Origin of the sequence: Tardiphaga sp. (assembly GCF_044336785.1) — a bacterium.
Lineage (GTDB): Bacteria > Pseudomonadota > Alphaproteobacteria > Rhizobiales > Xanthobacteraceae > Tardiphaga.
On sequence record NZ_JBIIOT010000028.1, the window covers coordinates 1 to 52,645 of the forward strand.

Below are 52,645 nucleotides of genomic sequence, written 5' to 3' on the forward strand. Positions count from 1 at the left end.
GATCGCCACGCCCTGATGCATCAGCGCAAGGTCGATCGGCACCTGCTGCAGCAATGTCATGATACCGAGCATGGCCTGCACGGCAATCGTCGCCACCAGCCATAACGCGCCGTTCACCACCGACCGCTCCGCCCGTGCCATCACCGCATCGAGCGCGTGCCAGATCGCGACGGCGAACAGCAGATAGGCCGTCATGCGATGCTGGAATTGCACCGTCAGCGCATTGTCGAACATGTTGCGCCACCACGGATCCTCGAAGAACAGCCGCGCAGCCGACGGAATGAACGCGCCGTCGATATCAGGCCAGGTATTGAAGACACGCCCGGCACGCAGTCCCGCCACCAGCGCGCCGAAATAGATCTGCAGAAACGTGAGCCCGAGCAACACCCAACTCGTCACGCGCAGCCGCGCCGACGCCGGCACCGTGACGCCAGCACTCATTCGCCTGAGCACCCACACGATGGCGGCAAAGATGATCAGCGCCAGCATCAGATGCACCGCGAGGCGATATTGCGAGACCTCGACGCGATGCGTCAGGCCTGACGCCACCATCCACCAGCCGACAAAGCCCTGCAGGCCGCCGAGTGCAAAGATCACCCAGAGCGGCTTCTTGAATGCGGACGGCACCTTGCGACGCCACAGGAAAAACAGGAACGGCAGCAGGAACACCATGCCGATGGTGCGGCCGAGCAAGCGATGGCTCCACTCCCACCAGAAGATGTTTTTGAACTCGGCGAGGCTCATGCCGTGATTGAGCTCGCGATATTGCGGGATCTTCTTGTAGGCCTCGAAAGCCTCGTGCCAGTGCGCCTCGGTGAGCGGCGGCAGCGTCCCGGTGACCGGTTTCCATTCGGTGATGGACAATCCCGATTCCGTCAGCCGCGTGGCGCCGCCGACCAGCACCATGGCGACGATCATGGCCGCGACCACCATCAGCCACAGGCGGACCGGGCGCAATTCCTTGTCGCGGATTTCAACGCCGTGGCTTTGAGCCCTTTGGCTTTGAGCTGGGGCAATCATGGTGACGATATCCGGTGCTACGAAATGATCGCTTTGAACGAATTTTCGCGCCCCTTATAGTCCGCGCCCAGACCCCTGCAAAGCTGGGCACTTTGCCCACCCTCCCCGGATCATCCGCCACTTACCGCTCATGAAAATCCGCACCCGCAAATTCATCGGAACCATCCTCCTCCTGATTCTCGTGGTGGTGTGGTCGCTGCTCGGCATGGCCATGGCGCAGATGCCCTGGCTCGCCGCCTCGGGCTGGCGACAGGCGATCTTCTACGTGGTGGCGGGCATCGGCTGGGTGCTGCCGGCGATGCCGATCATCAGCTGGATGCAGAAACCGGACCCGGAAGACGCTTAAAGCCGTCGGGCGGATGAGGCGAAGCCGTCATCCGCCGTCCTTCGCTGCATGCAGTCGGCCGGCGGATTACGCCTCGCTCATCCGCCCTACATCCAGCCGCTCATCATCACGCGCAAGATCCGCAGCGAGCTCCGCCGCCCGTCCCAGGCCAATCGCGGCAACGCATGCAAGCTTGCCGCTGGCTTCACGACACCCGGCACCGACGTCACCGCGCTCGTAAAACCCTGCTCCGCTGCCATCGCAACATCCCGCGCACCAAACGCAGTCTTGTCGCCGAACGGATACGCAAAATGCCGCGGCGACACCGGCAGTGCCGCCTGGGCGACGGCCTGTCCCATCGCCATCTCGCGCTTCGCAGTGGCATCGTCGAGATTTGCGAGGATCGCATGATGCAACGTGCTGGTGCCGATCGTTACCAGGGGATCGGCGGCAAAGACCGCGACATCGTCCCACGTCATGGCAGCTTCGCGCGATAAAGCCCCGAGATCGACATCGTAACGCAGGCAGAGATCGTCGATGGCAACATCCAGCGCGCGCGGCGGCAGGCTGCGCAGCCAGCCGTCGAGATAATGATGCGCGAGATATTTCCCGGCGATATCCGCCGTCTCGAAATATCGCCTGACGTCATCGACAACCACATTGATGCGGTCCTGCCCCGCGATCACCTGCTCCAGCGCCAGCCCCCACATCCGTCCGAGCCCATCGGGAAACGCGCTTGGCAGGTAGAGCGTGAACGGCACCTGATGGCCGGACAGCAGCGGCCACGCATAATCGAGAAAATCGCGCGTCGCCGCATCGAAGGTCAGCGCGACGAAACGGCGACCTGACTGCGGCGCCTGCACGCGACGGCAGGCTTCATCCATGGAAACAATGTCGAGCGGCCAGCGCTTCAGGCTTTTGATCACCCGATGCAGGAATTGCGGTGTGATCTCGCTCGCCTTGAGCGGCTGGAACGCGGCATCGCGCGCCGGTCGCACGCGCTCGAATTTGAGGATGATACCGGCGCCGCCGCGCGACGGTTCCAGCAATCGCCAAAGCCCGCTGGCATAGGCGAGTTCCAGTTTGAGCGCCGTCCAATCCGTTCCCAACGACACCGCACACCCCGCCGCGGCCATCTCCGCGCTGCCATAGTCCTTACCGTTTGTTGAGATTTCTTTGCAAAACTGCACCTCAAACCTAAAAATCCCCGATCGGGCATCGCAATGACAATGGCTGCGGCAATGGAAACACCAATCGCGGCACGTCCCGGCGCGCCCCGTATTGCGCGGGTCGATATCCTGCATGATTTCGCCAGCGCCGAACCGATCTGGCGGCAGTTCGAGACAGCCGCGCATCTCGCGACGCCCTATCAACGCTTCGACTTCCTCTCCGCCTGGCAGGCCCATGCCGGTAAGGCCGAAGGTGTGCAGCCTCTCATTGTCGTCGCCTACGACAATGATCAGCAGCCACTGATGTTGCTGCCGCTCGTCGTCAGCCGCGAGAATGGCATGCGCGTGGCCAGCTTCCCCGGTGGCAAACACGTCACGTTCAATATGCCGCTGTGGCGCCGCGATTTTGCGGAGACCGCAACGCGCGCCGAGATGGATGTGCTCCTCAAGGGCATCCAGTCCGGCTCCGACAAGATCGACGTGCTGGCCATGCTGCAGCAACCGCAAAGCTGGCGCGGCATCGCCAATCCGCTGGCTCTGCTGGCGCATCAGCCATCGGCGAATGAATGCCCGCTATTGATCATGGTCCCCGATGCGGTGCCGACCGATCGCGTCTCCAGCTCGATGCGCAAGCGGCTGAAGACCAAGGAGGCCAAATACAAGGGCCTGCCCGGCTACGGCTATCTTCATGCGACGACACCGGCTGAAGTGAATCGTGTGCTCGACATGTTCTTTGCCGTGAAGCCCCTGCGCATGGCCGAACAGGGCCTGCCCGACGTGTTTGCCGAGCCCGGCATCGAAGGGTTTTTGCGGGAGGCTTGTGCTGCGCCCCGAACCGGCGGCTATGCCATCGATGTCCACGCCCTCGTCTGCGACGAGGAAGTCATCGCCATGTATGCCGGCGTCACCGACGAGCATCGCTTCTCGATGATGTTCAACACCTACACCATGTCGGCCAATGCGAAATACAGCCCCGGCCTGATCCTGATGCGCAGCATCGTGGATTACTATGCCGAGCGCGGCATCGAGTCGCTCGATCTCGGCATCGGCGAAGGCGACTACAAGCGGATGTTCTGCAAGGATGACGAGATCATCTTCGACAGCTACATCCCGCTGACCACGCGCGGCCGACTCGGTGCGCTCGGCCTGTCATCGATGGCCCATGCCAAGCGAATGGTGAAGCAATCGCCAGCCCTGCTGCAGATGGCGCAGAAGCTGCGCAGCGCGTTTCAGCGCTAGAACGTAGGATGGGTTGAGCGCAGCGATACCCATCACCACCAGCGCCCGGCGGTGATGGGTATCGCTGCGCTCCACCCATCCTACAAATGCATTAAGCCGCCACCACGCGCGGCCCATGCCCGTTCGGCTCATCGCCATTCGGTGCTTCCGCCACTGAACGCAGCATGCGGACATCGCCGAAACCGACAGCCCTCAGCTCCTCCGCCATGCGCGCCCGCGCTTCCATCCCCATGCCCGCTTCCGGCACCACGATGGCGCGGGCCTGCGCGGTCAGCATGCCGGCCGGCAGATCAGCAGCGGTGCCGGCATCGAGCAACACATGATCATAGACCCGCAGCAGCGCATCCAGCGCCATGGTCAGGCGCGGTGACTGCAGCAACGTACGGTCAGCGCTGGCACGACCCGCCAAGACCATATGCAGCCCCGACATCCGGTCCTTCGTGATCACCTGGCCGAACGAAGCTTCGCCCAGCATCAGATCCGCAAGACCCGGCGCCGACGGATCGTTCGACACCGCCTTCAAGGTCGGTGACGACACCGACAGATCCACCAGCACGACCTTGGCGTCACGCGCCAGGATGCGCGCCAGCGTCAGGGCGGTGAGCGAAATGCTGTCATTATGGCCGGTGCCGAGCACAGTGATCTTGCGCGCGGCAGGTCCAGCGGCGCGGATATCGCGGGCGAGCTGCTCGATCTCCGTCACACCGGCGGCGAGTTCGGGATGATGATCCCGCAGCGGCGACTGCACCAATGCAGCTTCCGGCTCCGGCACGATGGTCGGCGTCGCAGCAACAGGTGCAGGTGCCGCGACAGGTGCGGGCTCAGGCACGATCGTCGCCGATGGCGCCGGCATCTGCGGCATGACCGGCTCCGCATGGGGCTGCACGTCCGGCTCGACACGGCGCGATGCCTGCGTCACCCGCGTGGTACCTGACACCGGCCCTTGCGGCGCCGTCATGCGCAGCAATTCGCCGGTGACGATGCTGCCCGCGGTGAGGATCAGCGTGGCCAGCGTGGCGATCAGCACGATCGGCAGCTTCTTCGGATAGGCCGGGGTGTTGGAGACGATGGCGCGCGAGATGATGCGGCCGTCGGTCGGCGCGCCATCAATATTTTCACGCGTGGTCGCCTCGCGATATTTGGCGAGATAGGATTCCAGCAGGTCGCGCTGTGCCTTGGCTTCGCGCTCGAGCGCGCGCAGCTGCACGTCCTGGCCATTGCTGCTCGACGCCTGGCGCTTCAGTTGTTCGAGGCTGTTGGTGAGTCCATCGACACGGCCGGCCGCGACGCGCGCATCGTTCTCGAACGAACGCGACAATTTGGCAGCCTCATCACGCAGTTGCTTGTCGAGATCGCCGAGCTGCGCTCGCAGCTCCTTGATACGCGGATGCGCATCGAGCAAGGTCGATGACTGCTCGGCCAGCTGCGCACGCAGCGTCACGCGCTGCTCGGACAGGCGGCGGATCAGGTCGGAATTCAGCACCTCGGAGAACTCGATCGGCTTGCCGGTCTGCAGCATCTCCTTGATCAATCGCGATCTGGATTCCGCATCCGATTTCAAGGCCCGCGCATTGCCCAGCTGGCTGTTGATCTCGCCGAGCTGCTGGTTGGACAGCGACGTATTGTTGGTGCCGATGAACAGGCTCGATTTCGAACGAAACTCCTCGGCCCGCGATTCCGCATCATTGACCTTCTTGCGGAGATCATCGATTTCGCCCGACAGCCACTGCCCGGCCGCCTTGGCCTGCTGCTGCCGTGCGCTCTGCTGCATCACGAGGTAACCATCGGCGATGGAATTGGCGACACGCGCTGCAAGATCGGGATCGGCCGACTGGAATTCCACGACGATCACGCGCGACTTGTCCACCGCGAAGGCAGTCAGCCGCTCATAATAGGAATCCAGCACGCGCTCTTCCGGCGTCATCGAGAACGGATCGCGCGCCGCACCGATCAGCGCCAGCAGCGACTTCCACGGCTGCGCGCCCTTCAGCACGGGATCGAATTCCGGGCGCTCGGCGAGCTTGTTCTTCTTGATCACCTCGCGCGCAAGATCGCGCGACAGCACCAGCTGCACCTGGCTGGCGACAGCCTCGGGGTCGAGCGACAGGCGCTCTTCGCTGCGCTCGCCATTCGGCCGCAGGAAGATGTTTTCACGGCCATCGATGAGGATGCGGGATTCCGACTTGTAACGGGGCGTGATGAGATTGACGAGAACGATGGAGCCGACGGCGGCCACCAGTGTCGGCACGATCACCCACATCCGCTTGCGCAGCAGCGCGCGGCCGAGGGCGCCGAGATCGAGATCACCAAGCTGCGGCGGCGTGGACGATGTCACGCGCTCTTCGACGATCGATTCTTTTGGTCTGGAGCTGAACGCCGACTTCAGCGGCGAGACGGGCTTTTCTGCGACGGGAGCCTTGATGGCCTGATCAACCGACGCATCACTCTTCTTTGCACGCCCAAACGGCCAACGCATCGCATACCCCTACAGAACGCCACAGCGCCTACTCAACGGAATCGATTAAATGCGATTAAGGTTGCCGGCCGGTTAATCGCGCAGGTTGACCGACCTGCGCGCAGCGCTCGGGCTGGGCGAATCCCGCAGCCTCACGCTTTGTTAACGGCGATGGCGCTTATTGAAGTTAATTGCTTCAGGAATTTCCGGTCCAGGGGCCTCGCGCCCTTCCCGAATGCTGGTCTCACGCATGTATGCCACGGATAAGCCACTCCGAATCCTGCACGCCGTGCGCGCGCCTGTCGGTGGCATCTTCCGTCACATCATCGATGTCGCCAATGGCCAGGCCGATCGCGGCCATCAGGTCGGAATTCTCGCCGACAGCCTGACCGGCGGCGAGCGCGCCGACGCCGCATTGGCCGAGATCGCTCCGCGCATGACCCTCGGCATCCATCGCCTGCCCATCAAGCGCGAGCCCGATCCGACCGACATTGCGGTCTGGTTCAAGTTCAAGAGCCTCGTGCGTCAGCTGAAGCCCGATGTGCTGCATGGCCACGGCGCCAAGGCCGGCGCCTTCGTGCGCCTCAAGGGCCATGCAAAAGGCACCATCCGCATCTACACGCCCCATGGCGGCTCGCTGCATTATCCACAGAACACGCCCAAGGGCGCCTTCTATAGCCGTCTCGAACGCGCACTGATGAACCGCACCGAACTGTTCCTGTTCGAGAGCGCCTTCGCGCGCGACACCTATCAGCGCATGATCGGCACGCCGTCGGGCCTCGTGAAATGCGTCTTCAATGGCGTCACCGCCGGCGAATTCGAGCCGGTCGAACTCGCCGAGGACGCCACCGACATCTGCTATGTCGGCGAATTCCGCCGCATCAAGGGCGCAGACCTCCTGGTCGATGCGGTCGCGCGGCTGCGCGCCGATGGCCATGCCGTCACCCTCACCCTCGGCGGCGACGGCGAAGAGACCCATGCGCTGAAAGCACAGATCGAGCGCCTCGGCCTCGGCGGCGCCGTGCGCTTCATCGGCCATGTGAAGCCGCGTTTCGGCTTCTCCAAGGGGCGCCTGCTGGTGGTGCCGTCGCGCGGCGACAGCATGCCCTATGTGGTGATCGAGGCCGGCGCTGCCGGCGTGCCGATGATCGCCGCCAATGTCGGCGGCATCCCGGAAATCTTCGGTCCGCACACCGATGCATTGTTTGCGCCGAGCAATGCCGGCGCCATGGCCGAGGCGATCAAAACAGCACTCGGTGATCTCAACGGCACGCGTGCGCGTGCCATGATACTACGCGAACGCATCCAGCAGCACTTCTCGCAGGATGCCATGGTGGAAGGCGTCGTCGCCGGCTACCGCGCAGCGTTTGCGAAGCATTAACTCTCATTAACTTGTAACGAATTCTTCCGATTTATCCGCTAATTCAGCGGAAAAGGAGTAGGCTCGACGCACCGCCGTCGCTTGCCTCGCAATAACGGGAAATTCGCTTTGGATCCGATCAACGCACGCTCAATGATCGACGCTGCTGCGACCGACGCATCCGCGCCGCGCCAGTTCGAACGCCGCCGCCGGCTCACGCCAGAAGCACTCGCCCTCGTCGAACAGAAAGTCCGCTCCGCCTATTCGCCGGTGGTCATCACCGGCGTCGTTCGCGCGGTCGATTTCGTGATGCTCAGCCTTGTCGGCACCGTGCTCTATTTTTCCTATGTGGTGCGCGCCGCCGGCTTCTCCTGGGAATATCTCGCAGGCATCATCGCATTGTCCGCCGTCGCGGTTGCGTGCTTTCAGGCCGCCGATATCTATCATCTGCAGATGTTTCGTGGCCGTGTGAAGCAGCTGACCCGCATGGTGTCGGCCTGGGCCTTCGTGTTCCTGCTGTTCATCGGCGTACTGTTCTTTGCCAAGTTCGGCGACGCGGTGTCGCGCGTCTGGCTGTCGTCATTCTTTATTGTCGGTCTCATTGCGCTGATCGCGCAACGCACCGTGCTGCGCGCGCTCATCGTTCGCTGGGCGCAGCAGGGCCGCCTTGCGCGCCGCACCGTGATCGTCGGCGCCGATGTCAATGGCGAGCAGCTGATCCGGGAATTGCAGTCGCAGGAGGATTCCGACATCCAGATCCTCGGCGTCTTCGACGACCGCAACGACAAGCGCTCGATGGACACGATTTCCGGCGCGCCGAAACTCGGCAAGATCGACGACATCATCGAATTCGCCCGCCGCACCCGCGTCGATCTCGTGCTGTTCGCATTGCCGATCTCGGCCGAGACGCGCATCCTTGAAATGCTGAAGAAGCTGTGGGTGCTGCCGGTGGATATCCGCCTGTCCGCGCATACCAACAAGCTGCGCTTCCGACCCCGCTCCTATTCCTATCTCGGCAAGGTGCCGACCCTCGACGTGTTCGAGGCGCCGATCACCGACTGGGACCTGGTGATGAAATGGCTGTTCGACCATGTGGTCGGCGGCCTCGCGCTGCTCTGCGCGCTGCCCTTCATGGCGCTCGTGGCGCTGGCCATCAAGCTCGACAGCCCTGGCCCGGTGCTGTTCCGGCAGAAGCGGTTTGGCTTCAACAATGAGCGCATCGACGTCTTCAAGTTTCGCTCGCTCTATCACGACCAGGCCGATCCGCTGGCCAAGACGGTGGTGACCAAAGGCGACAAGCGCGTCACCCGTGTCGGTCGCTTCATCCGCAAATCCAGCATCGACGAGCTGCCGCAGCTGTTCAATGTGGTGTTCAAGGGCAATCTCTCGCTGGTCGGCCCCCGTCCGCATGCAGTGCAACAAAAGCTGCAGAGCCAGTTGCTGGACGAAGCCGTGGACGGCTATTTCGCCCGCCACCGCGTCAAGCCGGGCATCACCGGCTGGGCCCAGGTCAATGGCTGGCGCGGCGAAGTCGACAGCGAAGAGAAGATCCAGAAGCGCGTCGAGTTCGATCTGTATTACATCGAGAACTGGTCGGTGCTGTTCGACGCCTATATCCTGTTCCGCACGCCGATCTCGATGCTGACCAAGAACGAGAACGCGTATTGAGGGGACTCCCACCCTCATGGTGAGGAGGCGCGAAGCGCCGTCTCGAACCATGAGCTGGCTTGGCTCCGAGCGTGCCGCCATCCTTCGAGACGCGGCCGAGAGGCCGCTCCTCAGGATGAGGGCCGAGACTGATCCTACACCACTCATTCACCCGCCCCCGCTAACATCGCCGCATGACCATGCACGCGTCCAGCGATTACGCTTATGCAGCGCCGACGGCCCCGGCCGTCGTGACGCTTCAGCACGGGCTGCTGTGGCTGATGGGCATGGGCGGGGCCATCGTTTTCATCGAGCCCAGCCCTTATGAAATCTTCGCGCTGACCTCGGTCGTGGTGTTCGCCGCCACCGGCCTGCGTATGCGGCTCGCTTTCATGCCGCTGGCGCTGCTGCTGTTCGCCGTCAATCTCGGCTACACGATCTGCGCTTTGCCACTGCTCGACCAGCAGCCGATCGTCTATTGGATCCTGACCTCCTGGTACATGGCGGTCACCGCGATCTTCATCGCCCTCGTCGTCTCCGAAGACACCGCCGCGCGGCTGCATTATCTGCGCTCCGGCCTGATCGCAGGTGCCGTGATCGCATCGCTGGCCGGCATCGCCGGCTATCTGCGCCTGACGCCCGGTGAACTCTTCACGCTCTATGGCCGCGCCGCCGGCACCTTCAAGGACCCCAACGTGTTTGGCGCATTCCTGGTGCTGCCGGCCTTGTTCTGCCTGCAAAGCGTCGTCAGCGACGGCTTTGGCCGCTCGCTGCGCTCGACCATCCTGCTCGGCATCATCACGCTGGCGCTGCTGCTCGCCTTCTCGCGCGCCGCCTGGGGCCTGCTCGCCCTCACCGCCGCCTTCATGCTGCTATTGATGATGCTGACCAGCCAGACCAATCGGCAGCGCTCGCGCATCGTCCTCATGGCGATCGCCGCCATCGTGGCATTGGTACTCGTGCTGGTGATCCTGCTGCAATTCGACTTCATCCGCGACATGTTCCAGCAGCGCGCCTCGTTCGACCAGAAATACGATGAAGGCCGCTTCGGCCGTTTCGGCCGTCATTTGCTGGGCGCACAGATGGCGCTCGATCTGCCGCTTGGCATCGGCCCGCTGCAATTCAACAAGTTCTTCCCCGAAGACACGCATAATTCCTATCTCAACGCCTTCATGTCCGGCGGCTGGATTTCCGGCGTGGTCTATCCGGCGCTGGTCTTCACCACCGCCCTGATCGGCTTTCGCTACATCTTCGTGCGGACGCCGTGGCAGCGGCCTTATCTCGCAGTGTTCTCCGCCTATCTCGGCACGGTCGGCGAGGCCTTCATCATCGACACCGATCACTGGCGTCATTTCTGGCTGATGCTCGGCCTGATGTGGGGCCTGTTCGTCGCCACCCAGCGCTATATGGCGACAGCGCGCCACGCCGATGAATTCACAACTCATACAGAAGGACTGCCCGCACGATGACGGAAGCCAGCATCCGCATCGCCGTGCTCGTCCCCTGTTTCAACGAGGCCGCCGCCATCGCTCAGGTCGTGCATGATTTCCGTGCCGCATTGCCGATGGCCGAGGTCTATGTCTATGACAACAACTCCTCCGACGACACGGTGGCTATCGCCAGCGCTGCAGGCGCCCAGGTGCGCAGCGAACTGCATCAGGGCAAGGGCCATGTGGTGCGCCGCATGTTCGCCGACGTCGATGCCGACATCTATGTGATGGTGGATGGCGACGCGACCTATAATGCCGCCAGCGCGCCCGCCATGATCGCCAAGCTGATCGATGAACGCCTCGACATGGTGGTCGCCCAGCGCGTCGATCAGGATACGGCCGCCTATCGCCCAGGTCACCGCACCGGCAATTTTCTGCTGACGCGCTTTCTTGCCGACACGTTTGGCCGCGGCTTCGAGGATATCCTGTCGGGCTATCGCGTGTTCTCGCGCCGTTTCGTCAAGACCATCCCCGTGCTGTCTGATGGCTTCGAGATCGAGACCGAGCTCAGCGTTCACGCGCTCGAACTCTCGATCCCCGTCGCGGAAATGCAGACGCCCTATTTCTCGCGGCCGGCCGGATCGCACAGCAAGCTCAACACCTGGCGCGATGGCTTCCGTATTCTCGGCACCATCCTGAAACTCTATCGCTCGGAGAAGCCGCTGCGCTTCTTCACCACCATCGCGATCACGCTGGCATCGATGTCGGTGATCCTGTCGATCCCGCTCTTCCTCACTTATGTGGAAGAAGGCCTGGTGCCACGCTTTCCCACCGCGATCCTCTCCACCGGCATCATGCTGGTCGCGGTGATCTCGCTGTTCTCCGGTCTCATTCTCGACACCGTGTCGCGCGGCCGACGCGAAGCGAAACTGCTGCGCTATCTCGCCGAGCCCTGGATCGGGCACTGATCCACTCAACCCATTGCTCAAACGAAAACAGCCCCGCTTGCGCGAGGCTGTTGCCGTTGAATGTCGTCCGCTTTAGCGAACGATGATCGTCTTGGTACGGCCGCCATGATAGCCATGGCGATGGCCGTGACGCGGGCCGTAATAGGCGCGGCTGTGGCGATAGCCGGGACCACGATGATAGCCGGGGCCGCGATGATAGCCGCGATGGCCACCATGATAACCACCGCCGCCGATCTGGACATTGATGCCCTGAGCTGCAGCCGGAGCCGCCGGAGTGCCGATATAGAGAAGGCCGGCAGCAGCCAGCAGAGCCAATTTCTTGATCATTGTGTCCCTTCCTGTGAAATCTGCGGGGACAAGTCGAAGGTGATCTAAAGGTTCCGATTTGATTCAAAGCATATGACGCCAAATGGCATCGCCTCGGATCGAATGGGAACGTCATGTTGCGACGGGCGTTTCCACCGCATGACCGATCCCAAAACGAAGCGCGATCACGACAAGTCCAAGCCGGACGAGGAAGTCTCGCCGGCCGGCCCTCACGACAAGCCCGAACTCACCGACCACCACAAGACGCCGGGCAGCGGCATGCTTCCCGACAAGGACATTGATGAGGTCGAAGGGCCTTCGGGCTGATCGCGCACAAAACTGACGTGCGCACGTCATCACACATTCTTATGCTGACGCTAACGTCGCATTAACGATCACGACTCACAGTGGTCATCAGGTTAACGCAGGCCGGATGTACGTCTGCGTGGAAATGGCTCGGAGCTTTCGGTTCCGGGTCATTTTTGTTGTTTGGGTTCCCTGCCCGGTTCCATATGGCTGCATTGCCCCTGGGGCATGAACGATGCGCGAAGCCACACGTTGCCTTCCCGAGAACAAGGAGAAGCAACATGAAGAGAATGGCAATCGCTCTCGCCACCATTGCAGCGCTGGGCGCTGCAACCATCACCACCAAGCCTGCAGAAGCACGTGGTGGTCGCGGCGCCGCCATCGGCCTCGGCCTCGCAGCCGGCGCGCTGGTGGCCGGTGCCGCAGCTAGCGGCGCATACGCCTATGGTCCGGGACCGGGCTATTACGGTGGTCCGCGCTATTACGGCGGTCCCCGTTATTATGATGGCCCGCGCTACGGCTATTACGGCGGCGGCCCGCGCTATTACCGCAGCTACGGCTATTACTGATAGCCGCAAGACGACAAAAGGCCCGGAGCAATCCGGGCCTTTTTGTCGCTTATCAAGCAGTTTCAATGATTTAATGGTCGGAGCGAGAGGATTCGAACCTCCGACCCCTAGTCTCCCAGACTAGTGCGCTAACCGGGCTGCGCTACGCTCCGAATGCCTGACGGCGCTGATTGATTAGGGATATTCGCCCCGACAAGCAAGGTCGTTTTGAGCCATTAGGGAACATTGGCCACGCAACACCGGTTCGTTGATGCCGATCAGGCTACATCCCGATGAGCCATACGGCGCCAATCGTAGCCAGGACAGCCAGGCCACTGATGGTCCATCCGCCATAGTAGCCGACGTCATCTTCGTGCTGGATCTCTTTATGCTGGAAATCATGGGCACCAGCAGCCGAATGCCAATGGGTCATGTCACCACCTCGGATCAGGGTATCTGCCCGATACAACTGACCGACCCTCAGCTAAGTTCCTCGCCGGTTAGCCGGCATGCCGCTGCCAGCGGGCGTCGGGTCAACCGCCGCCATCCTTCATCGCCGCATCGAGCGCGCGGCGGGCTGCGAGCAGATCCTCGAGCACCAATTCCAGCCTTTCGCGGTCGAGCGAGCGAACCTCCGGACTCGGTTGCGGCGATGGCTGGGGATTCAAGCGCGGTTGCGGCGGAGCGGGATTCGCACGAACCGCCGGCATCGGATTGGCACGGCTCATGGACGCCGGATCTGTGCGGCCGATGGCCTGCTGCAGACGCGGTTCAACGCGCGGCGCAGCGCGTAGCGCGGGATCGGTGCGCACCTCCGGCGCGGCCCCGGTCGGCGGACGCAGATCGGGCTCGCGGCGCGCCACGACGTCAGGCGCCTTGCGGGCGGCGACTGGTTCTGCCACCTCCTCTTCGTCGGCGCCTTCCTCTTCAGACTCGTCGTCCTCGGACTCTTCTTCGTCCGCGTCCTCGTCGTCGGATTCCTCCTCGTCGCCCTCTTCGGAATCGTCCTCGTCAGACTCCTCCTCCTCGGCGTCCCCGGAGTCCTCGTCGGCCGTTTCCTCGTCCTCGAGCTCATCTTCGAGTTCGGCCTCAGCCTCTTCGTCCGGCTCGTCCTCGACCACCGGCGCCTTCGCAGCCGGTCGCGTCATCAGCGGGGCCGCCGACGTCATCCGTGGCTCCGCCCCGCGCGCAGGCACGGGCGCGAAGGCCGGCGTGGCCTCTCCGTCCACCAGCCCCTGCACCGCCTTGATGCCGTTCTCTTTGAGAATCCGCTGCACACCGCGGATCGTGTAGCCCTCGCCATACAGCAACCGGCGGATGCCGCGCAGCAGATCGACGTCGTCCGGGCGATAATATCGCCGGCCGCCGGATCGCTTCATCGGTTTGATTTGAGTGAACCGCGTTTCCCAGAACCGCAGCACATGCTGCGGAATATCGAGGTCGTCGGCGACCTCGCTGATGGTCCGAAACGCATCCGGCGCTTTATCCAAGTGCAGGATTCCTGTGGTTCATCCCGTTGCTATATCAAAGCGCTTTCAAGCGAAGTGGAAACCGGTTCGCGAGAAGAAAACGCGTCAAATCAAGGTCTACTCGTCGTGGTCTTTGCCGTTACCGACGGCATCGACATTGCCGTTGATCCGCTGTTTCAGGATCGCCGACGGCTTGAACACCATCACCCGCCGCGGCGAGATCGGTACTTCCGTGCCCGTCTTCGGATTGCGTCCGATGCGCTCGCCTTTACTACGCACCATGAAGGAGCCGAACGAGGACAGTTTCACTGTCTCACCCTTTTCCAGACAATCCGTGATCTCTTTCAGAACAAGTTCAACAAACGCCGATGACTCCGTGCGCGACAAGCCTACCTTTTGATAGACCGCCTCGCACAGATCGACGCGTGTGACTGTTTTTCCCGTGCCCGTCATGCCAGCCCCAAAAACTTCTCGGCGAACCGAAATTCGTCACGGAAACTAGGAGGTTAACGGGACGGGGTCAACACCGCAGGGCGTTGCAAGCGCATGGAAAGTCGAGACAATTTGAGATGTTGTGGTTTTGCCACCATCACCAGCGGACAAGCGCCGAGCCCCAGGTGAAACCGCCGCCCATGGCTTCGAGCAATACCAGGTCACCTTTCTTGATGCGCCCGTCATTGACCGCAACAGATAGTGCCAGCGGGATCGACGCCGCCGAGGTGTTGCCATGGCGATCCACCGTGAGCACCACCTTCTGCGGCGCAATATGCAATTTATGCGCGGACGCATCGATAATGCGCTTGTTGGCCTGATGCGGCACGAACCAGTCGATGCTGTCCGCATTCGCACCGGTCGCAGCGAAAGCATCGACGATCACGTCGGTGATCATGCCCACCGCATGCTTGAAGACCTCGCGGCCTTCCATGCGGAGATAACCCACGGTCTGCGTCGAGGACGGGCCGCCATCGACGAACAGCTTTTCCTTGTGCCGGCCGTCGGAGCGCAGATGCGTGGTGAGCACGCCGCGATCGGCGGTCGTCCCTGCCCCGTCCTGTGCTTCGAGCACCACGGCGCCGGCGCCGTCGCCGAACAGCACGCAGGTGCCGCGGTCGGTCCAGTCGAGGATTCGCGAAAAGGTTTCGGCACCGATCACCAGCGCACGCTTGCCGGCGCCGGTGCGCAGCAGGCTGTCAGCGGTGGTCAGCGCAAAGATGAAGCCGGAACACACGGCCTGCAGGTCGAATGCTGCGCCGTGCGTGATGCCGAGTGCGTTCTGCACGGCCACAGCTGTCGCGGGAAACGTATTGTCCGGCGTCGAGGTGGCGAGCACGATCAGGTCGATCGACTGCGCGTCGATGCCGGCATTCTTCAGCGCCGCCTGTGCTGCCTTGATGGCGAGATGCGAGGTGAACTCGCCTTCGGCCGCAATGTGGCGCTGCTGGATGCCGGTGCGCTGGACGATCCACTCGTCCGACGTATCGACCTTCTGGGCCAGTTCAGTATTGGTGAGAATGCGCTCCGGCAGATAGGAGCCGCAGCCGAGCACGACCGAACGTATCACGAGACAGCCTCCTGCGCGGCCGCGGGCGCAGAGACAGCACCATGATCGCGGTCGAGCGTTTCATTGATCTTGTTGAGAAGGTCGTAGCGGACCATGTCATAGGCGACATCCACCGCATAAGCGAAGCCATCGGCATCGGTGCCGCCATGGCTCTTCACCACGATGCCCTTGAGGCCGAGAAACACGCCGCCATTGGATTTCGACGGATCCATCTTGTCGCGCAGCGCCTTGAAGGCGTTCTTGGCGAACAGATAGCCGATCTTGGAGCGCCAGGTGCGGCTCATGGCGCCGCGCAGATATTCGGCGATCTGGCGCGCGGTGCCTTCGGCCGCCTTCAGTGCGATATTGCCGGAAAAGCCTTCCGTGACGATGACATCGGCGTCGCCCTTGCCGATGCCGTCGCCCTCGACGAAGCCGATGAATTTGAGTTGCGGCAGATCGGCGGCGCGCAACAGCTCGGCTGCCTCGCGGATTTCCTCGCCGCCCTTCACTTCCTCGACGCCGATATTGAGCAGGCCCACGGTCGGACGCTCGAGATCGAACATCACCCGCGCCATGGCACTGCCCATGATCGCCAGCGATTTGAGGTGATGCGCATCGCCGCCGATGGTGGCGCCGAGATCGAGCACGATGCTGTCGCCGCGCATGGTTGGCCACACCGCGGCAATCGCCGGGCGATCGATCCCCGGCAGAGTGCGCAGGCAGAACCGCGCCATCGCCATCAGCGCACCGGTATTGCCGGCGGAGACGGCCACATCGGCTTCGCCCTGCTTCACGGCATCGATCGCCATCCACATGGACGACACCTTGCGGCCGCGGCGCAATGCCTGGCTCGGCTTGTCATGCATGGACACGGCGACGTCGGAATGGATCACCTTCGACACTTTTTTCAGTGCCGGGTGGTTGGCCAGCTCGGCCTCGATCTTGGCGCTGTCGCCGACCAGCACGAATTCGCTGTCGGGGTGCCGGGTCAGCGAAATCGCCGCGCCGGGGATGACCACCGATGGGCCGAAGTCACCGCCCATGGCGTCGAGCGCGATGCGAACCTTTTTAGCCATGTACGTCCTGGAAACCTGTCTTGAGCGGCATCATCCACATGGCCGCCGACGAACTGCCGCGACCGGCGGCAGTAAAGCTATGGCATGTACCCCTTTACGGCGCGCGACAATAGCGTTTCCGCCATTTGACACAACACCTTGACCGGGCGTTTTCCCGCGCCAGCCGCGGGGGTGGAACCGGGCGAGAATCGGAGCCGGGCGCCTCCGATCACCCCTTTTACGGCTTCGCAGGCGCGTCCTGCAGCGCCTTCAGCGCTGCAAACGGGTGTTCGTCGGGATTCGGCGCCTCGACCTGGTCCTCGAACACCGCGTCCGGCTTGCGCGGATAGGGATCGAGACCCAGAAACAGCGCGTCCGTCACCAGTTTGCCGATGTCGATCGCCCCGTTCTCGATCGGCTCCGGTGGATCCGGCCGGTCGTCATCGCTCTCGCCGTCGTCCTCGTCGGCCGAATCGGCCAGCTCGCGAATCTGCGAGGGCGGCGCGAACACCACATCCACGTCCTCATCGATCTCGTTCTCGAACGGATCGAGCGACACCACGCAGATCTGGGTCACCTTGCCCGTCACCCGGCCGGTGACATGCACCGTGCCGCCCTTGACCGGCAGCAGCCGCAACTCGGCCTTCACAGCCGCGATATCCGGCACACCGCCGAGTTCGGCCATCGCCTTGCGCTTCTCCGGCCGCGCCTCGATGGTCTGATACAGTCCCGTATCCGGGATTTCGGTCACCGGGACCGGCACGCTCCAGGGCGGCGGCGGGAGTTGCGACGGCGGAAGCTGCGATGGCTTCTGGCCGCGATCGGATTTGCTCATGTCGTTACCAAAGTTGCCGCGGGCGACGGAAACCGCCACGCGCCGGAGGTGAATGTCGCCGGATCGAGCCCGGCGAAATGATGATCGGCCGCTTCCACGTAAGCTGCGAGCTGCCGGGCCTGATCGAGATCGCGGCCATTATAGATATTCTTCGACAGCGCCGCTGCCAGCGCCTCGCCGCCCTCGGCCAGAGCCACATCATAGGCCTTGGTGCGACCATAGAAGGCGCTGCCGAAGTCCCGCATCTTCCTGGGCACCTTCATGTCGCTGGTGCCGAGTTCGCGCAGATTGTCGTCCATGTCGTCGCAGAACTTGTCAAAAAGCCCCTGCGCCAGTTCGCTCCTGGGATCCAGCCGCCGCAGCACCAGCCACAGCTGGACCAGCAACATATCGAAACGCCCATCGACCGTGTCGGGAGCTGCTAAATCACGGTAAAACAACGGTTCTCTCGCCTGCGCCACGATCATGCCATAGATCGCTTCAATGGTGCCGCGCAATCGCGCCGGGGACTTCCTGAATCGACTGAACGGCCAGATCATGACGGGTTCCTTGCGGGCCGGTCGGGCACGCGCATGTTGCATTCGAGGGTTCTGCCCGGTACGTCAACGCCTTCCGGGATGCAAGAGCCCCGGAAGCGCCTAGAGGATGGGGATTTCCTCCACGATGATCAATTCGAGCCTGAGCACTGCCATCCGCGGATCGCGCCTGAACTGGCGCCGGGTCCGCTCAGCCGTGGCCGTTGCCGCCGTCTGCCTGTCGCTGGGCGCCTGCGCCGAGCAATTCCAGAAGGGCTACATCCTGCCCCCCGGCGCGCTGGAGCAGATCCCGATCGGTGCCAGCCAGGATCAGGTGCTGATCGTGATGGGCACCCCGTCCACCGTCGCCACGCTGAACGGCGAAGTGTTCTATTACATCTCGCAGCGCGCCGAACGACCCGTCGCCTTCATGCAGCAAAGTGTCACCGACCAGCGTGTCATTGCCATTTATTTCGACAAGAATCGCAGGGTCACGCGTCTTGCCAATTATGGTCTGCAGGACGGCAAGATCTTCGACTTCATCAGCCGCACCACGCCGACCTCGGGCTCGGAGATGAGCTATCTCGCACCGCTGTTCCGGTTGGTGAGCTTCCGCTAACAACTGCGGCCGTAGGGCGGATTAGGCGAAGCCGTAATCCGCCGGCCGAGTTCACAACGGAAACTCCGCGGCGGATGACGCGGAGTTCATCATCGGGCGAGCTTCGCGCGACCCGGTGGCTAATCCGCCCTACGAAATTCAAAAAGCCCCGCAGCACAAGCTGCGGGGCTTTTTGTTGTTCGCAGCGCCAACACGTCTTGTCTGCCGTCACAGCTCTGACTACGGTTTTCGCTAAGAGCCAAAGTAATAAATCCAAGAGAGGAAATGTGATGACCAAACTGGTTACGCGCCGCCGCATACTCACCGGTGCTGCCGCACTTTCAACGGCTGCGATCCTGCCGCGCGCAAGCCTTGGTGCCGGCGAATGGAAGCCCACCGAAACCGTCCGCGTCATCGTGCCTGCTGCGGCCGGCGGATCCACCGACGTGATGGGCCGCATGCTCGCCGCGCATCTGCAGCCGGTGTGGGGCCAGTCGGTCGTGGTGGAAAACCGTTCGGGCGGCGGCGGCACCATCGGCGTTGCTGAAGTCGCGCGCCTCAAGGGCGATGGTCACACCATCCTGATCGGCAATCCCGGCCCGAATGCCATCGCCTACAGCATCTTCAAGAACCTGCCCTACAAGATCGACCAGCTGCAGCCGGTCTCCAACATGATCAAGCTGCCCAACATCATGTGCGCGCATCCGAGCGTGGGGATCAAGACGATCCCGGAGCTGATCGCCTATATCAAGGCCAATCCGGACAAGCTGAACTACGCGTCATCCGGCGTCGGCCAGAGCCCGCATCTCACCGGCGCATGGTGGCTGCAGCTCACAGGCCTCAAGATGCAGCACGTCCCGTTCCGTGGCGCAGGTCCGGCCCTGCAGGCGGCATTGGCCGGCGACGTGCAGATCCTGTGCGACAATCTCTATCCGTCGCTGCCGCAGGTGCTCGACGGCAAGCTTAACGCGCTCGCGGTGACGACACCCGAACGGAATGCGCAGTGCCCGAATGTGCCGTCGATGCGCGAGACCGGCGTGCCTGAACTCGCGAATTTCGATGTCTCGACCTGGTTCGGCGCGTTCTATCCGAAGAGCACACCGACCGAAGCCGTGACCGCCCTCAACGAGCAGATCAAGGTGCTGCTCGCCACCGACGCCGCCAAGAAGAGCATCGCGGCCATGGGCGCCGTGCCCGACTATGGCACGCCCGCGCAATACCAGACCTTCATCGAAGCCGAGGCCCTGAAATTCAAGGGCATCATCGATAAGGAAGGCTTGCAGATGGAAGTGAAGTAAGCGCATCAGCCTGGCGTGAAGCCGACGAACTTCCCCCACAACAGAAAGACGGCCATCGCCATTACAATGGCGGTGGCCGTTTTGATCATCGTCAGGCGCCGTTCAGCAGGCGACGCCTGCAAACGCCCGCAGTGATGGCAGACGCCTGCGCCGCCGGGAATCTCGCGCTCGCAGAACTCGCAGACCGCCACGCCCGCCTCCCCGGCTGGATTTTGAACGGCTTATTTTTCTTCTTCCAGCGAGAATGCCACCGCGCCATTGGCCGACAGGCGCACCTTGTCGCCTTCGATATCGGCCACGAGGCCACCATCGATAAAATGGTGATGTCCCTTGTGGTGCCCTTCGCCTGAGTCTTTCTTGGTCAGCTTGATGCGGTTGCCCTCGACCTTATCGACGGTCCCCACATGCACGCCGTCGGCGCCGATGACTTCCATATGTTCTTTGATTTTGCTGAGCGCGCTCATGTCATGTTCCTTTGATGGTGGGAACATTGAACGGCTGGAACCGGGTTTGGTTCACTCGCAAGGCCGTGAGCGCAGCGGGATCAGCCGCCTTTGTTGATCTTCTTGATCTTCGCCTCCTGCGCCTCGATCGCCAGCGTCAATTCCATGATCGCCTTGGACAGCAGTTCGGTGGCTTCCTTCTGATCCTGCGATTTGGCGGCGCGCAAAGCGTAGTTCTTGGCGGATGACAGGGACATTGTTGGCTCTCGCGGTGATCGATCGTAGGGCGGATAAGCCGAAGGCGTAATCCGCCGCAACGCGCGCTGCAAGCTCCGCGGCGGATGACGGCTACGCCTTATCCGGCCTACGCCTGCACGCGATTGATGATCGCCCACAATTCCTCGACCGGCACCGGCGATGCGACATTGAACGTCTCGTCGAGCACCTGCCGCAACTCCCCGGCACTCTCCAGCGTCCGCGTCGAGACCTGCTCGCCATCACGCGCCTCGACGATGAGATGGCGATTGACCAGCTTGAACCGGCGATCGCCGGTGACGCGCTCCAACACCAGCGTGGTCGGGAACGGCACGGCTGGATTGGTCGATGTGTACCAATTGCCGAGCTCGTAGTCCGACGGCAATTGCGGGATGCGATCGAACACATACATGGTCCGCCAGCCACCTGCCCGCTTGGCGGCCAGCCACAATCGCCCGTCCGCCTCCGTCAGCTTGTACGTGCCCATCGCCGTGGACTGCTCGATATCGGTGGCGAGCCGCAGCGGCGCATCGAGCACGCAGGCGCCGAAGCCGGCATCGGCGAGATAAGGCCCATCGGGCAGATCGACTTTCAGCAGCATATGCGTCTTCGGCCCGAGCGGGCTGTCCGGCGGCGCATTCCACCGCACGCGCCCGCCGAGGCCTGTGACCCTGAAACCGATGGCTTCCAGCGCGGCGCGCAACACAGCGTTATGTTCGTAACAATAGCCGCCGCGCCGCGACTCCACGAGCTTGCGCTGCAGGGATGCGAGGTCGAGATCGACCGGACGCTTCAAAAGCGGATTGATCCCCTCGAACGGGATCGCATTGACATGCGCCGCGTGGATCGCCGTCAGCGTCGCAAGGTCGGGCGCAGCTTTTCCGCTGAATCCGATCCGCTCGAAATAGCGATCCAGCTGCAGAACATCGGTCATTGGTCGATTCCAATCCAGGCCCACGGCCGTAGGATGGGTTGAGCGGAGCGATACCCATCACCACAAACGCCGGAGCGCGTGGTGATGGGTATCGCTCCGGCGCGACGCGCCTGCGCTTAACCCATCCTACGATTTCGTCCCGTACTTCCGCGCAAAATCGCGCCCGGTGCGCGCGAGGCAAACCGCCGCCTGCCCCTGATACATGGTGCCGTCCTTTGCGGCGATTTTACTGCATTTCGCCCGCGCCTTCTCATACGCGGCCCTTGTCGCAGGCTGCGCCTTGGGCAGGAAACGCGGTTCGCATTTCGCCAGCACCATGTCGGACAGCGCATTGTCCGCGGTGGAGCCGAGCTGGCAGAGATCGAGGACGCGAAACGCGCCTTCGCAGCTGAACTCGGTTTTGACGGCGGCGGTCACGGCATTGGCCAAGCCGCCCGCTTTGGCAGCGGCGTCATCGCTGATGGGGCATTTTTCGGCGGCGGCAGCCGGAGCGACGCAAGTCACGAAACACAAGAAAAGTGCCGTTGGGATTGAGCTTCGGATCATGCGAGTGGACCTATGAGGGAGCGCCGGGCCATCAGCATAGCAAGATGCCGTAGGATGGGTAGAGCGTAGCGAAACCCATCAAAAAATCCCGCGGCTCTCACCGCGGGACCTTTGCGTTGGTCGTAACGCTCGTCCAGTAGGACGGATGAGCCGAAGGCGTCATCCGCCGGCCGAGCGCATGTGGCGAAGAACGGCGGATGACGCTTCGCTCATCCGCCCTACGTCCACAGATCAATGCGCCAAGATCGCCAACAGCAACAGCGCCACGATGTTGGTGATCTTGATCATCGGGTTCACGGCAGGACCAGCCGTGTCCTTGTAGGGATCGCCGACGGTGTCGCCGGTCACGGCTGCCTTATGGGCATCCGAGCCCTTGCCGCCGAAATGGCCGTCCTCGATATACTTCTTGGCATTGTCCCAGGCACCGCCGCCCGAGGTCATCGAGATGGCCACGAACAGACCGGTGACGATGACGCCGAGCAGCATGGCGCCAACGGCCGAGAACGCCGCCGACTTGCCGGCCGCACCGCCGCCCGCAATCGCATAGATCAGGAAGTAGACCACGATCGGCGACAGCACCGGCAGCAGCGACGGAATGATCATTTCCTTGATCGCCGCGCGCGTCAGCAGGTCCACCGCCCGGCCGTAATCCGGCTTGTCGGTGCCCTGCATGATGCCCGGCTTCTCGCGGAACTGACGCCGCACTTCCTCGACGATGGCACCGGCCGCGCGGCCCACCGCCGTCATGCCCATCGCGCCGAACAGGTAGGGCAGCAAGCCGCCAAACAGCAGGCCGACCACCACATAGGGATTGTTCAGCGAGAAGTCGGGCAGCACGTCCTTGAAGTACGGATACTTCGCGGCATTGGCGATGAAGAATTTAAGGTCTTCGTTATAGGCCGCGAACAGCACCAGTGCGCCGAGACCGGCCGAGCCGATCGCATAGCCCTTGGTGACGGCCTTCGTCGTGTTGCCGACCGCATCGAGCGCATCGGTGGCCTTGCGCACTTCCTTCGGCAGGCCCGCCATTTCGGCAATGCCGCCGGCATTGTCGGTGACGGGGCCGAAGGCATCGAGCGCCACGATCATGCCGGCCAGCGCCAGCATGGTGGTGGTGGCGATGGCGATGCCGAACAGGCCGGCGAGGCTATAGGTGACGAGGATGCCGGCGATGATGACGATGGCGGGACCCGCGGTTGACTCCATCGAGATCGCGAGGCCCTGGATCACATTGGTGCCGTGACCGGTGACCGAGGACTGCGCGATCGACTTCACCGGACGATAGTCGGTGCCGGTGTAGTATTCAGTGATCCAGATGATCAGGCCGGTGACGACCAGACCGACCACGCCGCATTCGAACAGCGCAAAGCCGGTATATTTCGCGCCCGCCAGCGGACCGAAACCGACCAGCCAGTAGATCGCGAAAGCGAGACCGAACAGCGACAGCACACCCGTCGCGATCAGGCCCTTATACAGCGCGCCCATGATCGACTGGCTGGCGCCGAGCTTCACAAAGAAAGTGCCGATGATCGAGGTGATGATGCAGATGCCGCCGATGGCGAGCGGCAGCGTCATCATGTTCACCAGCAGCGGTGACGTCGCAAAGAAGATCGCCGCGAGCACCATGGTGGCGACCGCGGTCACCGCATAGGTCTCGAACAGGTCGGCCGCCATGCCGGCGCAGTCGCCGACATTGTCGCCCACATTGTCGGCGATGGTCGCAGGGTTGCGCGGATCGTCCTCGGGAATGCCCGCTTCCACCTTGCCGACGAGATCGCCGCCGACGTCGGCACCCTTGGTGAAGATGCCGCCGCCGAGACGCGCGAAGATCGAGATCAGCGAGGCGCCGAAGCCGAGCGCCACCAGCGCATCGATGACGATACGGCTGTTGGCGGCGTGGCCGAGGCTCTGGGTGAGGATCATGAAGTAGATGGTGACGCCGAGCAGTGCCAGGCCCGCCACCAGCATGCCGGTGATGGCACCCGCCTTGAAGGCGAGTTCAAGTCCGCCGGCCAGCGAACTGGTCGCCGCCTGCGCGGTGCGGACGTTTGCGCGCACCGAGACATTCATGCCGATGAAACCGGCCGCGCCCGACAGCACCGCGCCGATCAGGAAGCCCACGGCCACGAGCATGCCGAGGAAGTAAGCCAGCAGCACGAAGATCACGACGCCGACGATGCCGATGGTGAGATATTGCCGCCGCAGATAGGCCTGCGCGCCTTCGCGCACCGCCGCTGCGATTTCCTGCATTCGCGCATTTCCGGCATCCGCCTTCAACACCGAACTTGTCGCCCAGATCGCGTAAACGATCGACAGTGCCCCGCAGAGCACGATCACCCACAATGCTGTCATGGAATCTGCCTCAGTCCTTCCTGCCCGGCGCCTTGTTATGATGGCGCATATGATCGGAGGCCTGTCCTGAGTACGTGAGGACGGCCTCTCGTAACAGGAAGCATGTCAAATCCGGTATCGGCGTGCAACGTCCGCAGATGGAAGAAGGCTGCTAATTTGGAGGGGATGTAGGGGAGATGCAGCGACGCTCGATAACCTCTCCCCGCCCTTTTGCGGGGAGAGGTCGAGCCGGCGGAGCGCAGCGAAGCCGGATCGGGTGAGGGGCATGGCACGAGCTCTCCACCCGCCTGCACCATCGAATCTCTCAAACGACTGATATCTGGCTTGACACTTCTCGCGTGCCCGGCCCCTCACCCGCCGCGAAGACGCGGCGACCTCTCCCCGCGCAAGATGCGGGGAGAGGTTAGTTCGCGGCAACCATCGCGCTTTAAAAGTGACTGTAGGAATGCCGCTTCAAGACGATCTCGCCGCCCGCCGCATCGACAAAGCGCGGCGGCCCCTCACCCGCGACGATCTCGCCAATCACCGCAGCAGCAACGCCCGCCTCGTCCGCCTGTGCCATGAAGGACGCCAACCGCTCCTCCGGCATGGTGCAGAGAATTTCGTAGTCGTCGCCGCCCGCCACCAGCGCCTCATAGCCGATCATGCCGGCGTCCAGCAGCGCGCCGGCCGGTGCCGACAGTGGCAGCATCGCCGTCTCGACCACCGCGCTAACACCCGACACCGCGCATAGTTTGGCGAGATCGCCGGCCAGCCCGTCCGACACGTCCATCGACGCCGTCGCATGATCCCGCACCGCACGCGCCAGCGCGCAGCGCGGCTGCGGCACGCGATAGCGCTCGATCAGCGGGTCCTCATTCGACGAAGCCAGCCGCCCCTGAAGCACCGCAAGTCCCAATGCTGCATCGCCGATGCTGCCGGTGACCACGATCAGGTCGCCCATCTGCGCGCCCGCACGCCGCACGATCCGCCCCTCCGGTATACGGCCAAAGGCAGTGACGGAGATCATCAGCGGCCCCGGCGTGGACACGGTGTCGCCACCGAGCAGCGGGCAGTCGAATTCGGCGATATCCTCGCCAAGCCCGCGCGCGAATTCCGCCAGCCAGGCTTCGTCCTGCACCTTCAGCGCCAGCGTCAGCACGAAGCCGGCGGGAACAGCGCCCTTGGCGGCAAGATCGGAGAGATTGGTGCGCAGCGCCTTGCGGGCGATGGTGTCGGGGGGGTCGTCGGGCAGGAAATGCACGCCTTCGACGATGGCATCGGTATTGACGACGATGTCTTCGCCTGCGGCTTTCAGCACGGCGGCATCATCGCGCAGGCCGAACGCGCCGGGATCGGTGGCAAGCGGCGCAAAATAGCGGGAGATGAGCGAGTCTTCGTTGGATGCCATCGGCTATCGTCTCTCACTATCCCTGTCATCGCCCGGCTTGACCGGGCGATCCAGTAAACGGCGACGATTCGGTTCTATCAACAAGCGGCGGTGTCTACTGGATCACCCGCTTTCGCGGGTGATGACAACCAGAGACAATCAGCGCGTAAACTCGTCCGGCCGATACTGCCGCCCGATCTGGTCCAGCACGGCATTCACCATGCCGGTCTCGTCGCGCTCCACGAAGGCATGCGCGACGTCCACATATTCCGACACGATCACCCGGCCCGGAATGTCCTTGCGATGCTGCAGCTCATAGGCCCCTGCCCGCATCACCGCGCGCAGGATCGCCTCGACACGGGCTAGCGGCCAGCCGCGCGACAGCACGTCGTCGATCAGCGGATCCAGTTCCTTCTGGTCGCGCAGCACGCCCGACACGACGTCGCGGAAGAACGCGCCTTCGGCCGGCAGATACTGCTCGCCCTCGACCTCGCTGCCGATCCAGAAGCTCTCGAACTCGGCCAGCACTTCATTGATGCCGGTGCCGCCGACATCCATCTGGTAGAGCGCCTGCACGGCGGCGAGACGGGCGGCGCCGCGGCGGTTCGCCTTGCGCTCGCCTTTGGGTTCCGGTTTCTTGAACTCGCCCATCGCTTACGCCTTCGCCAGGCGGCGCTTGATGCGCAGCATTGCGAGCGCGGCGCGGGCGGCATCGCCGCCCTTGTTCAGCTCCGACGCCTTGGCGCGGGCCCAGGCCTGTTCCTCGGTGTTCACCGTGATGATGCCGTTGCCGAGCGGGAACCGGGCGGTCACGGAGTAATCCATCAGCGCGCGCGAGGACTCCATCGAGACGATCTCGAAATGGATGGTATCACCGCGCACCACGCAGCCGAGCGCGATCGCACAGTCATAAGGCTTGCCGTTCTTTTCGGCAGAATCCACCGCAATGGCGATAGCGGCCGGGATTTCCAGCGCGCCGGGCACGGTGAGAACATCATGGGAGACGCCCGCGGCCTTCAGTTCCGCGATCGCGGCCTCCAGCATGGCATCCTGGATATCGTCATAGAACCGGGCCTCGACGATCAGCGCACGGGCGCCGGTGATGTCGGTCTGGTCCTTCAGGGGGGCACGTCGCGGGTCGGCCATCGTCTTCCAATCGAAATATCAGCGGGTTGCGCGCGGTTTTAGTCGCCACCGGCGGGGATGCCAAGCGGCAATGCACGGGTACATTCCTCCGTCATTGCGAGGAGCCTCTTGGCGACGAAGCAATCCAGTTCTTGCCAGCGGCTCCTGGATTGCTTCGCTTCGCTCGCAATGACGACCGAAAGAGCAGCGTCAGGCCATCTCCGTCAGCCGCGCCGCATAGCGGGCCATCAGATCGACCTCGATATTCACCTCGGCGCCCGCCTGCCAGCCCTCGCCCAGCGTGGTGACGCTCAGCGTATGCGGGATGATCAGCACGGCGAATTCGACGTCGGACACGGTGTTCACCGTCAGCGACACGCCATCCAGCGTGATCGAGCCCTTGGTGGCAATGAACCTGGCCAGGTCGCGCGTGGTGCGAAAGGTGATCCGTGCCATGTCCGGCAGGTTGTCGCGCGACACGATGGTGGCGATGCCATCCACATGGCCGGCGACGATATGGCCACCAAGTTCATCGCCGATCTTCAGCGCGCGCTCGAGATTGAGCTTGGTCCCGACCTGCCAGTGTTTGGCGGTCGTCAGCGCCAGCGTTTCAGCTGCGGCATCGACGTCGAACCAGGTCTTGCCATTGGCGGTGCCAGACGCGACCACGGTGAGACAGACGCCGTTATTCGCGATCGACGCACCATCGGCGATGGTGGTCTGGTCGTAATCGCAGCGGATGCGCAGCCGGTGCAGCTGCCCCTGCGCCACAGGCGTCAGGCTCTCGATCTCGCCGATATCGGTGACAATGCCGGTAAACATGAAACTCTCTCTTCCTACGTCTCACCCCACTCCGCCCCTCATCCTGAGGAGCCGCGCCTTGTCCGCCGTAGCTCGCAGAGCGAAGGCGGAAGCGGCGTCTCGACGGATGGCCGCCAGCTCGGAGCTTCACCATCTCATGGTTCGAGACCCGCGCAAGAGCGCGCTCCTCACCATGAGGGGACGGAGTCAGGTGCGCTCGTAAATCGTGAGCGTATCCGCCCCAAAACTCTCGCTAGCACGCGCCTTGAAGCCCGACGACCCGGTGATCGCCGATAGCGGCAATGCGTCCAGCGCGTTGACACCGTTCGCGCCGATCGCATTCGGCCCCTGAAACAGCCAGACTTCGTCGACCAGCCCGGCGCTCACGAAAGATGACGCGATCTTCGCCCCGCCTTCCACCAGCAGCTTCGTGATGCCCTTCTCTGCCAAGCTATGCAGCACCGCCGACAAGTCCAGCCCCGGCACCGGCGATGTCACCGCCGGCACGCGCAGCACCTGCGCGCCCGCAGCGCCCAGCGCCATCGCGGCCGGTGCTTCGGAAATATCCGAGGTCATCACCCAGAGCGGCGTGGTGCGGGCCGAATGCACGAGCTTGCTGTTGCCTGAAATGCGCAGCGCGCGATCGAGCACCACGCGCACCGGCGAGCGTTTCGCCATGCCCGGCAGGCGACAGGTCAGTTCGGGGTCGTCGGCAATCACCGTCCCGATGCCGACCAGGATCGCATCGCATTGCGCGCGCAGCAGATGCACGCGCGACCGCACGCGTTCGCCGGTCACGGCGACCGGCTTGTGGCCGCTAGCTGCAATCTTGCCATCCGGCGACACCGCCAGCTTCAGCACCACATGCGGACGCTTGTCGCGAATGCGGCGGAAGTGTCCGGCATGATCGCGCGCGGCTTCCTCGGCGCACAGGCCGACATCGACTTTGATACCTGCCGCACGCAGGCGCGCATGGCCTTGTCCGGCAACGTCGGGATTGGGATCTTCGATGGCCGCCACGACCCGCGCGATCCCGGCGGCAACAATCGCATCCGCACAAGGCGGCGACTTGCCGAAATGCGAGCACGGCTCCAGCGTCACATACAGTGTCGCGCCCTTCGCCGCAGCGCCGGCCTGCGCCAGCGCCACCGGCTCCGCGTGGGGACGCCCGCCCGGCTGCGTCCAGCCACGGCCGATGATCACGCCATCCTTGACGATCACAGCGCCGACGGCCGGGTTCGGCCATGTCCGCCCCTGCCCGCGCCGCCCAAGCGTCAGCGCAAGCTGCATGAAGCGGAGATCGTCGGCTTTCGCGGTGGCCAGCTTTTCGCGATGCTGATCCTCCAGGATGCGGAAGATCATTTTCGTGCGGCCGTGGGCCGTCCATCTTCATCGGTGTGGAGTTCGCCGAGCAGCGCCTCAAAATCCTTCGCCTCGCGAAAATCGCGATAGACCGAGGCGAAGCGGACATAGGCGACATCGTCGAGCACGCGCAGATGCTCCATCACGATCTCGCCGATCGCCTCGGATGAAATCTCCGCCTCGCCGCCGCTTTCCAGTTCACGGACGATGGCCGAGACCATGGTCTCGACCTTCTCCGGATCGACCGGGCGTTTGCGCAGCGAGATCTGCAGCGAGCGCACCAGCTTGTCGCGATCGAACGGCACGCGGCGGCTGTTGCGCTTGATCACCGTGAGTTCGCGCAGCTGCACGCGCTCAAACGTCGTGAAGCGGAAATTGCAGGCGATGCACACGCGCCGCCTGCGGATCACCGACGAGTCCTCGGTAGGCCGCGAGTCCTTCACCTGCGTATCGAGGCTGTTGCAGTTCGGGCAGCGCATGACGACTTATCCCCCCGTCATTGCGAGCGAAGCGAAGCAACCCAGAAAGCTAAGAGCTGGATTGCTTCGTCGCTTCGCTCCTCGCAATGACGAAAACAACGAACGAACCTGTTACTGATAGATCGGGAAACGATCCGTCAGCGCCTTCACCTTGTCTTTCACCGCGGCTTCCACCAGCGGCGCCGAGCCGTCACCGGACTGCGCCACGGCGCTCAGCACTTCGGCGATGAACTCGCCGGCCTGCTTGAACTCGTCGGTGCCGAAACCGCGGGTCGTGGCTGCCGGGGTCCCGAGACGGATGCCCGAGGTGATCCACGGCTTTTCCGGATCGAACGGCACGCCGTTCTTGTTGCAGGTGAGGCCGGCACGGACGAGCGCCTTCTCCGACACATTGCCCTTCAGGCCCTTCGGCCGCAGGTCAACCAGCATCAGATGGTTATCGGTGCCGCCCGACACAATGTTGAAGCCCTGGGCCACCAGCGTCTCGGCCAGCGCCTTGGCATTGGCGACGACATTGGCCGCATAGGTCTTGAATTCCGGCTGCAGCGCTTCCTTGAAGGCGACCGCCTTGGCCGCGATCACATGCATCAGCGGACCGCCCTGCAGGCCCGGGAAGATCGCCGAGTTCAGCTTCTTGTGCAGCGCTTCGTCATTGGTGAGGATCAGGCCGCCGCGCGGACCGCGCAGCGACTTGTGCGTGGTGGTGGTGGTGACATGCGCATACGGCACCGGCGAGTCATGCGCACCACCGGCAACGAGACCGGCGAAATGGGCCATATCGACGAGCAGATAGGCACCGACGCTGTCGGCGATCTCGCGGAAACGCTTGAAATCCCAGGCGCGCGAATAAGCGGAGCCGCCGGCGATGATCAGCTTCGGCTTCACCTCTTCTGCCTGCTTAGCGATGGCGTCCATGTCGAGCAGCTGGTCGTCCGGGCGCACGGTGTAATGCGCCGGCTTGAACCACTTGCCGGACATGTTGACGGGCGAACCATGGGTGAGATGGCCACCGGCTGCGAGGTCAAGACCCATGAAGGTGTCGCCCGGCTGCAGCAGCGCCAGGAACACGGCCTGGTTCATCTGGCTGCCGGAATTCGGCTGCACGTTCGCAAACTGGGCGCCGAACAGTTTCTTGGCGCGTTCGATGGCGAGGTTCTCGGCGATATCGACGAATTCGCAGCCACCGTAATAGCGCGCGCCCGGATAGCCCTCGGCATATTTGTTGGTCATCACCGAGCCCTGCGCTTCCAGCACGGCGCGGCTGACGATGTTTTCCGACGCGATCAGTTCGATCTCATGACGCTGGCGACCGAGTTCGCCACGGATGGCATCGGCGATTTCCGGATCGGCCTTGGCGAGCGAAGCAGAGAAGAACGAGGCGTTGGGAGCCGAACTGGTCATCGTGAGCATATCTCCACCGCCGCGGCCTGAGAGGCAGGGATCGGGCGGTCTCGGGTGGTGGTCAGGAACTGCGCCCGGATACCATATCTGGCTAAGGCGTCCAAGGATTTGCCGGGCTGCGACAAGATTTAGGCGGGTGGCGGAATATGTGGCGATTGCAAAAGAGGATCGCGGGTGCACAGACAAGACCCACACTCCACCCTCATCCTGAGGAGCGCGCAAAGCGCGCGTCTCGAAGGATGGCCGCAGGCTCGAGAGTGTCACCATCTCATGGTTCGAGACGGCGCTTCGCGCCTCCTCAACATGAGGACGGAGATTTGTTCTTAATTTGTTCTTGACAAAATTCCCATCCTCATCAATATCCCTCTTGTCCCGTTCGCGAGGGGCGCTCTCATGAGGCGTCTTTTGGGCGGAACGTGGATGCGGCGCCTGCGGGCGGGAGGCTCACGCGGCCTCACGCACTCGGGTGGTCGAGGGTCACCGTCCGGGCCCAATACGGGGCCCTGCCGCTAGTGCGGCTGGACGTGGTGCGGGCGAAGGCGGAGAAATCCGTCGGATGGCTTCCTTATGGGAAGCGCCCAGTACCCGGAAGAACGGTCCTTCGGCCAGATAGAACGTCGCGGTGGCGCGCCGTAAGGCGTTGCGCGGCTCCGGTTTGCTGGCGATCCAGCAGGCAGGAGCAGCGTCCAGTCCACTCAAGTGCGCCTTGCGGCGTGCCACCTCCCCTCATGTCTCGAGGGGAGACCTGCTCACACCTCGGACGCCTCGGCGCCGCGAGAATGAGGACTCATGATTTCAGGAGTGACGTGGCTGTTTGACAGTTGAATCCATTCCAGAAATCCCACGCTGGGGATAAGGCCCGCAACCATGGCGGCGGTGCCTGAAATCACGCTAGACTTCGAGCCAACCGATTTTCACCCGGCCGCAGGCCGGTTCCACGGGGGACGTCATGCGCAAGTCTGCAGGTGTGTTTTTGGCGAGCGCTGTCTCGCTCTGGGCGATGCACGCACAGGCTCAGGCCCCGAAGGCTGCCGCTCCGGCCGCGCCCGCGCCGGCTGCTGCACCTGCCCCTGCCCCTGCTCCTGCTCCTGCTCCTGCTCCTGCTCCTGCTCCCGCCCCGACCGCAGCCAAGGCGCCGCCTTGCGCCAATCCCAATGCCCTCGGCGTCAGCCGCGTGGTCGAGATCGACACCACCGGGGGCCCCGGTTTCGGCTTCGAGCATTTCAAGCAGCTCGACTTCCTGCGCGACAAGGAAGTAGTGCTGACCTTCGACGACGGCCCATGGCAGACCACCACGCCGACTGTGTTGAAGACCCTCGCCGATGAATGCGTCCGCGCCGTCTTCTTCCCGATTGGCAAGCACGCGACCTATTATCCGGAAATCCTCAAGCAGGTCGCCGCCGCCGGCCACACCGTGGGCGGGCACACCTGGGCCCACGTCGCGCTGACCAACAAGAAGCTCACCGAACAGCAGCGCAAGGACGAGATCGAGAAAGGCTTCAGCGCCGTGAAATGGGCCCTGGGCGCCGCGCCCGCCCCCTTCTTCCGCGCGCCGGCTTTGCAGCATCCGCCCGAAATCGTCACCTATCTCGGCGAACGCAACATGGCGATCTTCTCCACCGACATTGACAGCTTCGATTTCAAGACGCGCAAGGCCGAACAGGTCGTCACCAATGTGATGACCAAGCTCGACAAGCTCGGCAAGGGCATCATCCTGATGCACGACTTCCAGAAGCACACGGCGGAAGCACTGCCGACGCTGCTGCAGAAGCTGAAAGCCGGCGGCTACAAGGTCGTGCTGATGCGCGCCAAGGCGCCGGTGCAGACGATTGCGTCCTATGACGAAGCGATCACCAAGGACGCCAAACTGCCGACGGTGAGCTCGCGTCCGGTGAACAGCGTCGTGACCACGGTCTCGGAATAGCCTGCGCAATGCCGATTACGGTTGAAGGCTTCGTCATCGTCTCCGCCGACGGCCGGCTGACCGACGCAACTCACCAGCAGCCCGATGCGTTGCGATTCAAGGCGGACCATCGCTTCTTTGTTGATGGCCTGAAGCGGGCGGCGCTCGTCGTCCACGGCCGCAATTCCGGCGATGACGATCCGCGCGAGCGCGTGCGGCGACGGCTCATCGTGACCCGCAGCGTCGCTGCCCTGGCATTGGCCGACGACATCCCGCAAGCCGTCTATTGGAACCCCGCTGGCGCGTCCTTCGAGGCCGCAGCACACGCGGCTGGCATCACCGACGGATCAGCCGCGATCATCGGCGGCCCGGAAGTCTATGGTCTTTTTCTCGATCGCTACGACGTGTTCTGGCTGTCGGAAGCGCACAGGGTTCGCTTGCCCGATGGCCAGCCGTGTTTTCCGGGTATGCCGGCGCAGTCGGCGCATGAAGTGCTGGCAAGCCACGGACTGAAAGCGAGCGAGACGCGGGTGCTGGATGCAGAGAATGATGTGACGGTGACGGCCTGGCGGCGTTTGTAATTCGTAGGATGGGTTGAGCGCAGCGACAACCCATCACCACATGCGCTCAGCGGTGATGGGTTATCGCTACGGCGCTTTGCGCCTTCGCTCAACCCATCCTACGCAAAGCGTCGATCACGTCTCGCTGTACCCATCCATGCGCGGACCTTTGCCGATGCCCGCGATCATGAACAGGCCGCCGATCAGCGACAGGTTCTTCAGCGCGTGGATCATCTGGCCCTTCGCATCGGCGCCGGTGAGATTCCAGAAGTCGTGGAAATAGAACGTCGCGGCCATCACAAAAAGCACCATCACCAGGGCGAAGAATCGCGCACCAAAGTTCAGCGCGATCATGATGCCGCCGATCAGTTCCAGCGCCGCGGTCGCGATCGCGAGAATCTGCTTCAGTTCCATCTTCGTGAATTGTTCGAGCTGTTGCGTGTAGGGCGTTATTTCAGCCGGCAGCGTGGGAATGATCTTGTTGGCAATGGCATCCGCGGCCACGCCGAGATCGAGGAACTTGTTTGCGCCGGAGGCAATGAAGATCACCGCAAACAGAATGCGGCCGAAAGTAATAAACGCCGGCATAGGAAAGCCCCACGAACTGCAATGACTGCGGATGGAAACGCGACAAGTATGATCAAGTTTGTCGCAAATACAAATGTCAAATAACGATCTGCGCCGTTGTCATCACCCGCGAAAGCGGGTGATCCAGTCGACACAGTCAGCAGTGCATAAACGATATCGCAGTGTTTACTGGATCGCCCGATCGAGCCGGGCGACGACAGTCAGAACATCTCAGCCGAACAGATTGGCCTGCGAACGCCCTGCCCGTTCCTGCGCTTCGACCGCAGCAACAGCCGTCATGTTCAGAATGCCGCGCGCGGTCACGCCCGGTGTCAGGACATGCGCAGGACGCGCCGGACCGATCAGGATCGGACCGACCGGCAACGCATCGCCGAGCGTCTTGATCATCTGATAGGCGACATTGGCCGCGTCCAGCGTCGGCATGATCAGCACATTCGCAGCACCTTCCAGCTTCGAATGCGGCAGAACCATCTTGCGGGCTGCTTCCGACAGCGCAGTGTCACCCTGCATTTCGCCATCGGACTCGATCTCCGGATGCTTTTCACGCAGCAGGGCTGCGGCGTGACGCATCTTGCGCGACGAGTCCGTATCGTAGCTGCCGAAATCCGAATGCGAGACGAAGGCAATCTTCGGCTTCATGGCGAAGCGCTGCACGTGGTTCGCAGCGAGCGCTGCGATTTCAGCGAGCTCATGGGCGTTCGGATTCGGACGCACCTGCGTATCGGCGATGAAATGCGCGCCCTTGCTGGTGATCATCAGCGAGAGTGCCGCAAAATCGGACACGCCCGGCAGGAAGCCGATGATCTCGCGCACATGGCGCAGATGGCTCATGAAGCGGCCTTCGACACCGCAGATCATCGCATCGGCCTCGCCACGGATCACGGCAAGTGCTGCGATGACCGTCGCATTGGTGCGCACGACCGTGCGTGCGGCATCAGGCGTGACGCCGCGACGACCGGCAACGTCGATATAGGACTGCACGTAAGAGCGATAACGCGGATCGTCCTCGGGATTGATGAGGTCGAAATCCTGCCCGGCCTTGATCGACAGGCCGAAGCGCTTGATGCGCGCATCGACCACCGACGGACGACCGACAAGAATCGGACGCGCCAGTTTCTCTTCCAGCACGACCTGCACGGCGCGCAGCACGCGCTCGTCCTCGCCTTCCGCATAGATCACGCGGACGGGCTGCGTCTTGGCTTTCGCAAAGACGGGCTTCATCACCAGGCCCGAACGGAACGCGAAGCGCTCGAGGCCGGCGGTGTATTCGTCGAAATTGGTGATCGGACGCGATGCGACGCCCGACTCCATCGCAGCCTTGGCGACGGCCGGCGCGATGCGCAGGATCAGGCGCGGATCGAAGGGCGACGGGATCAGCGAGCCCGGACCAAAGCCCTGAGTCTCGCTCTCGAAGCCTGCATGCACGGCGTCCGACGGCGGATCCTGCGCGAGCTGCGCGATGGCATCCACGGCTGCGTGCTTCATCGCTTCATTGATGGCGGTTGCACCACAATCCAGCGCGCCGCGGAAAATGAAGGGGAAGCAGAGGACGTTGTTGACCTGGTTCGGGAAGTCCGAACGGCCGGTGCAGATCATCGCGTCCGGACGCGCCTTGCGGGCCTCATCCGGCATGATTTCCGGGGTCGGATTGGCGAGCGCCAGCACCAGCGGCTTGTCGGCCATCGCCTTGACCATGTCAGGCTTCAGCACGTTTGGCGCGGAGACACCGAGGAAGATGTCGGCGCCGCCGATGACATCGCCCAGCGTGCGCGCATCGGTCTTCTGCGCATAGACGGCCTTCCAGCGATCCATCAGCGTGTTGCGGCCTTCATGGACGACGCCGTCGATATCGCAGACCCAGATATTTTCGCGCTTGGCACCGAGCGACACCAGCAGGTTCAAACACGCGATTGCCGCAGCACCTGCGCCCGAGCACACGATCTTCACATCCGGCAGCTTCTTGCCGTTCAGCAGCAGCGCGTTCTTGATCGCGGCGCCAACGATGATGGCGGTGCCATGCTGGTCGTCATGGAACACCGGGATCTTCATCCGCTCCTTGAGCTGCGCCTCGATCTCGAAGCACTCCGGTCCCTTGATGTCTTCGAGATTGATGCCGCCAAAGGTCGGCTCCAGCGCCGAGACGGTCTCGACCACGCGCTCGATGGTGTCGGCGGCGATCTCGATGTCGAACACGTCGATGCCGGCGAACTTCTTGAACAGGACGGCCTTGCCTTCCATGACCGGCTTCGAGGCCAGTGGGCCAATATTGCCGAGGCCGAGCACGGCCGTGCCGTTCGACACAACCGCCACGAGATTGGCACGCGAGGTCAGGGTTGCGGCTTCATTGGGATCGGCGGCGATGGCGAGGCATGGCGCTGCAACGCCGGGCGAGTAAGCGAGCGCGAGGTCGCGCTGATTGGCCAGCGGCTTGGTCGCCTGGATCTCGAGCTTACCCGGTTTGGGCAGGCGATGATAAGCGAGCGCCGCGCGCGACAATTCTTCGGAGGAAGGAGAGGACATAAGCGCTCCGGTCGGGGGCAAGCAGGAAGGACTGCAGGACAACTGAATGATGGGTTGTTCAGCGGATTCAGCGCGATGTCTATCCCGCCGGACGGCATTGGCGCAACCGCTTCCGGACGCATGTCAGAGGCCACATCAGCGATGATATTTCGCCCAACCCGCCTCGAACCGATCGGGCGCCATGCGCGTCTTAGGAATGACTGCCTTGCCCAACCGCGCAAAAATTGGGTACCTTGATGCCATTGCACGCAAATGTGTCACTCAGCGCTCCGGCGCTGCCATTCGATCGTTGGCGACCTCAGGCATTGACGCATCACATCGCCCGCTAACGGAGTTTTCCATGTCCAAAACTGTCATCGGCCTCGGAGTGGTCGCAGTCGCTGCTGTCGGCGGCTATTTCGGCACCGAAGCCTATATCAAGCACCGGATCGCCACCGAGATCGAAACCAACTTCGCACAGATCCGCGCCGGCGGCGGACAGGCCAAGCATGGCGACCTCGCCTTCAGCCTGTGGACACGCGATGTCACCATTTCCGATATCGCTGTGGAATTTAGTGCACCGCAGCAAGCCAAGATCACTGTCGGCCGCTTCGCCGCCTCAGGCGTGGGGCTCACAAGCACATCGACCTTCACAACCAGCAAGATCGTCCTCACCGATATCGACGCCAGCGGCGCGATCGCGCCGTCGGGCGGCCTCGATGTCACGGTCAAGGCGCCCCGCGTCGAGATTGCCGACTATTCCGGCCCGACACAGTTGCCGGCACAGAGCAAAATCACCTCACCGCTTGATATGTATCGCGCCGGCCTCGCGCAATTCGCCGCCATCTCGGCGCGCGCGCTGACGGCGCCGACCGTCACGGTGACCGCAAAAGGCACGGCGCTGCCGGGCGGCGCCGATTATGTCTATTCCGATCTGTCGATCCGCGACATCAAGGACGGCAAGGTCGCGACCTCGCATGTGAGCCGCGTCAATGTCGCGATGACCGTGGCGCAGCCGGGCAAACAGGTGCGCATGAAGGGCGAGATCGCCGATATCACCGCACGGGATTTCGATGCCACGGCCACGGCAATCGTGCTCGATCCCGCCCATATGAATGATGACAAGTTCTATCGCATTCAGGGAGAGGTCAGCACCGGCGCCTATACGCTGACATCGGATGACGGCCCCGCGTTCCGTATCGACGGCATTCGCATGGGCGGCATGAAGATCCAGCCGTCCAAGTTCAAGATGCAGGAATTGCTCGCCGCATTGCCTGCAGCGAACGCACCGCTTGATCCCGCCAAGACCAGCGCGATGATCGAGACCGTGGCCTCGACCTATGAAGGCATCCAGCTCGACAATGCCGAAATGCGCGGCCTGTCGTTCCAGGCGCCGGATGGACCGGTGAAGCTTGCGTCCATGCGTTTCAATGTCGATCGCGGCAAGATCAGTGAATTCGCCGTCGAGGGACTCGACGGCAAATCGAAGGAAGGTCCGTTCAAAATCGGTCGCTTCGCTGTGAAGGGCTTCGATTTTTCCGGCCTGATGCGCCAGACCTCGAAGATGACCGTGCGCGGCGCAACGCCGTCCAATGACGACATCATCGGCATGCTGAAAGTGCTGGAGAGCGTCGAGTTCAAGGACATGGTGGTGCCGCACAAGGAAAGCGGCAAGCTGGTCACCCTGCATGATGCCAGCCTGAGCTGGGGCCAGTTCGTCGGCCCGATCCCGAGCAAGGTTCAGCTCAAGCTCAACATGACCGGCCCGATCGAGGAGAAAGACGGCGAGCCCTTCATGCTGTTGCGCGATGTCGGCATCAATGAAGCCACCGCCGTGATCGATGTCGGCCTCGTCTGGAACGAAAGCGAGAGGAAGCTGGTGCTCACGCCCGGCACATTCGAGATCGGCAAGCTGTTCGCCGTCAATGCCGAACTGTCGCTCGACAACGTGCTGCGCGACCTCTTCACGACCAATCCAACCCAGGCGCTTGTCACGACGTCGCTGATCAAGCCCGGCCCGCTCAAGATCACGTTGCGCGATCTCGGCGGCGTCGATCTGTTGCTCGCCAAATATGCGCGCGAGCACGGTATCATGATCGAGGAAGCACGAACCGCCATCATGGCCGAAGTGCAGCTCAACAGCGAAGCGCTGGCTGCGAGGGATCCGGCAGGCGGCAAGTTCGGTGCGGCACTTGTGGACTTCATCAGGAAGCCGAACGGCACGCTGAAAGTCAGCATGACGCCAAAGCAAAGCCTGCGGCTGCTGGAGATGATCGATGTGCTGAAAGCAGGCGGCCCGGATGCGATCTCGCTGTTCGAGATCGAGGCGCAGAGCGGGCCGTAGGATTTAGCTCGTCGGCACGGCTTGTTTCACCTTTCCCCTCCGGGGAGAGGTCGAAATCGAAGCGCAGCGTAGATTTCGGGTGAGGGGGAGCCCCAAACTCCGACGTCACGAGCCCCCTCACCCGCGCGTAAGAACGCGCGACCTCTCCCCGGTGGGGAGAGGTGAAAGAGTCTTACTTCTCCGGCAGGTTCAGCCGGATATGCGCTTCGCGCAGCTGCTTGGTCGATGCTTCCGATGGCGCGCCCATCAGGAGATCTTCGGCACGCTGGTTCATCGGGAACAGCGAGATCTCGCGCAGATTGTTGGTGCCGCACAACAGCATCACGATGCGGTCGACGCCAGCAGCCATGCCGCCATGCGGCGGCGCGCCATACTGGAACGCGCGATACATACCGCCAAAGCGCTCGATCACCGTCTCCTCGCCGTAACCGGCGATCTCGAACGCCTTCACCATGGCTTCCGGCTTGTGATTGCGGATGCCACCTGAAGCGATCTCGAAACCATTGCAGGCGATGTCGTACTGGAAAGCGCGGATGGTCAGCGGATCCTGGCCATTCAGTGCGTCGAGTCCGCCTTGCGGCATCGAGAACGGGTTGTGCGCGAAGTCGACCTTCTTGTCGTCCTCGTTATATTCGAACATCGGGAAATCGACGATCCAGGCGAGCTTGAACTGCTCCTTGTCGGCGAGGTTCAGATCGTCGGCCACCTTGTTACGGGCGAGACCAGCGAACTTGTAGAACTTCTCGGGATCGCCCGCGACGAAGAACGCAGCATCGCCGGCCTTGAGGCCGAGCGCAGCGCGCACCGCTTCGGCACGCTCGGCGCCGATATTGTTGGCGATCGGGCCAGCGCCCTCATTGTTCTCGCGCCACATGATGTAGCCGAGGCCGGGCTGACCTTCGCCCTGCGCCCAGGAATTCATACGATCGCAGAATGCGCGGCTACCGCCGGTCGGACCTGGAATGGCCCAGACCTGGTTCTTCGGGTCTTCGAGCATGCGCGCGAAAACCTTGAAGCCCGAACCGCGGAAGTGTTCGGAGACATCCTGCATGACCAGCGGGTTGCGCAGATCCGGCTTGTCGCTGCCGTATTTGCGAATGGCTTCGGCGTAAGGAATACGCGGCCAGTCCTTGCTCACCGGCTTGCCGTTGGCGAATTCCTCGAAGATGCCGGTGATGACAGGCTCCATCGCCGCAAACACGTCTTCCTGCTCGATAAAGCTCATTTCGAGATCGAGCTGGTAGAATTCGCCGGGCAGACGATCGGCGCGCGGATCTTCGTCGCGGAAGCATGGCGCGATCTGGAAATAGCGGTCGAAGCCCGACATCATCAGCAGCTGCTTGTACTGCTGCGGCGCCTGCGGCAGCGCGTAGAACTTGCCGGGATGGATGCGCGACGGCACCAGGAAGTCGCGCGCGCCTTCCGGCGACGACGCGGTCAGGATCGGCGTCTGGAATTCGAAGAAGCCGCCCTCCTTCATGCGACGGCGCATGCTGTCGATGATGGCGCCGCGGGTCATGATGTTCTGATGCAGTTTTTCGCGGCGCAGATCGAGGAAGCGGAATTTCAGGCGGATGTCTTCCGGATATTCCTGATCGCCGAACACCGGCAGCGGCAGTTCGGCGGCCGGGCCGAGCACCTCGATGGCATCGATATAGATTTCGACCTGCCCGGTCGGCAGTTCGTCATTGTTGGTGCCTTCCGGACGGCGGCGCACCTTGCCATCGATCTTCACGACCCATTCCGAACGCAGCGTTTCGGCCACCTTGAAGGCCGGCGAATCCGGATCGGCGACACACTGGGTCAGGCCGTAATGATCGCGCAGGTCGATGAACAGCACACCGCCATGGTCGCGGATACGATGGCACCAGCCGGACAGGCGCACGGTCTGATCGATATGGCTGTCGCGGAGCGCGCCGCAGGTGTGGGACCGGTAGCGATGCATGATTATCCTGGCAGTGCTTCAGAGGTTCAGAATCGGGTGCCGCGCTTTAGCGCGCGAAGCGCAGGGTTTACCCGACCGCATCTTGCGCGGCAACCGAATGGCAGCGGCCAGGGAAACCCGAAGCCGAACAGAATCGACAGGTGCGAACAACCTTTTAAGTCGCAACACCCTCAAGGTGCACACATAAACGCCGGCACGCAAAAGCACCCGCGAGTTCGCCATACGAACGGTTCCAGCGGTATTTTTGGGACAAATTCAACAGCTTATGGCGATTTGCAGAAAAATTTACCGATCTTTGACCACCCGCCGTCAGTGTCATTTGCATGAAACCTGCCCGTTTTGAAGGCAGGCTCTTCAGCTGGAACTTGCTGCATTCATTGCCCGCTGCGTGCCCTCCATTGCCGTGATTGGCCAGCCGAGGTGCGCGGCCAAAACGCCGAGGAAACTTCCGTGCTCGCCAGATACTCGATCAGCACAAAGCTGTTTGCCATTGTCACCTTCCTGTTCATCGCCATCGCCGGCATCGGCGCAGTCTCGTTTCTGCAGATGCGCGCCATGAACGCCGCCACCCATGACATCAAGAACAACTGGCTGCCCAGCGTCCGCTGGATTGGCGAGATGCGCGTGCAATCGGCCCGCTACCGTGCCGTGCTGCGCGACCATCTGATCGTCTCCGATGCCGACCGTCCGGACGTCGATAAGAATCTCGCGGCCCGCAAGTCGGACTTCGACAAGGCTGCCAAGGCCTATATGCCGCTGGTCTCCTCGCCGGCCGAGCGCGAACTCGCCGACAAGCTGGACAAGGAATGGAAGGACTTCATCAGCGCCGCCGCCGATGTGCAGGCGCTCGCCACCAAGGGCGACCTCAACGCCGCCAAGGACATCAATGCCAAGAAGGTCGTGCCGACCGGCCGCGCAATGGACGCGACACTGGCAAAACTCACCGAGCTGAACGACAAGGGCGCCGGCATCGCTGGCGAGCATGCCGACAGCACCTACGCGAATTCGATCTGGATGATGATCGGCATTCTCGCCGCAGCGCTGGTCGCGGGCATCGGTGCTGCGATCTATCTGGTGCGCGATATTTCGGGCGGCATCTCGTCGATCCTCAAGCCGATGGGCAAGCTCACCGACGGCGAGCTGGATGTCGGCATCCCGCATCAGGGCGAGAGCACCGAAATCGGCCGCATTGCCAGCGCGCTGCAGATCTTCAAGAACGCGCTGATCGCCAAGCGCTCGGCCGATGAAGCCGCAGGTGCCGAAGCCCAGGTCAAGGCCGCGCGCGCCGAGACGATCAATAACGCGACCCGCAATTTCGAGGCGATGATCGGCGAACTCGTGAATTCGCTGTCGTCGGCCTCGACCGAACTGGAAGCCTCCGCGACCACGCTGACGCGCACCTCGGATGTGACCATGACGCTGTCGGGCTCGGCAGCCTCGGCCTCGACCGAAGTGTCGCAGAACGTCCAGTCGGTCGCCGCCGCGACGGAAGAGATCACGTCGTCGGTGAACGAGATCGGCCGTCAGGTGACAGAATCGAACCGGATCGCCGCGACCGCCGTTCAGCAGGCCGAGAAGACCAATGCGAGCATCACCAAGCTGACCCAGGCGACGGCCCGCATCGACGACGTCGTGAAGCTGATCACCGCCGTCGCCGAGCAGACCAACCTGCTCGCGCTCAACGCCACGATCGAAGCGGCCCGCGCTGGCGAAGCCGGCCGTGGCTTCGCGGTGGTTGCCGCCGAAGTGAAGGCCCTCGCCTCGCAGACCGCAAAAGCCACCGATGAAATCTCGACCCAGATCGCCGGCATGCAAGCGGCCAGTTCCGAGACCGTCGAGACCATCAAGGAAATCGGCGCGACCATCACGCTGATCTCGGAAGTGTCGTCGGCGATCGCCGCAGCCGTCGAGGAACAGGGCGCGGCGACGCAGGAGATCGCACGCAACGTCCAGCAGTCGGCGCAACTGTCCGGTCAGGTCGCGAATGAGGTCACCGAGGTCAATCGCGGCGCCGCCGAAACCGGCTCCGCCTCGACCCAGGTGCTTGCTGCGGCGCAGTCGCTGTCGATGGAAAGCAACCGTCTCAAGGGCGAAGTCGACAAGTTCCTTGATACGGTCCGGGCGGCTTAAATCTCAACTGTCGTCACCCGCGCAAGCGGGTGACCCAGTAATCTGAGACGACAGAGAACATACTGGAACTACGCCGCATACTGGATCACCCGCTTGCGCGGGTGATGACACCGGCGCGAATGGCACGGTTGTCAATTGCAGGGGCTGGCCTATCTTAGGCCCATGACAGTCCACTTCCCCTTCGACAACAGCTACGCGGCCCTGCCCGCCAATTTCTTCGCCCGCGTCGCGCCGACGCCAGTGAATGCGCCGCGGCTGATCAAGCTGAACACGGCGCTTGCCGAGCAACTCGGCCTCGATCCCACTTGGCTCGCCAGCCCTGAAGGGGTGGATGTCCTCGCCGGCAAGCGTGTGCCCGATGGGGCCGATCCGATTGCGATGGCTTATGCCGGCCATCAGTTCGGCAATTTCGTCGCCCAGCTCGGCGACGGTCGCGCGATCCTGCTCGGCGAAGTCATCGACCGGAGCGGCGTCCGTCGTGACATCCAGCTCAAGGGCTCCGGCCCGACGCCGTTCTCGCGCCGCGGCGATGGCCGCGCCGCGCTCGGCCCGGTGCTGCGCGAATATATCGTCAGCGAGGCGATGTTCGCACTGGGCATCCCGACCACGCGCTCGCTCGCAGCCGTTATCACCGGCGAGAAAGTCCAGCGTGAGACCATGCTGCCCGGCGCGGTGCTGACGCGCGTCGCATCGAGCCATATCCGTGTCGGCACGTTCCAGTTCTTCGCCGCACGCGAGGATATCGCTGCTGTGAAGCGCCTCGCCGATCACGTGATCAATCGGCATTATCCGGATCTCGCGACGGCCGAACATCCCGTCCGAGCGCTGCTCGACGCCGTGATCAGGCGGCAGGCCGAGCTTGTCGCGCGCTGGCTGCATGTGGGCTTCATCCACGGCGTGATGAACACCGACAATTGCTCCATCGCCGGTGAGACCATCGATTACGGCCCCTGCGCGTTCATGGACGCCTATGATCCGGCGACGGTCTACAGCTCCATCGATGAGATGGGCCGCTATGCCTATGCGAACCAGCCACGCATCGCGCTGTGGAATCTGACGCGCTTCGCCGAGACGCTGCTGCCGCTGATCGACAGCGACGAGAAGACGGCGATCGAACTCGCGCAATCCGCACTCGGTGCCTTCACCGACATCTTCAATGACGCCTATCAAGGCGGTCTCCGCAAGAAGATCGGCCTGTTCACGAGCCAGCCCAATGACGAAGCGTTGGTACAGGATCTGCTCGCCGCGATGACGGCCAATCAGGCGGACTTGACGAACACGTTCCGCCAGCTCGGAGCCGCTGCTGCCGATCCGGCAGGAGATGCCAGTGTCCGCGACCAGTTCGTCAATCCCGCCGCCTATGACGAATGGGCTGCCAAATGGCGGCAGCGACTCAGCGCGGAGTCCGAGGATGGCGCCACCCGTGCCGAGGCCATGAATGCCGTCAATCCGGCCTTCATCCCCCGCAATCACCGCATCGAGGCGGCGATCCAGGCAGCGCTCGCGGACAACTTCGCGCCGTTCGAGGAACTGGTTGCCGTGCTGGCAAAACCCTATGAAGATCAACCGCAGATGGCGGATTATACCCATCCGCCAGCGATGGATGAGCGCGTGTTACGCACGTTCTGCGGTACCTGATCACCCCATTTTTGCTCCCGCAGACCTCAAATCTGCGGGATTCCCTTGACTCACCAGCGTTTTGGGCCGAACGCCTTGATAAAAGCGTTATGGACCATCCATGGAACTGATCACCACCACCGACCAACTCGCCGCTGCCTGTGAGCGCCTCGCCCAGCATCCCGTCATCACCGTCGATACGGAATTCCTCCGCGAGACCACTTATTATCCCCTGCTCTGCGTCGTGCAGATGGCCAGCGCCGAGGATGCGGTGGTCGTGGATACACTGGCCGAAGGCATCGATCTCGCACCGTTCTTCGCATTGATGAACAACGAAGCCGTGCTGAAGGTCTTCCACGCCGCCCGGCAGGACATCGAGATCATGGTCCACCGCAATGGCGTGGTGCCGCATCCGATCTTCGATACCCAGGTCGCCGCCATGGTGCTCGGCTATGGCGACAGCATCGCCTATGACCAGCTGGTCGAGCGCGTCACCGGCCATCGTCCTGACAAGACCCACCGTTTCACCGACTGGTCGCGCCGCCCGCTGACCGACGAGCAACTGCACTACGCGGTCTCGGACGTGACGCATCTGCGCGACGTGTTCGCCAAGCTCGATGCCGATCTGAAGAAGCGCAATCGCAGCGACTGGGTGAGCGAGGAGATGAAGATCCTCACCTCGCCAAAGACCTATGATTTCCATCCCGAGCGCGCCTGGGAACGCCTCAAGACCCGCGTCCGCAAGCCGAAGGAGCTCGCGGTGCTGATGGAAGTGGCCGCCTGGCGCGAGCAGGAAGCGCAGAGCCGCGACGTGCCGCGTTCGCGCGTGCTGAAGGACGACGCCGTCGGCGATATCGCGACGCATGCGCCGACCACGCTTGAGAAGCTCGCCAATCTGCGTTCGCTGCCGAAGGGTTTTGAGCGCTCGAAATGGGGCAGCGACATCATTGCCGCCATCCAGCGCGGCATCAATCGCGATCCCAACACGCTGCCGAAGCTGGAAAAGCCGCGCGGTAACGGCAATGGCGCAGCCACTGTCGAGCTGCTGAAAGTGCTGTTGCGCATGACGTCGGAACGTCACGCTGTCGCGAGCAAGGTGATCGCCACGGTGGACGATCTCGAACAGATCGCCATCGACGACAATGCCGATGTCGGCGCTTTGCAGGGCTGGCGGCATGAGCTGTTCGGCAAGGATGCGCTGGCGCTGAAGCACGGCCGGCTGGCACTCGCGATGGAAAAAGGCCGCGTGATCCGCGTCGAGCGGACGTAAGCTGTCTTGTGGTCCCCGCAAAGGCGGGGACCGATGGCCTCCGACGACCTGACAGAAACACGAGAGCCGCGACCATCGCGCTCTTCCATGTCTCCAGAGGTTTGGCTCCCCGCCTTCGCGGGGACGACATCTCATTTCCATCGCCAACCCTTCCCAAACCTCTCCGATCTCTGGCACAAATGTGCCGCTGCCGTTCAAGCGCAGCACATTCGGGGAGACGTCATGAAATTCGTATCGATCTTGTCGGGCGGCGCGGCGCGTCTGGGCGTGATGCTCGATGGTGAGCGTGTGCTCGATCTCGCAAAGGCAGAGCCGAATGCGGCCTTTGCCGATCTGATCAGCCTGATCGAAGCCGGCGCTGCCGGGCTGGAAGCTGCACGACGTCTCGCCTCCGCCGCGCCGCCAAGCGCCATCGTCAAGCTTTCCGACGTGACGCTGCAGGCGCCGATCCCCTCGCCGCGCAAGAACGTGTTCTGTGTCGGCCGCAACTATATCGAGCATGTCGAAGAGGGATATCGGGCGCGTGGCACCGAGGTAAAACTGCCGGAATATCCGCAGTTCTTCACCAAACCGCGCACGGCCGTGATCGGCGCAGGCGCAACTGTGCCACTGCACGCGAATGTCACCGCGATGCTCGACTATGAGGTCGAACTCGCCGTCATCATCGGCCGCGGCGGGGTGAACATTCCGATCGAGAGCGCGCTCGATCACATTTTCGGCTTCACCATCATCAACGACGTCACCGGCCGCGACGTGCAGCGCCGCCACGATCAGTGGTTCAAGGGCAAGGGCCTTGACGGCACCTGTCCGATGGGGCCGTGGGTGGTGGAGCGTGGCGATGTCAGCGATCCCCAGGCGCTCAATCTGTCGCTGAAGGTGAATGGCGAGGTTCGGCAGAGCTCGAACACCAGGCACATGATCTTCCCGATCGCGCGCATCATCAGCGAATTGTCGCTGGGCCTTACGCTGGAGCCAGGCGACATCATCGCCACCGGCACGCCGTCCGGTGTCGGCTATGCCATGACACCGCCGCGACCGCTCAAGGCCGGCGATGTCATGACGCTTGAGATCGAGCAGATTGGAACGTTGGAGAATCGGGTGGGCAACTAAACTCCGCCCTCATCCTGAGGAGCGCGCAAAGCGCGCGTCCCGAAGGATGGCGGCAAACACGGAGCCTAGCCAACTCATGGTTCGAGACGGCGCCGTTGGCGCCTCCTCACCATGAGGGCCGGAGACTAGATTAGCGCCGAACCACCGAGCCCGACTTGCCGACCAGTCGTGCCAGCTGCTTGAAGCGGCTGCCGACGCGGTCGGCGACGAGATCGACCAGGCGATGCTCGAAGATCAGCATCATCTTGCGGTCCTGCACGGTGAAATGCGCGGCCGGCAACACACCCGGCTGCGCCGCCGAGATCAGATGCGCCACACGGAACAGCGCGCCGAGCAAACGCGCGCGCTCCACCTGCGCCGGTGTCACCAGAGCGCGCACGATTTCCGGCGGCTCGTTCTCGGCACTGAAACCGGCATAGCGGTAGTAGACCGACAGCGCGAGGAAGGCGCGACCGTGATGATCGACCGAGCCGAAATTGCCGTTGGTGATCAGATGCAGAGTCTGTTCGCCGCGATGATCGGGATGCACGCGCCAGCCGATGTCGGACAGCAGACAGGCGATGCGGCGCAGGCGCTTGTCTTCATCCGTCTCCTGCAATTTCGTCACGCGTGCGAAGTGATCGCTCCAGTCACTCAACTCCTGCGCATGGCGGGCCGAGCGTGAGTAAAGCTGGTTCATCGTCTCGGCCGCGCCGAGCAGGCCGTCTTCGGCGCGCTGCGCCGGTGTCAGCATCTCGTAGAACAGGCCTTCGCGCACGCCATAGGTCGAGAACACGATCGATTTCGGCTTGCCGATGCGGATGATGTGTTCGAGCAAGATCGCCGCATAGACAAGCAGCGGCTGGCGCGCCTCTGTGATGGTCTCGATATCGGCCAGCACATTGGCGGTCGCGAAACGCCGCACGCGGCGCACGAAGCTGAGCGCGTCCGCAGCGGAAATCGTGTAGCCGTGCATCACCTTGAGCGGATAGCCGCTCTGCAGGATGTGCAGCCGCGCAAGCGCGCGCCATGTACCGCCGACGGCGTAGAAATTGCGGCCCTCACAGGCTTTGAGCTGCTCTACGTCGGCGAAGGCCTTGGCGATGATGCGTTCGGCGCGCTTTGGCGAATCCTTCGACGCATCCTGCAAGGCGAGACCACCCAGCGGCAGCGTGATGCCCTGCCGCAGCGAATTGCCGCGCACGTCGATCAGCTCGAGCGATCCACCGCCCATATCGCCGACGAGGCCATTGGGCTTGTGGACGCCGGAGATCACGCCAAGCGCGGAGAGCTTTGCTTCGCGCGGTCCTGAGATGATCTGGATTTCGGTGCCGCAGATCTTCTCCGCGGCCGTGATGAAGTCCGGACCATTACTGGCATCGCGCGCCGCGGCCGTCGCGATCGCATAGACGCGACCGACCTTCATGATCTTGCACAGCGCCCGGAAACGCTTCAGTGCAACGAGTGCCTTGTCAACGGCGTCCTTGGCCAGCAGACCCGTGCTCTGGACCTCGCGGCCCAGACCGCACAGCGCCTTCTCGTTGAAGATGGTGACGAGACTGCGGGCGAGCGATTCATAGACGACGAGACGAACGGAATTCGAACCGATATCGATGACCGCAACGCTTTGGGCGCGTTGACCCGTGCGCGCTACCACGAGGCCTGATCCTTACGACGATTGCTGGCGTTCAGAACGGCGCGTAAGCCGCCGGGGCGATGATTTCTCAAGCGACTTTCCACGGCCAGACAGACTCGGATTCGTCATGAAGTAATTATGTACGTTGAAGGGCTCCTCGCCCTTCGCGGCCTTCATACGCGTTGACGACCCATCGGGCAACAATCGCCAGCTCTGTTCGGTGTCCTTCAGATTCGCGACCATAATCTGTTCGAGCACCTGGGTATGCACCGTCGGATTCTGCAGCGGGCACAAGACCTCGACGCGGCGATCGAGATTGCGTGGCATCATGTCGGCCGACGAGATGTAGATCATCGCCTTCGGGCTCGGCAGGCCATGCCCCATGCCGAAGCAATAGATGCGGCAATGTTCGAGGAAACGGCCGATGATCGACTTGACCCTGATGTTCTCGGACAGGCCGGGAACGCCAGGCCGCAGGCAGCAAATACCACGGATGATCAGCTCGATGGAAACGCCGGCTTTTGAGGCTTCATAGAGCGCATCGATGATGCCGGGATCGACCAGCGCATTCATCTTGAGCCAGATCGCGCCCGGCTTGCCGGCACGCGCGAATTCCGCCTCGCCCTTGATGTGGTCGATCATCTGCTTGCGCAGGGTCAATGGCGAAACCGCCATCTTCTCGATGTCGCTCGGCTCGGCATAGCCGGTGATGTAGTTGAACACGCGCGCCACATCGCGGCCGATGATCGGATCGGACGTGAAGTAAGAGAGGTCGGTATAGATGCGCGCGGTGACCGGATGATAATTGCCGGTGCCGGTATGGACATAAGTCGTCAGCGCGCCGCCCTCGCGGCGGACCACCAAGGAGAGTTTTGCATGCGTCTTCAGCTCCAGGAAGCCGTAGACGACCTGCACGCCGGCACGTTCGAGATCGCGCGCCCAGCGGATATTGGCTTCCTCGTCGAAGCGCGCGCGCAATTCGACCAGCGCCGTCACCGACTTGCCGGCCTCGGCCGCCTCGATCAGCGTGCGCACGATCGGTGAATTGTTGGAGGTGCGATACAGCGTCTGCTTGATCGCCACCACGTCGGGATCGCGCGCGGCCTGCTGCAGGAACTGGACAACGACGTCGAAGGACTCATAGGGGTGATGAACCACCAGATCCTTCTGGCGGATCGCGGCAAAGATATCGCCGCCGTGATCGCGGACGCGCTCGGGATGACGCGGCACATAAGGCACGAATTCGAGGTCGGAACGATCCAGCCGCGTCAGTTGCGACACCTCGTTCATGGCGAGCACGCCATCGACCAGCAGGATCTCGTCGTCGGACGTCGCCAGCGCGCGTTGCACGAAAGCCCGCAATTCGACGGGCATCGTTGCTTCAATCTCGAGCCGGATCACCGACCCGCGGCGACGACGCTTCAGTGCGGACTCGAAAAGGCGAACGAGATCTTCGGCCTCTTCTTCGACTTCCAGTTCACTATCGCGGATGATGCGGAAAGCGCCCTGCCCCTGCACGATATAGCCGGGGAAAAGACGGCCAATGAACAGGCCGGTCGCCTGCTCCAGCGTGATCAGACGGACTTCGCCATCCTTGCCGGGATTGGGCAGACGGATGAAGCGGTCGATCTTGCCGGGCATGCGGATCAGCGCGTTCATCGTCTTGCCGTCGGCCACCCGCGTCAGATGCAGCGCGATGGTGAAGCCGAGATTGGGAATGAACGGGAACGGATGCGCGGGATCGATCGCCAGCGGCGTCAGCAGCGGAAAGATGTTGTGGAGGAAATGATCCTCGATCCAGCTCCGCTCGGGCTTCGTGACGTCCTTGCCGTCGAGCAACACGATACCGACATCGGCCAGAATGGCGCGCTGGTCACGCCAGATCGCCTGCTGGTCGGTGGCGAGTTTTGACACCGATGCATTGATCAGCACGAGCTGCTCGAGCGGCGTCAGGCCATCCGGGCTGCGCTCCGTGATCCCCTCGCGCACCTGCGCCTTCAGGCCGGCGACGCGGACCATGAAGAATTCGTCGAGATTGTTGGCGGAGATCGACAGGAAGCGGACACGCTCCAGCGCGGGATGGCCGGGATTGACGGACTCCTCCAGCACGCGGCGATTGAAATGCAACCAGGAAAGTTCGCGATTGATGAAACGCTCAGGCCCGGACGCGATCGCCTCAGCCGCCTTCGCTTCACCCTTTTTCTCTTCAATCGCAATCTCTTCCACGGAATCCATCAGGTCGTCATCCATCCATTTCGGGCATTGAGGCGGTAGCAGCCAATCGCCGCGGACAATGTGTTAGTTACGTGACAGTTCAATGACATTCAGGAACTGGCACAGGCTGCCGTCAAGGCGGATAATTCGCTGCGCTGCGAGGCATCGCACCCGACAAGAAACTCAGGATTCGCGCAAGAGTGAGGCTACGCCACCGCGTCTGCCACGACGTCGGGATGCAGCGCGATGACCTTGACGTAAGCCACTGCGAAATCGGGAGCTGTTACACGGGCCTGCTCCCAATCGCGGAGCGTGCCAACTGGGACGCGGAAGCGGGTCGCGAATTCGGACTGTGATAGACCGAGCTTGGTCCTTGTCATGCGGATCAGGCGCGCACGTTGGCCACGCTCGAGGGCCTCGGCGGATACGTCGAAGTCTTCCGCATCAGCGGGATCAGCCGGCAGCACGATATGCTCTTTCTTCACCCTTGTTGCTCCTTCGCACCGAAATGAAGCGTGGCACCTCACCGCGCCAAACGAAAACAGCCGTGAACAGCTTGCCATCGACAATGCCGACCACCTTAAACCGCGCTTCACCATCGGTCTCGCGGATGGACGGAACGACAAGGTGGGCTGCGTCCTCGAAAATGCGCACGCCAAACGCCAGCGACAACTTGTGCTTCTGGCGATTGACCGCATCCTTGGCAGGGTCAAAATGATCCGCGGCCATCAGACGAATATACGGAATTTCCGTACATTTAAAAGTCTTTTGGATCAGGACTCGCGCAAGAGTTCGGCAGCGAGGGCACGAGTGACCGGACGACCGAGCCGTAAAGCTTCACCGTCCAGCAGTTCGACGGTATGGCGCGCGGCAACAAACGAGCGCTCGATACGGCTGGCGACGTAATTGAGCGTCGCCTCGTCCATGCTCATCTGACGATCAGCGCAGAATTTGACGATCAGCGCCTTGAAGAGGTGATCGTCGGGCGCCTTGAGCTGCACCACAGGCACGGCACGTAGCCGCGAGCGGAGATCCCGCAACGCGATCTCCATGGCAACCGGTACAATCCGGGCGGTGATGAGGACATAAGCACCATCTTCGCGGGCAAGATTGAGAAGATGAAACAGCGCGCGTTCATCAAAACTGTCCGGGGTGAGGTCCTCGACCACAACGGCGCCTGTCGCTAGCGCGCCCGGCACGGTGGCTGCCGTCAAGGCATGCGCCATGGTCGAACGCGCACCGGCCTCCTCGGCCCAGATCGCCGCGAGATGGCTCTTGCCGCTGCCTTCCGGCCCGGCCAGCAGCATCACCTTGTTCGGCCAGTCCGGCCAGCTATCGACCAGCCCCAGTGCCTCCGCATTGGCACTGCCTTCGAGAAAGTCGTCGCGTGACAGACTTTCCGCATGGGGCAAGGCAAACGCCAATTGACGGGGTTGGACGCGAACAGACACGCAGGGATACTCCAGGCCGGGTGACCGGCAATTTACTCAGGGCGCGCGCCCGTCTCGATCGTGCTCATGTGCCTCACCCATTCCACCAGGTAAAGGGCCACGGAAGCGAGTGTCAGGACAGTCACAAAACCCATTAGAATCAAATCGTAAGGCGACGAATTGAAACCAAATCCGAGGGCTGCGAGGACCAAGGCGGCGAAGCCCACCTGGGCCACCGTATTGAGCTTCGAGACCATCAGCGGCTTC

47 protein-coding genes, 1 tRNA gene and 2 pseudogenes are annotated in these 52,645 nt (G+C 62.8%); 17 read left to right on the forward strand and 33 right to left on the reverse strand.

All coding sequences use genetic code 11. The features are described 5' to 3' along the window. On the reverse strand, positions 1-933 hold a 933-nt coding region (locus ACIQ2A_RS10575), incomplete at its 3' end, for a COX15/CtaA family protein (protein WP_398478781.1). Positions 934-1,150: 217 nt separating this feature from the next. On the opposite strand from ACIQ2A_RS10575, the gene ACIQ2A_RS10580 reads away from it, so the two are divergent. Then, complete coding sequence (locus tag ACIQ2A_RS10580; protein ID WP_398478686.1) at positions 1,151-1,366, forward strand: DUF2842 domain-containing protein; 216 nt, start codon at positions 1,151-1,153, stop codon at positions 1,364-1,366. Between the two features lie 86 nt (positions 1,367-1,452). On the opposite strand, the gene ACIQ2A_RS10585 is transcribed toward ACIQ2A_RS10580, so the two are convergent. Continuing rightward, on the reverse strand, positions 1,453-2,460 hold the full coding sequence (locus tag ACIQ2A_RS10585) for a polysaccharide deacetylase family protein (RefSeq protein WP_398478688.1): 1,008 nt from the start codon (positions 2,458-2,460) through the stop codon (positions 1,453-1,455). Between the two features lie 108 nt (positions 2,461-2,568). Here ACIQ2A_RS10585 and ACIQ2A_RS10590 point away from each other — a divergent pair, with 108 nt between their 5' ends. Next, positions 2,569-3,753: a GNAT family N-acetyltransferase gene (locus tag ACIQ2A_RS10590; RefSeq protein WP_398478690.1), complete on the forward strand. Its 1,185-nt coding sequence runs from the start codon at positions 2,569-2,571 to the stop codon at positions 3,751-3,753. 91 nt (positions 3,754-3,844) lie between these two features. Here the strand turns inward: ACIQ2A_RS10590 and ACIQ2A_RS10595 are convergent, their stop codons facing one another. Further along, positions 3,845-6,229: a GumC family protein gene (locus ACIQ2A_RS10595; RefSeq protein WP_398478692.1), complete on the reverse strand. Its 2,385-nt coding sequence runs from the start codon at positions 6,227-6,229 to the stop codon at positions 3,845-3,847. A gap of 229 nt (positions 6,230-6,458) precedes the next feature. On the opposite strand from ACIQ2A_RS10595, the gene ACIQ2A_RS10600 reads away from it, so the two are divergent. From ACIQ2A_RS10600 to ACIQ2A_RS10615, 4 genes are all read left to right on the forward strand, one after another. Then, positions 6,459-7,589 carry a glycosyltransferase family 4 protein gene (locus ACIQ2A_RS10600; RefSeq protein ID WP_398478694.1) on the forward strand — a complete coding sequence of 377 codons (1,131 nt, stop codon included), beginning with the start codon at positions 6,459-6,461 and terminating at the stop codon, positions 7,587-7,589. A gap of 108 nt (positions 7,590-7,697) precedes the next feature. Then, complete coding sequence (locus ACIQ2A_RS10605; RefSeq protein ID WP_398478697.1) at positions 7,698-9,236, forward strand: undecaprenyl-phosphate glucose phosphotransferase; 1,539 nt, start codon at positions 7,698-7,700, stop codon at positions 9,234-9,236. Positions 9,237-9,409: 173 nt separating this feature from the next. Beyond that, positions 9,410-10,684, forward strand: coding sequence for an O-antigen ligase family protein (locus ACIQ2A_RS10610; protein ID WP_398478699.1), 1,275 nt, complete (start codon positions 9,410-9,412; stop codon positions 10,682-10,684). After that, the gene (locus ACIQ2A_RS10615; protein ID WP_398478701.1) at positions 10,681-11,613 is read left to right on the forward strand and encodes a glycosyltransferase family 2 protein; all 933 of its coding nucleotides are present in this window, start codon (positions 10,681-10,683) and stop codon (positions 11,611-11,613) included. Before ACIQ2A_RS10610 ends, ACIQ2A_RS10615 begins: the two co-directional genes overlap by 4 nt. A 72-nt stretch (positions 11,614-11,685) precedes the next feature. Here the strand turns inward: ACIQ2A_RS10615 and ACIQ2A_RS10620 are convergent, their stop codons facing one another. Continuing rightward, entirely contained in the window at positions 11,686-11,940 is a 255-nt protein-coding gene (locus tag ACIQ2A_RS10620) for a hypothetical protein (protein WP_398478703.1), read from the reverse strand. A gap of 138 nt (positions 11,941-12,078) precedes the next feature. On the opposite strand from ACIQ2A_RS10620, the gene ACIQ2A_RS10625 reads away from it, so the two are divergent. Both ACIQ2A_RS10625 and ACIQ2A_RS10630 read left to right on the forward strand, forming a co-directional pair. Beyond that, on the forward strand, positions 12,079-12,246 hold the full coding sequence (locus ACIQ2A_RS10625; protein ID WP_398478705.1) for a hypothetical protein: 168 nt from the start codon (positions 12,079-12,081) through the stop codon (positions 12,244-12,246). A 260-nt stretch (positions 12,247-12,506) separates the two neighbouring features. Beyond that, entirely contained in the window at positions 12,507-12,794 is a 288-nt protein-coding gene (locus tag ACIQ2A_RS10630; RefSeq protein ID WP_398478707.1) for a hypothetical protein, read from the forward strand. 74 nt (positions 12,795-12,868) lie between these two features. Here ACIQ2A_RS10630 and ACIQ2A_RS10635 read toward each other — a convergent pair. The 7 genes and pseudogenes from ACIQ2A_RS10635 to ACIQ2A_RS10665 form a co-directional block, all read right to left on the reverse strand. Next, positions 12,869-12,946: transfer RNA gene (locus ACIQ2A_RS10635), tRNA-Pro, on the reverse strand. A 1,046-nt stretch (positions 12,947-13,992) separates the two neighbouring features. Next, positions 13,993-14,263: pseudogene (locus ACIQ2A_RS10640) on the reverse strand (MerR family transcriptional regulator); the annotation flags it as partial. 96 nt (positions 14,264-14,359) lie between these two features. Then, positions 14,360-14,695 carry an integration host factor subunit alpha gene (locus ACIQ2A_RS10645; protein ID WP_398478709.1) on the reverse strand — a complete coding sequence of 112 codons (336 nt, stop codon included), beginning with the start codon at positions 14,693-14,695 and terminating at the stop codon, positions 14,360-14,362. A gap of 136 nt (positions 14,696-14,831) precedes the next feature. Beyond that, positions 14,832-15,803, reverse strand: coding sequence for a beta-ketoacyl-ACP synthase III (locus ACIQ2A_RS10650; protein ID WP_398478711.1), 972 nt, complete (start codon positions 15,801-15,803; stop codon positions 14,832-14,834). Further along, positions 15,800-16,861, reverse strand: coding sequence for a phosphate acyltransferase PlsX (gene plsX / locus ACIQ2A_RS10655; protein ID WP_398478713.1), 1,062 nt, complete (start codon positions 16,859-16,861; stop codon positions 15,800-15,802). Before plsX ends, ACIQ2A_RS10650 begins: the two co-directional genes overlap by 4 nt. Before the next feature lie 217 nt (positions 16,862-17,078). Beyond that, positions 17,079-17,675, reverse strand: a complete 597-nt coding sequence (locus tag ACIQ2A_RS10660; RefSeq protein WP_398478715.1) for a YceD family protein — start codon at positions 17,673-17,675, stop codon at positions 17,079-17,081. Next, positions 17,672-18,214 (reverse strand): ubiquinol-cytochrome C chaperone family protein, encoded by a 543-nt coding sequence (locus ACIQ2A_RS10665; protein WP_398478717.1) that lies wholly within the window; start codon positions 18,212-18,214, stop codon positions 17,672-17,674. The genes ACIQ2A_RS10660 and ACIQ2A_RS10665 overlap by 4 nt, the downstream gene beginning before the upstream one ends. Before the next feature lie 124 nt (positions 18,215-18,338). Here ACIQ2A_RS10665 and ACIQ2A_RS10670 point away from each other — a divergent pair, with 124 nt between their 5' ends. After that, positions 18,339-18,809 carry an outer membrane protein assembly factor BamE gene (locus ACIQ2A_RS10670; protein WP_398478719.1) on the forward strand — a complete coding sequence of 157 codons (471 nt, stop codon included), beginning with the start codon at positions 18,339-18,341 and terminating at the stop codon, positions 18,807-18,809. Positions 18,810-19,078: 269 nt separating this feature from the next. Next, positions 19,079-20,086, forward strand: a complete 1,008-nt coding sequence (locus ACIQ2A_RS10675; RefSeq protein ID WP_398478721.1) for a Bug family tripartite tricarboxylate transporter substrate binding protein — start codon at positions 19,079-19,081, stop codon at positions 20,084-20,086. 5 nt (positions 20,087-20,091) lie between these two features. Here the strand turns inward: ACIQ2A_RS10675 and ACIQ2A_RS10680 are convergent, their stop codons facing one another. The 13 genes from ACIQ2A_RS10680 to glyA form a co-directional block, all read right to left on the reverse strand. Continuing rightward, entirely contained in the window at positions 20,092-20,277 is a 186-nt protein-coding gene (locus ACIQ2A_RS10680; protein ID WP_398478723.1) for a hypothetical protein, read from the reverse strand. 30 nt (positions 20,278-20,307) lie between these two features. After that, positions 20,308-20,550: a DUF2171 domain-containing protein gene (locus ACIQ2A_RS10685; protein ID WP_398478725.1), complete on the reverse strand. Its 243-nt coding sequence runs from the start codon at positions 20,548-20,550 to the stop codon at positions 20,308-20,310. Between the two features lie 80 nt (positions 20,551-20,630). After that, complete coding sequence (locus ACIQ2A_RS10690) at positions 20,631-20,786, reverse strand: hypothetical protein (protein ID WP_398478727.1); 156 nt, start codon at positions 20,784-20,786, stop codon at positions 20,631-20,633. Positions 20,787-20,893: 107 nt separating this feature from the next. After that, entirely contained in the window at positions 20,894-21,718 is an 825-nt protein-coding gene (locus ACIQ2A_RS10695) for an arylamine N-acetyltransferase (RefSeq protein ID WP_398478729.1), read from the reverse strand. 126 nt (positions 21,719-21,844) lie between these two features. Continuing rightward, positions 21,845-22,135 carry a hypothetical protein gene (locus ACIQ2A_RS10700; RefSeq protein ID WP_398478731.1) on the reverse strand — a complete coding sequence of 97 codons (291 nt, stop codon included), beginning with the start codon at positions 22,133-22,135 and terminating at the stop codon, positions 21,845-21,847. Positions 22,136-22,495: 360 nt separating this feature from the next. Beyond that, positions 22,496-24,616 carry a sodium-translocating pyrophosphatase gene (locus tag ACIQ2A_RS10705; RefSeq protein WP_398478733.1) on the reverse strand — a complete coding sequence of 707 codons (2,121 nt, stop codon included), beginning with the start codon at positions 24,614-24,616 and terminating at the stop codon, positions 22,496-22,498. Positions 24,617-25,043: 427 nt separating this feature from the next. Next, positions 25,044-26,006 carry a thiamine-phosphate kinase gene (gene thiL / locus ACIQ2A_RS10710; RefSeq protein WP_398478736.1) on the reverse strand — a complete coding sequence of 321 codons (963 nt, stop codon included), beginning with the start codon at positions 26,004-26,006 and terminating at the stop codon, positions 25,044-25,046. A gap of 138 nt (positions 26,007-26,144) precedes the next feature. Continuing rightward, complete coding sequence (gene nusB / locus ACIQ2A_RS10715) at positions 26,145-26,636, reverse strand: transcription antitermination factor NusB (RefSeq protein ID WP_398478738.1); 492 nt, start codon at positions 26,634-26,636, stop codon at positions 26,145-26,147. A gap of 3 nt (positions 26,637-26,639) precedes the next feature. Next, positions 26,640-27,131, reverse strand: coding sequence for a 6,7-dimethyl-8-ribityllumazine synthase (gene ribH, locus ACIQ2A_RS10720; RefSeq protein ID WP_398478740.1), 492 nt, complete (start codon positions 27,129-27,131; stop codon positions 26,640-26,642). 189 nt (positions 27,132-27,320) lie between these two features. Next, positions 27,321-27,932, reverse strand: coding sequence for a riboflavin synthase (locus ACIQ2A_RS10725; RefSeq protein WP_398478742.1), 612 nt, complete (start codon positions 27,930-27,932; stop codon positions 27,321-27,323). A 186-nt stretch (positions 27,933-28,118) separates the two neighbouring features. Continuing rightward, positions 28,119-29,273 carry a bifunctional diaminohydroxyphosphoribosylaminopyrimidine deaminase/5-amino-6-(5-phosphoribosylamino)uracil reductase RibD gene (gene ribD, locus ACIQ2A_RS10730; protein ID WP_398478744.1) on the reverse strand — a complete coding sequence of 385 codons (1,155 nt, stop codon included), beginning with the start codon at positions 29,271-29,273 and terminating at the stop codon, positions 28,119-28,121. Next, positions 29,270-29,752 (reverse strand): transcriptional regulator NrdR, encoded by a 483-nt coding sequence (gene nrdR, locus ACIQ2A_RS10735; RefSeq protein WP_398478746.1) that lies wholly within the window; start codon positions 29,750-29,752, stop codon positions 29,270-29,272. The genes ribD and nrdR overlap by 4 nt, the downstream gene beginning before the upstream one ends. A 111-nt stretch (positions 29,753-29,863) precedes the next feature. Beyond that, positions 29,864-31,162, reverse strand: a complete 1,299-nt coding sequence (gene glyA / locus ACIQ2A_RS10740) for a serine hydroxymethyltransferase (protein WP_398478749.1) — start codon at positions 31,160-31,162, stop codon at positions 29,864-29,866. Positions 31,163-32,102: 940 nt separating this feature from the next. Here glyA and ACIQ2A_RS10745 point away from each other — a divergent pair. Both ACIQ2A_RS10745 and ACIQ2A_RS10750 read left to right on the forward strand, forming a co-directional pair. Next, positions 32,103-33,077: a polysaccharide deacetylase family protein gene (locus tag ACIQ2A_RS10745; protein ID WP_398478751.1), complete on the forward strand. Its 975-nt coding sequence runs from the start codon at positions 32,103-32,105 to the stop codon at positions 33,075-33,077. An 8-nt stretch (positions 33,078-33,085) separates the two neighbouring features. Then, positions 33,086-33,637, forward strand: a complete 552-nt coding sequence (locus tag ACIQ2A_RS10750) for a dihydrofolate reductase (protein ID WP_398478753.1) — start codon at positions 33,086-33,088, stop codon at positions 33,635-33,637. A 114-nt stretch (positions 33,638-33,751) separates the two neighbouring features. Here ACIQ2A_RS10750 and ACIQ2A_RS10755 read toward each other — a convergent pair whose 3' ends face one another. Beyond that, positions 33,752-34,204 (reverse strand): DoxX family protein, encoded by a 453-nt coding sequence (locus ACIQ2A_RS10755; RefSeq protein WP_398478755.1) that lies wholly within the window; start codon positions 34,202-34,204, stop codon positions 33,752-33,754. A gap of 210 nt (positions 34,205-34,414) precedes the next feature. After that, on the reverse strand, positions 34,415-36,724 hold the full coding sequence (locus ACIQ2A_RS10760; protein WP_398478757.1) for an NADP-dependent malic enzyme: 2,310 nt from the start codon (positions 36,722-36,724) through the stop codon (positions 34,415-34,417). Between the two features lie 340 nt (positions 36,725-37,064). On the opposite strand from ACIQ2A_RS10760, the gene ACIQ2A_RS10765 reads away from it, so the two are divergent. Further along, the gene (locus ACIQ2A_RS10765) at positions 37,065-39,047 is read left to right on the forward strand and encodes a hypothetical protein (protein WP_398478759.1); all 1,983 of its coding nucleotides are present in this window, start codon (positions 37,065-37,067) and stop codon (positions 39,045-39,047) included. Positions 39,048-39,219: 172 nt separating this feature from the next. On the opposite strand, the gene aspS is transcribed toward ACIQ2A_RS10765, so the two are convergent. Continuing rightward, the gene (aspS, locus tag ACIQ2A_RS10770; protein ID WP_398478761.1) at positions 39,220-40,992 is read right to left on the reverse strand and encodes an aspartate--tRNA ligase; all 1,773 of its coding nucleotides are present in this window, start codon (positions 40,990-40,992) and stop codon (positions 39,220-39,222) included. Positions 40,993-41,442: 450 nt separating this feature from the next. On the opposite strand from aspS, the gene ACIQ2A_RS10775 reads away from it, so the two are divergent. The 4 genes from ACIQ2A_RS10775 to ACIQ2A_RS10790 all read left to right on the forward strand — a co-directional run bounded on the left by ACIQ2A_RS10775 (position 41,443) and on the right by ACIQ2A_RS10790 (position 47,119). Beyond that, positions 41,443-43,122 carry a methyl-accepting chemotaxis protein gene (locus ACIQ2A_RS10775; protein ID WP_398478763.1) on the forward strand — a complete coding sequence of 560 codons (1,680 nt, stop codon included), beginning with the start codon at positions 41,443-41,445 and terminating at the stop codon, positions 43,120-43,122. Positions 43,123-43,284: 162 nt separating this feature from the next. Further along, the gene (locus tag ACIQ2A_RS10780) at positions 43,285-44,760 is read left to right on the forward strand and encodes a YdiU family protein (protein WP_398478765.1); all 1,476 of its coding nucleotides are present in this window, start codon (positions 43,285-43,287) and stop codon (positions 44,758-44,760) included. 100 nt (positions 44,761-44,860) lie between these two features. Further along, positions 44,861-46,009, forward strand: coding sequence for a ribonuclease D (gene rnd, locus ACIQ2A_RS10785; protein WP_398478767.1), 1,149 nt, complete (start codon positions 44,861-44,863; stop codon positions 46,007-46,009). A 222-nt stretch (positions 46,010-46,231) separates the two neighbouring features. Continuing rightward, positions 46,232-47,119: a fumarylacetoacetate hydrolase family protein gene (locus tag ACIQ2A_RS10790; protein WP_398478769.1), complete on the forward strand. Its 888-nt coding sequence runs from the start codon at positions 46,232-46,234 to the stop codon at positions 47,117-47,119. Positions 47,120-47,249: 130 nt separating this feature from the next. Here ACIQ2A_RS10790 and ppx read toward each other — a convergent pair whose 3' ends face one another. The 6 genes and pseudogenes from ppx to ACIQ2A_RS10820 all read right to left on the reverse strand — a co-directional run. Next, entirely contained in the window at positions 47,250-48,755 is a 1,506-nt protein-coding gene (gene ppx / locus ACIQ2A_RS10795; protein WP_398478771.1) for an exopolyphosphatase, read from the reverse strand. 12 nt (positions 48,756-48,767) lie between these two features. Further along, the gene (locus ACIQ2A_RS10800; RefSeq protein ID WP_398478773.1) at positions 48,768-50,969 is read right to left on the reverse strand and encodes an RNA degradosome polyphosphate kinase; all 2,202 of its coding nucleotides are present in this window, start codon (positions 50,967-50,969) and stop codon (positions 48,768-48,770) included. Positions 50,970-51,154: 185 nt separating this feature from the next. Continuing rightward, positions 51,155-51,433, reverse strand: coding sequence for a helix-turn-helix domain-containing protein (locus ACIQ2A_RS10805; RefSeq protein ID WP_398478775.1), 279 nt, complete (start codon positions 51,431-51,433; stop codon positions 51,155-51,157). Further along, positions 51,402-51,677, reverse strand: coding sequence for a BrnT family toxin (locus tag ACIQ2A_RS10810; protein ID WP_398478777.1), 276 nt, complete (start codon positions 51,675-51,677; stop codon positions 51,402-51,404). Before ACIQ2A_RS10810 ends, ACIQ2A_RS10805 begins: the two co-directional genes overlap by 32 nt. Before the next feature lie 44 nt (positions 51,678-51,721). Continuing rightward, complete coding sequence (locus tag ACIQ2A_RS10815) at positions 51,722-52,399, reverse strand: chromosomal replication initiator DnaA (protein WP_398478779.1); 678 nt, start codon at positions 52,397-52,399, stop codon at positions 51,722-51,724. A 32-nt stretch (positions 52,400-52,431) separates the two neighbouring features. After that, positions 52,432-52,645 (reverse strand): annotated as a pseudogene (locus tag ACIQ2A_RS10820) (CDP-alcohol phosphatidyltransferase family protein); the annotation flags it as partial.

Bases quoted from the DNA above. Each gene is read 5' to 3' on its own strand.
- rnd (WP_398478767.1), top strand. From the start codon at position 44,861: ATGGAACTGATCACCACCACCGACCAACTCGCCGCTGCCTGTGAGCGC.
- ACIQ2A_RS10755 (WP_398478755.1), bottom strand. From the start codon at position 34,204: ATGCCGGCGTTTATTACTTTCGGCCGCATTCTGTTTGCGGTGATCTTC.
- ACIQ2A_RS10665 (WP_398478717.1), bottom strand. From the start codon at position 18,214: ATGATCTGGCCGTTCAGTCGATTCAGGAAGTCCCCGGCGCGATTGCGC.
- ACIQ2A_RS10675 (WP_398478721.1), top strand. From the start codon at position 19,079: ATGACCAAACTGGTTACGCGCCGCCGCATACTCACCGGTGCTGCCGCA.
- ACIQ2A_RS10595 (WP_398478692.1), bottom strand. From the start codon at position 6,229: ATGCGTTGGCCGTTTGGGCGTGCAAAGAAGAGTGATGCGTCGGTTGAT.
- ACIQ2A_RS10760 (WP_398478757.1), bottom strand. From the start codon at position 36,724: ATGTCCTCTCCTTCCTCCGAAGAATTGTCGCGCGCGGCGCTCGCTTAT.
- ACIQ2A_RS10610 (WP_398478699.1), top strand. From the start codon at position 9,410: ATGACCATGCACGCGTCCAGCGATTACGCTTATGCAGCGCCGACGGCC.
- ACIQ2A_RS10615 (WP_398478701.1), top strand. From the start codon at position 10,681: ATGACGGAAGCCAGCATCCGCATCGCCGTGCTCGTCCCCTGTTTCAAC.
- aspS (WP_398478761.1), bottom strand. From the start codon at position 40,992: ATGCATCGCTACCGGTCCCACACCTGCGGCGCGCTCCGCGACAGCCAT.
- ACIQ2A_RS10580 (WP_398478686.1), top strand. From the start codon at position 1,151: ATGAAAATCCGCACCCGCAAATTCATCGGAACCATCCTCCTCCTGATT.
- ACIQ2A_RS10725 (WP_398478742.1), bottom strand. From the start codon at position 27,932: ATGTTTACCGGCATTGTCACCGATATCGGCGAGATCGAGAGCCTGACG.
- ACIQ2A_RS10745 (WP_398478751.1), top strand. From the start codon at position 32,103: ATGCGCAAGTCTGCAGGTGTGTTTTTGGCGAGCGCTGTCTCGCTCTGG.
- thiL (WP_398478736.1), bottom strand. From the start codon at position 26,006: ATGGCATCCAACGAAGACTCGCTCATCTCCCGCTATTTTGCGCCGCTT.
- ACIQ2A_RS10695 (WP_398478729.1), bottom strand. From the start codon at position 21,718: ATGACCGATGTTCTGCAGCTGGATCGCTATTTCGAGCGGATCGGATTC.
- nusB (WP_398478738.1), bottom strand. From the start codon at position 26,636: ATGGGCGAGTTCAAGAAACCGGAACCCAAAGGCGAGCGCAAGGCGAAC.
- ACIQ2A_RS10685 (WP_398478725.1), bottom strand. From the start codon at position 20,550: ATGAGCGCGCTCAGCAAAATCAAAGAACATATGGAAGTCATCGGCGCC.
- ACIQ2A_RS10780 (WP_398478765.1), top strand. From the start codon at position 43,285: ATGACAGTCCACTTCCCCTTCGACAACAGCTACGCGGCCCTGCCCGCC.
- ACIQ2A_RS10645 (WP_398478709.1), bottom strand. From the start codon at position 14,695: ATGACGGGCACGGGAAAAACAGTCACACGCGTCGATCTGTGCGAGGCG.
- plsX (WP_398478713.1), bottom strand. From the start codon at position 16,861: ATGGCTAAAAAGGTTCGCATCGCGCTCGACGCCATGGGCGGTGACTTC.
- ACIQ2A_RS10690 (WP_398478727.1), bottom strand. From the start codon at position 20,786: ATGTCCCTGTCATCCGCCAAGAACTACGCTTTGCGCGCCGCCAAATCG.
- ACIQ2A_RS10625 (WP_398478705.1), top strand. From the start codon at position 12,079: ATGACCGATCCCAAAACGAAGCGCGATCACGACAAGTCCAAGCCGGAC.
- ACIQ2A_RS10660 (WP_398478715.1), bottom strand. From the start codon at position 17,675: ATGAGCAAATCCGATCGCGGCCAGAAGCCATCGCAGCTTCCGCCGTCG.
- ACIQ2A_RS10590 (WP_398478690.1), top strand. From the start codon at position 2,569: ATGACAATGGCTGCGGCAATGGAAACACCAATCGCGGCACGTCCCGGC.
- ACIQ2A_RS10790 (WP_398478769.1), top strand. From the start codon at position 46,232: ATGAAATTCGTATCGATCTTGTCGGGCGGCGCGGCGCGTCTGGGCGTG.
- ACIQ2A_RS10765 (WP_398478759.1), top strand. From the start codon at position 37,065: ATGTCCAAAACTGTCATCGGCCTCGGAGTGGTCGCAGTCGCTGCTGTC.
- ACIQ2A_RS10705 (WP_398478733.1), bottom strand. From the start codon at position 24,616: ATGACAGCATTGTGGGTGATCGTGCTCTGCGGGGCACTGTCGATCGTT.
- nrdR (WP_398478746.1), bottom strand. From the start codon at position 29,752: ATGCGCTGCCCGAACTGCAACAGCCTCGATACGCAGGTGAAGGACTCG.
- ribD (WP_398478744.1), bottom strand. From the start codon at position 29,273: ATGATCTTCCGCATCCTGGAGGATCAGCATCGCGAAAAGCTGGCCACC.
- ACIQ2A_RS10630 (WP_398478707.1), top strand. From the start codon at position 12,507: ATGAAGAGAATGGCAATCGCTCTCGCCACCATTGCAGCGCTGGGCGCT.
- ACIQ2A_RS10670 (WP_398478719.1), top strand. From the start codon at position 18,339: ATGATCAATTCGAGCCTGAGCACTGCCATCCGCGGATCGCGCCTGAAC.
- ACIQ2A_RS10800 (WP_398478773.1), bottom strand. From the start codon at position 50,969: ATGGATTCCGTGGAAGAGATTGCGATTGAAGAGAAAAAGGGTGAAGCG.
- glyA (WP_398478749.1), bottom strand. From the start codon at position 31,162: ATGCTCACGATGACCAGTTCGGCTCCCAACGCCTCGTTCTTCTCTGCT.
- ACIQ2A_RS10600 (WP_398478694.1), top strand. From the start codon at position 6,459: ATGTATGCCACGGATAAGCCACTCCGAATCCTGCACGCCGTGCGCGCG.
- ribH (WP_398478740.1), bottom strand. From the start codon at position 27,131: ATGGCCGACCCGCGACGTGCCCCCCTGAAGGACCAGACCGACATCACC.
- ACIQ2A_RS10750 (WP_398478753.1), top strand. From the start codon at position 33,086: ATGCCGATTACGGTTGAAGGCTTCGTCATCGTCTCCGCCGACGGCCGG.
- ACIQ2A_RS10620 (WP_398478703.1), bottom strand. From the start codon at position 11,940: ATGATCAAGAAATTGGCTCTGCTGGCTGCTGCCGGCCTTCTCTATATC.
- ACIQ2A_RS10810 (WP_398478777.1), bottom strand. From the start codon at position 51,677: ATGGCCGCGGATCATTTTGACCCTGCCAAGGATGCGGTCAATCGCCAG.